General features: G+C 67.2%; 59 protein-coding genes (1 of these 59 running past the window's edge). 26 read left to right on the plus strand and 33 right to left on the minus strand.

Annotation, left to right across the window (positions count from 1 at the left end):
- Positions 1 to 370 precede the first annotated feature (370 nt).
- From KIP89_RS19285 to KIP89_RS19300, 4 genes are all read left to right on the plus strand, one after another.
- On the plus strand, positions 371 to 1,405 hold the full coding sequence (locus KIP89_RS19285; protein ID WP_213757308.1) for a c-type cytochrome: 1,035 nt from the start codon (positions 371 to 373) through the stop codon (positions 1,403 to 1,405).
- Positions 1,406 to 1,792: 387 nt separating this feature from the next.
- Complete coding sequence (locus KIP89_RS19290; protein ID WP_213757234.1) at positions 1,793 to 2,830, plus strand: aspartate-semialdehyde dehydrogenase; 1,038 nt, start codon at positions 1,793 to 1,795, stop codon at positions 2,828 to 2,830.
- A gap of 278 nt (positions 2,831 to 3,108) precedes the next feature.
- Positions 3,109 to 3,744, plus strand: a complete 636-nt coding sequence (locus tag KIP89_RS19295) for a DUF1007 family protein (protein WP_213757235.1) — start codon at positions 3,109 to 3,111, stop codon at positions 3,742 to 3,744.
- Positions 3,741 to 4,733 (plus strand): nickel/cobalt transporter, encoded by a 993-nt coding sequence (locus KIP89_RS19300; RefSeq protein WP_440131650.1) that lies wholly within the window; start codon positions 3,741 to 3,743, stop codon positions 4,731 to 4,733. Before KIP89_RS19295 ends, KIP89_RS19300 begins: the two co-directional genes overlap by 4 nt.
- A 17-nt stretch (positions 4,734 to 4,750) precedes the next feature.
- Here KIP89_RS19300 and KIP89_RS19305 read toward each other — a convergent pair whose 3' ends face one another.
- The 8 genes from KIP89_RS19305 to KIP89_RS19340 form a co-directional block, all read right to left on the minus strand.
- Positions 4,751 to 5,491: an acetoacetate decarboxylase gene (locus KIP89_RS19305; protein WP_213757236.1), complete on the minus strand. Its 741-nt coding sequence runs from the start codon at positions 5,489 to 5,491 to the stop codon at positions 4,751 to 4,753.
- Between the two features lie 163 nt (positions 5,492 to 5,654).
- On the minus strand, positions 5,655 to 8,732 hold the full coding sequence (locus KIP89_RS19310) for an autotransporter outer membrane beta-barrel domain-containing protein (RefSeq protein ID WP_213757237.1): 3,078 nt from the start codon (positions 8,730 to 8,732) through the stop codon (positions 5,655 to 5,657).
- 191 nt (positions 8,733 to 8,923) lie between these two features.
- Positions 8,924 to 9,919: a WD40 repeat domain-containing protein gene (locus KIP89_RS19315; RefSeq protein WP_213757238.1), complete on the minus strand. Its 996-nt coding sequence runs from the start codon at positions 9,917 to 9,919 to the stop codon at positions 8,924 to 8,926.
- Positions 9,920 to 10,039: 120 nt separating this feature from the next.
- Positions 10,040 to 11,014 carry a CobW family GTP-binding protein gene (locus tag KIP89_RS19320; RefSeq protein WP_213757239.1) on the minus strand — a complete coding sequence of 325 codons (975 nt, stop codon included), beginning with the start codon at positions 11,012 to 11,014 and terminating at the stop codon, positions 10,040 to 10,042.
- Positions 11,015 to 11,134: 120 nt separating this feature from the next.
- Positions 11,135 to 12,106 (minus strand): metal ABC transporter substrate-binding protein, encoded by a 972-nt coding sequence (locus KIP89_RS19325; RefSeq protein WP_213757240.1) that lies wholly within the window; start codon positions 12,104 to 12,106, stop codon positions 11,135 to 11,137.
- Between the two features lie 11 nt (positions 12,107 to 12,117).
- Positions 12,118 to 12,987 (minus strand): metal ABC transporter permease, encoded by an 870-nt coding sequence (locus KIP89_RS19330; protein ID WP_213757241.1) that lies wholly within the window; start codon positions 12,985 to 12,987, stop codon positions 12,118 to 12,120.
- A complete protein-coding gene (gene aztA / locus KIP89_RS19335; RefSeq protein ID WP_213757242.1) occupies positions 12,984 to 13,727 on the minus strand; it encodes a zinc ABC transporter ATP-binding protein AztA in 744 nt (247 codons plus the stop codon). Before aztA ends, KIP89_RS19330 begins: the two co-directional genes overlap by 4 nt.
- Complete coding sequence (locus KIP89_RS19340; RefSeq protein ID WP_250152675.1) at positions 13,727 to 13,909, minus strand: hypothetical protein; 183 nt, start codon at positions 13,907 to 13,909, stop codon at positions 13,727 to 13,729. The genes aztA and KIP89_RS19340 overlap by 1 nt, the downstream gene beginning before the upstream one ends.
- A gap of 354 nt (positions 13,910 to 14,263) precedes the next feature.
- Here KIP89_RS19340 and ppa point away from each other — a divergent pair, with 354 nt between their 5' ends.
- Complete coding sequence (ppa, locus tag KIP89_RS19345; protein WP_213757243.1) at positions 14,264 to 14,791, plus strand: inorganic diphosphatase; 528 nt, start codon at positions 14,264 to 14,266, stop codon at positions 14,789 to 14,791.
- A 128-nt stretch (positions 14,792 to 14,919) separates the two neighbouring features.
- The gene (locus tag KIP89_RS19350; RefSeq protein WP_213757244.1) at positions 14,920 to 15,639 is read left to right on the plus strand and encodes a phosphoribosyltransferase; all 720 of its coding nucleotides are present in this window, start codon (positions 14,920 to 14,922) and stop codon (positions 15,637 to 15,639) included.
- On the opposite strand, the gene KIP89_RS19355 is transcribed toward KIP89_RS19350, so the two are convergent.
- The 3 genes from KIP89_RS19355 to KIP89_RS19365 form a co-directional block, all read right to left on the minus strand.
- A complete protein-coding gene (locus KIP89_RS19355; RefSeq protein WP_213757245.1) occupies positions 15,636 to 16,685 on the minus strand; it encodes an Ldh family oxidoreductase in 1,050 nt (349 codons plus the stop codon). The two genes, KIP89_RS19350 and KIP89_RS19355, sit on opposite strands and share 4 nt — an antisense overlap.
- Positions 16,685 to 17,503 carry a creatininase family protein gene (locus KIP89_RS19360; RefSeq protein ID WP_213757311.1) on the minus strand — a complete coding sequence of 273 codons (819 nt, stop codon included), beginning with the start codon at positions 17,501 to 17,503 and terminating at the stop codon, positions 16,685 to 16,687. The genes KIP89_RS19355 and KIP89_RS19360 overlap by 1 nt, the downstream gene beginning before the upstream one ends.
- Positions 17,504 to 17,595: 92 nt before the next feature.
- A complete protein-coding gene (locus KIP89_RS19365; protein WP_213757246.1) occupies positions 17,596 to 17,985 on the minus strand; it encodes a RidA family protein in 390 nt (129 codons plus the stop codon).
- 149 nt (positions 17,986 to 18,134) lie between these two features.
- Between KIP89_RS19365 and KIP89_RS19370 the strand changes: the two genes are divergently transcribed.
- The 10 genes from KIP89_RS19370 (at position 18,135) to KIP89_RS19415 (ending at position 27,509) form a co-directional block, all read left to right on the plus strand.
- Positions 18,135 to 19,142, plus strand: coding sequence for an ABC transporter substrate-binding protein (locus tag KIP89_RS19370; protein ID WP_213757247.1), 1,008 nt, complete (start codon positions 18,135 to 18,137; stop codon positions 19,140 to 19,142).
- Positions 19,143 to 19,205: 63 nt separating this feature from the next.
- A complete protein-coding gene (locus tag KIP89_RS19375; protein WP_213757248.1) occupies positions 19,206 to 20,117 on the plus strand; it encodes an agmatinase in 912 nt (303 codons plus the stop codon).
- Positions 20,118 to 20,146: 29 nt separating this feature from the next.
- Positions 20,147 to 20,929, plus strand: coding sequence for an ABC transporter ATP-binding protein (locus KIP89_RS19380; protein ID WP_213757249.1), 783 nt, complete (start codon positions 20,147 to 20,149; stop codon positions 20,927 to 20,929).
- Between the two features lie 18 nt (positions 20,930 to 20,947).
- Positions 20,948 to 21,727 (plus strand): ABC transporter permease, encoded by a 780-nt coding sequence (locus KIP89_RS19385; RefSeq protein ID WP_213757250.1) that lies wholly within the window; start codon positions 20,948 to 20,950, stop codon positions 21,725 to 21,727.
- A gap of 1 nt (position 21,728) precedes the next feature.
- The gene (locus KIP89_RS19390; RefSeq protein ID WP_213757251.1) at positions 21,729 to 23,069 is read left to right on the plus strand and encodes a cytosine deaminase; all 1,341 of its coding nucleotides are present in this window, start codon (positions 21,729 to 21,731) and stop codon (positions 23,067 to 23,069) included.
- Positions 23,059 to 24,474: an FAD-binding oxidoreductase gene (locus KIP89_RS19395; RefSeq protein ID WP_213757252.1), complete on the plus strand. Its 1,416-nt coding sequence runs from the start codon at positions 23,059 to 23,061 to the stop codon at positions 24,472 to 24,474. The genes KIP89_RS19390 and KIP89_RS19395 overlap by 11 nt, the downstream gene beginning before the upstream one ends.
- Complete coding sequence (locus tag KIP89_RS19400) at positions 24,474 to 25,061, plus strand: NAD(P)H-dependent oxidoreductase (protein ID WP_213757253.1); 588 nt, start codon at positions 24,474 to 24,476, stop codon at positions 25,059 to 25,061. Before KIP89_RS19395 ends, KIP89_RS19400 begins: the two co-directional genes overlap by 1 nt.
- 120 nt (positions 25,062 to 25,181) lie before the next feature.
- Positions 25,182 to 25,679 carry a MarR family winged helix-turn-helix transcriptional regulator gene (locus KIP89_RS19405; protein ID WP_213757254.1) on the plus strand — a complete coding sequence of 166 codons (498 nt, stop codon included), beginning with the start codon at positions 25,182 to 25,184 and terminating at the stop codon, positions 25,677 to 25,679.
- 75 nt (positions 25,680 to 25,754) lie between these two features.
- The gene (locus KIP89_RS19410; protein WP_213757255.1) at positions 25,755 to 26,744 is read left to right on the plus strand and encodes a 2-hydroxyacid dehydrogenase; all 990 of its coding nucleotides are present in this window, start codon (positions 25,755 to 25,757) and stop codon (positions 26,742 to 26,744) included.
- A 6-nt stretch (positions 26,745 to 26,750) separates the two neighbouring features.
- The gene (locus tag KIP89_RS19415; RefSeq protein ID WP_213757256.1) at positions 26,751 to 27,509 is read left to right on the plus strand and encodes an AprI/Inh family metalloprotease inhibitor; all 759 of its coding nucleotides are present in this window, start codon (positions 26,751 to 26,753) and stop codon (positions 27,507 to 27,509) included.
- Between the two features lie 33 nt (positions 27,510 to 27,542).
- Here KIP89_RS19415 and KIP89_RS19420 read toward each other — a convergent pair whose 3' ends face one another.
- The 22 genes from KIP89_RS19420 to KIP89_RS19525 form a co-directional block, all read right to left on the minus strand.
- The gene (locus KIP89_RS19420; RefSeq protein WP_250152676.1) at positions 27,543 to 28,388 is read right to left on the minus strand and encodes a CheR family methyltransferase; all 846 of its coding nucleotides are present in this window, start codon (positions 28,386 to 28,388) and stop codon (positions 27,543 to 27,545) included.
- Positions 28,385 to 29,590, minus strand: coding sequence for a protein-glutamate methylesterase/protein-glutamine glutaminase (locus tag KIP89_RS19425; protein ID WP_213757257.1), 1,206 nt, complete (start codon positions 29,588 to 29,590; stop codon positions 28,385 to 28,387). Before KIP89_RS19425 ends, KIP89_RS19420 begins: the two co-directional genes overlap by 4 nt.
- Positions 29,587 to 29,967 (minus strand): response regulator, encoded by a 381-nt coding sequence (locus KIP89_RS19430; RefSeq protein ID WP_213757258.1) that lies wholly within the window; start codon positions 29,965 to 29,967, stop codon positions 29,587 to 29,589. The genes KIP89_RS19425 and KIP89_RS19430 overlap by 4 nt, the downstream gene beginning before the upstream one ends.
- A 23-nt stretch (positions 29,968 to 29,990) precedes the next feature.
- The gene (locus KIP89_RS19435) at positions 29,991 to 30,467 is read right to left on the minus strand and encodes a chemotaxis protein CheW (protein ID WP_213757259.1); all 477 of its coding nucleotides are present in this window, start codon (positions 30,465 to 30,467) and stop codon (positions 29,991 to 29,993) included.
- On the minus strand, positions 30,464 to 33,169 hold the full coding sequence (locus KIP89_RS19440; RefSeq protein WP_213757260.1) for a hybrid sensor histidine kinase/response regulator: 2,706 nt from the start codon (positions 33,167 to 33,169) through the stop codon (positions 30,464 to 30,466). Before KIP89_RS19440 ends, KIP89_RS19435 begins: the two co-directional genes overlap by 4 nt.
- A gap of 67 nt (positions 33,170 to 33,236) precedes the next feature.
- Positions 33,237 to 34,910: a methyl-accepting chemotaxis protein gene (locus KIP89_RS19445; protein ID WP_213757261.1), complete on the minus strand. Its 1,674-nt coding sequence runs from the start codon at positions 34,908 to 34,910 to the stop codon at positions 33,237 to 33,239.
- 22 nt (positions 34,911 to 34,932) lie between these two features.
- Positions 34,933 to 35,463: a hypothetical protein gene (locus KIP89_RS19450; RefSeq protein ID WP_213757262.1), complete on the minus strand. Its 531-nt coding sequence runs from the start codon at positions 35,461 to 35,463 to the stop codon at positions 34,933 to 34,935.
- A complete protein-coding gene (locus KIP89_RS19455) occupies positions 35,463 to 35,849 on the minus strand; it encodes a hypothetical protein (protein WP_250152677.1) in 387 nt (128 codons plus the stop codon). The genes KIP89_RS19450 and KIP89_RS19455 overlap by 1 nt, the downstream gene beginning before the upstream one ends.
- Positions 35,846 to 36,391, minus strand: coding sequence for a rod-binding protein (locus KIP89_RS19460; RefSeq protein ID WP_213757263.1), 546 nt, complete (start codon positions 36,389 to 36,391; stop codon positions 35,846 to 35,848). The genes KIP89_RS19455 and KIP89_RS19460 overlap by 4 nt, the downstream gene beginning before the upstream one ends.
- Positions 36,392 to 36,432: 41 nt before the next feature.
- On the minus strand, positions 36,433 to 36,834 hold the full coding sequence (locus tag KIP89_RS19465) for a hypothetical protein (protein WP_213757264.1): 402 nt from the start codon (positions 36,832 to 36,834) through the stop codon (positions 36,433 to 36,435).
- A gap of 10 nt (positions 36,835 to 36,844) precedes the next feature.
- Positions 36,845 to 37,597: a flagellar biosynthetic protein FliR gene (locus tag KIP89_RS19470; RefSeq protein WP_213757265.1), complete on the minus strand. Its 753-nt coding sequence runs from the start codon at positions 37,595 to 37,597 to the stop codon at positions 36,845 to 36,847.
- Complete coding sequence (flhA, locus tag KIP89_RS19475) at positions 37,594 to 39,681, minus strand: flagellar biosynthesis protein FlhA (protein ID WP_213757266.1); 2,088 nt, start codon at positions 39,679 to 39,681, stop codon at positions 37,594 to 37,596. The genes KIP89_RS19470 and flhA overlap by 4 nt, the downstream gene beginning before the upstream one ends.
- 6 nt (positions 39,682 to 39,687) lie before the next feature.
- Entirely contained in the window at positions 39,688 to 39,954 is a 267-nt protein-coding gene (gene fliQ, locus KIP89_RS19480; RefSeq protein WP_213757267.1) for a flagellar biosynthesis protein FliQ, read from the minus strand.
- Between the two features lie 3 nt (positions 39,955 to 39,957).
- Complete coding sequence (gene flgD, locus KIP89_RS19485; RefSeq protein ID WP_213757268.1) at positions 39,958 to 40,353, minus strand: flagellar hook assembly protein FlgD; 396 nt, start codon at positions 40,351 to 40,353, stop codon at positions 39,958 to 39,960.
- A gap of 10 nt (positions 40,354 to 40,363) precedes the next feature.
- Positions 40,364 to 40,762 carry a flagellar biosynthesis repressor FlbT gene (gene flbT / locus KIP89_RS19490; protein ID WP_213757269.1) on the minus strand — a complete coding sequence of 133 codons (399 nt, stop codon included), beginning with the start codon at positions 40,760 to 40,762 and terminating at the stop codon, positions 40,364 to 40,366.
- Positions 40,763 to 40,772: 10 nt separating this feature from the next.
- Positions 40,773 to 41,120: a flagellar biosynthesis regulator FlaF gene (gene flaF, locus KIP89_RS19495; RefSeq protein WP_213757270.1), complete on the minus strand. Its 348-nt coding sequence runs from the start codon at positions 41,118 to 41,120 to the stop codon at positions 40,773 to 40,775.
- A gap of 16 nt (positions 41,121 to 41,136) precedes the next feature.
- Entirely contained in the window at positions 41,137 to 42,174 is a 1,038-nt protein-coding gene (locus KIP89_RS19500) for a flagellar hook-associated family protein (protein WP_213757271.1), read from the minus strand.
- Between the two features lie 4 nt (positions 42,175 to 42,178).
- Positions 42,179 to 43,633, minus strand: coding sequence for a flagellar hook-associated protein FlgK (gene flgK, locus KIP89_RS19505; protein ID WP_213757272.1), 1,455 nt, complete (start codon positions 43,631 to 43,633; stop codon positions 42,179 to 42,181).
- A gap of 7 nt (positions 43,634 to 43,640) precedes the next feature.
- A complete protein-coding gene (locus KIP89_RS19510; protein WP_213757273.1) occupies positions 43,641 to 44,897 on the minus strand; it encodes a flagellar hook protein FlgE in 1,257 nt (418 codons plus the stop codon).
- A gap of 84 nt (positions 44,898 to 44,981) precedes the next feature.
- Positions 44,982 to 46,304 (minus strand): flagellar protein export ATPase FliI, encoded by a 1,323-nt coding sequence (fliI, locus tag KIP89_RS19515; protein ID WP_213757274.1) that lies wholly within the window; start codon positions 46,302 to 46,304, stop codon positions 44,982 to 44,984.
- A gap of 1 nt (position 46,305) precedes the next feature.
- Positions 46,306 to 47,025 carry a flagellar basal-body rod protein FlgF gene (gene flgF / locus KIP89_RS19520; protein ID WP_213757275.1) on the minus strand — a complete coding sequence of 240 codons (720 nt, stop codon included), beginning with the start codon at positions 47,023 to 47,025 and terminating at the stop codon, positions 46,306 to 46,308.
- 3 nt (positions 47,026 to 47,028) lie between these two features.
- Positions 47,029 to 47,805 (minus strand): DUF1217 domain-containing protein, encoded by a 777-nt coding sequence (locus KIP89_RS19525; protein ID WP_213757276.1) that lies wholly within the window; start codon positions 47,803 to 47,805, stop codon positions 47,029 to 47,031.
- 193 nt (positions 47,806 to 47,998) lie between these two features.
- On the opposite strand from KIP89_RS19525, the gene motA reads away from it, so the two are divergent.
- The 10 genes from motA to fliE all read left to right on the plus strand — a co-directional run.
- Complete coding sequence (gene motA / locus KIP89_RS19530; protein WP_213757277.1) at positions 47,999 to 48,883, plus strand: flagellar motor stator protein MotA; 885 nt, start codon at positions 47,999 to 48,001, stop codon at positions 48,881 to 48,883.
- 9 nt (positions 48,884 to 48,892) lie between these two features.
- Entirely contained in the window at positions 48,893 to 49,831 is a 939-nt protein-coding gene (locus tag KIP89_RS19535; RefSeq protein ID WP_369808529.1) for a flagellar motor switch protein FliM, read from the plus strand.
- Positions 49,812 to 50,150: a hypothetical protein gene (locus KIP89_RS19540; protein WP_213757279.1), complete on the plus strand. Its 339-nt coding sequence runs from the start codon at positions 49,812 to 49,814 to the stop codon at positions 50,148 to 50,150. The genes KIP89_RS19535 and KIP89_RS19540 overlap by 20 nt, the downstream gene beginning before the upstream one ends.
- Complete coding sequence (gene fliN / locus KIP89_RS19545) at positions 50,147 to 50,476, plus strand: flagellar motor switch protein FliN (protein ID WP_213757280.1); 330 nt, start codon at positions 50,147 to 50,149, stop codon at positions 50,474 to 50,476. Before KIP89_RS19540 ends, fliN begins: the two co-directional genes overlap by 4 nt.
- A gap of 13 nt (positions 50,477 to 50,489) precedes the next feature.
- The gene (locus KIP89_RS19550) at positions 50,490 to 51,521 is read left to right on the plus strand and encodes a flagellar motor switch protein FliG (protein ID WP_213757281.1); all 1,032 of its coding nucleotides are present in this window, start codon (positions 50,490 to 50,492) and stop codon (positions 51,519 to 51,521) included.
- Between the two features lie 23 nt (positions 51,522 to 51,544).
- On the plus strand, positions 51,545 to 52,621 hold the full coding sequence (locus KIP89_RS19555) for an EscU/YscU/HrcU family type III secretion system export apparatus switch protein (RefSeq protein ID WP_213757282.1): 1,077 nt from the start codon (positions 51,545 to 51,547) through the stop codon (positions 52,619 to 52,621).
- Positions 52,608 to 53,066 (plus strand): BspJ family T4SS effector nucleomodulin, encoded by a 459-nt coding sequence (locus KIP89_RS19560; protein ID WP_213757283.1) that lies wholly within the window; start codon positions 52,608 to 52,610, stop codon positions 53,064 to 53,066. Before KIP89_RS19555 ends, KIP89_RS19560 begins: the two co-directional genes overlap by 14 nt.
- Positions 53,067 to 53,216: 150 nt before the next feature.
- Positions 53,217 to 53,600, plus strand: coding sequence for a flagellar basal body rod protein FlgB (gene flgB, locus KIP89_RS19565; protein ID WP_213757284.1), 384 nt, complete (start codon positions 53,217 to 53,219; stop codon positions 53,598 to 53,600).
- On the plus strand, positions 53,600 to 54,022 hold the full coding sequence (flgC, locus tag KIP89_RS19570) for a flagellar basal body rod protein FlgC (RefSeq protein WP_213757285.1): 423 nt from the start codon (positions 53,600 to 53,602) through the stop codon (positions 54,020 to 54,022). Before flgB ends, flgC begins: the two co-directional genes overlap by 1 nt.
- Positions 54,022 to 54,104: the start of a flagellar hook-basal body complex protein FliE gene (fliE, locus tag KIP89_RS19575; RefSeq protein ID WP_213757314.1), read on the plus strand. The gene runs 241 nt beyond the window's last position; only the first 83 of its 324 coding nucleotides appear in the window; its start codon is at positions 54,022 to 54,024; the stop codon falls past the right edge of the window. Before flgC ends, fliE begins: the two co-directional genes overlap by 1 nt.

Raw genomic sequence — 54,104 nt, forward strand, 5'->3', positions numbered from 1 at the left:
CGCGTGCGGGGCGCCGGGGACGGCGTGTCGGTTGGCTGAGTGAAGGCTTGCACCACCTTTTAAAACAAAGGTGCAGGCGGCCGCCGGTGGCGTCCGCCCCGGTGCCCCGCGCGCCCTTCAAAGGGCTGTCGGCGCCTGACGCAGAACCCCGGCCGCGAGGCGGCGCGGGGCTTTTGGTGCGGGCCTTCGTTCCAACCGGCAAAGGCGAGGGTGTCGCCTGCGGGTGCCGATCGCGTCGATCGCCGCGCACCGTCCGTCGGGAGGGGCGAGCCCCCGGACAACCTCGCGACCTTTCATCGGCGCGAGAACCATCATTGCTTTAGGTATGGGGTTCTGGGACGATCATTGCGCAGCAAAGTTGATTGTGGACATGACACGTCACGTTTTTTACCGCCTCACCGTCATCGTCGGTCTTGCCGTTGCGCTGGCGTGTTCGACCCAGCGGGCCTTTGCTCAAACCGATGCCGCGCCCCCCTTGCCGAAGACGGATGTCGTGGTTTGGCACGTTCCGGCCTTCGATGCCCTGCCGGATGACGAGAATGGCCGGCTCGCCCGCTATGGCCGCTCCATCATCGAGGCGACTTATGCGCATATCGGCCCGGACGTCGCCAATCCGGCAGCCCGCTATGCCGGCAACAATCTGGCCTGCGCGAACTGCCATTTGCGCGCCGGCCTGAAGAAATTCGGCCTGCCGTTAATCGGCGCGTCCGCCGATTATCCCGCCTACAGCGCCCGCAGCGGCACGGTCAGCTCGCTGTTCGACCGGGTCAATCAATGCCTGAAACGCAGCATGAACGGGCAGCCGATGCGGGAGGAGGATCGCCCGATGCAGGCGATCCTCGCCTATCTCGACGTCCTCTCGACCAATATTCCGGCAGATGCGACGATCACCGGGGCCGGCGCGGGCGCGATGCCGGAGCTGGATCGGGCGGCGGACCCCTCACGCGGCGCGATCGTCTATGCCCGCAACTGCGCGGACTGCCATCGCCGCGATGGCCTCGGCGTCAGGCGCAACGCGGTCTTGCCAGAGATGGGCTATGCCGTCCCGCCGCTCTGGGGACCGGACAGCTTCAACGACGGAGCGGGCACGGCGCGGCTGATCACGCTCGCCAACTTCGTCCATGACAACATGCCGAACGGGACCTCCTGGATCGCCCCGACGCTGAACCCGGACGACGCCTGGGACGTGGCGGCCTTCGTGCTGTCGCAGCCCCGGCCGCAACTGGCGGGCATTGAGCGCGATTTCCCCGACCTGCTGCTGAAGCCGGTGGATGCCCCCTATCCGCCCTATGCCGACCGTTTCCCCGTGGAGCAGCATCGCTTCGGCCCCTTCGCCCCGATCCGGGCGGACATCGCCCGGCTGAAAGAAACACGTGGGGAAATCCCCAATCCGAATATCCGGTGACGGCGACGGCACGGACGGTTGGCGATGCAGGCGTGATGCCCCCGCCGCAACGCCATGTGACGCGCGACGGGTCCAAGTTCCAGTTCGGCACCAATGATCCCAGCCATTTCGCCCTCACGCGCATCTGCTGCCTCGGCTGAAACAGAGGCACCGTCCCCGCATCGTCACCGTGCCGGCGGAGCGGGACTCGGCTGAGACCTGCGGGGGCGGCCGCGCGAGGAAGGAAGGGGCATGGCGACCCCGGATGACCTTGCGGGAGCGCCGCGCCGGCCGGGCATTCCCGCAATGCCTTCCCGGCCCGGCCAAACCTTGCCCTTATCCGCCTTTCGGCGTAAAAGCCCGCCCTCGCCCGAGCCTGTGAATGGCAGGGCCGTCAGGAGAATGATCATGGGCTACAAGGTCGCCGTCGCCGGTGCCACGGGTAATGTGGGCCGCGAAATGCTCGACATCCTCGCCGAACGCGGGTTCCCCGCCGACGAGGTGGTCGCGCTTGCCTCCCGCCGTTCGGTCGGGACGGAGGTTTCTTTCGGCGACAAGACCCTCAAGGTCAAAGCCCTCGAACATTACGATTTCTCCGACACCGACATCTGCCTGATGTCGGCGGGCGGCGACGTGTCCAAGGAATGGTCGCCGAAGATCGGTGCCCAGGGCTGCGTGGTGATCGATAACTCCTCGGCCTGGCGCTATGATTCCGACGTGCCGCTGATCGTTCCCGAGGTGAATGCCGACGCCATTGTCGGCTTCACCAAGAAGAACATCATCGCCAACCCGAACTGCTCGACCGCCCAGCTGGTCGTCGCGCTGAAGCCGCTGCACGATCTGGCGACCATCACCCGCGTCGTCGTGGCGACCTACCAGTCGGTCTCCGGCGCCGGCAAGGACGGGATGGACGAGCTGTTCGCGCAGACCCGCGCCGTCTTCGTCTCCGACCCGATCGAAGCCAAGAAGTTCCCCAAGCGCATCGCCTTCAACGTCATTCCTCACATCGACGTCTTCATGGAAGACGGCTACACGAAGGAGGAATGGAAGGTGATGGTGGAGACCAAGAAGATTCTTGATCCCAAGATCAAGCTGACCTGCACCGCCGTTCGCGTTCCCGTCTTCATCTCGCATTCGGAAGCGGTGAACGTCGAGTTCGCCAAGCCGATCACCGTCGAAGAGGCCACCGAAGCCCTGCGTGCCGCGCCGGGCGTGCTGGTGGTCGATAAGCGCGAGCCGGGCGGCTACATCACGCCTTACGAGGCGGCCGGCGAGGACGCGACCTACATCTCCCGCATCCGCGAGGATGCCACGGTGGAGAACGGCCTCGCCTTCTGGTGCGTGTCGGACAATCTGCGCAAGGGCGCCGCGCTCAACGCGGTGCAGATCGCGGAAGTGCTGATCAACCGCAAGCTGATCAAGCCCAAGGCCGCCAAGGCGGCGTGAGGCTGGCGGCGTAAGTCTGGCCGCGCGGAACCGGACGCACGTAGATCGTCATGCCCGGGCTTGACCCGGGCATCCACGACGTCCCCTCGCCCCACGAAGACATAGATCCCCGGGCCACGCCCGGGGATGACGGCGAGACATCGGCGCACGAGACATCGGTGCCGTTGCGAGGCGAGGCTCTCGTCCACCCAACACGCCCCCCTCACCCGGAACCTGTCACCATTCCGCCGAACTCCACGGTCAAGATCACGGACGGTGCGGCAAGGACGGTGATGCGGATGTTCCGGCGATTTCTCGGCGTGATGATCGCCCTGTGCGGGCTTGCGGGTCCTGCCCTCGCCCACCCCCATGTCTGGGTGACGGTGAATTCCGAGCTGGACTATGCCCCGGATGGAAGGCTGGCCGGCGTGCGCCACGCCTGGACCTTCGACGAGAGCTTTTCCACCTATGCGCTGCAGGGGCTGGAGACCGGCCCGGACGGCAAGCCGAGCGAGAAGACGCTCAAGGAACTCGCCCAGGTAAACATCGATTCCCTCAAGGAATTCGACTATTTCACCTATGCCAAGCGCGGCAAGCAGGCGATCGCCTTTGAACCGCCCAAGGATTACTACCTCACCTTCGACGGCACCTCGCTGACGCTGCACTTTACCCTGCCGCTGGCGACGCCCGAGGCGAAGAAGGGCTCGACCACGGTCGATGTCTACGATCCCACCTATTTCGTCGCCTTCCAGCTCGCCGATAACGACCCGATCAAGCTGGCCGGCGAGGCGGCGGGCTGCTCGCTGGCGCTACACCGGCCGGACCCGGCGGCCACCGGCACGACCACCCTGTCCGAGGGCTTTTTCAACGCGCTGACCACGGCCAGCAATTTCGGCTCGCAATTCGCCAATCGCGTGACGGTGACCTGCTCGTGAACCGTCCGGCCTCGCGCGGCGCACGGGTGGTGACGGGCGCCCTCGCCGGGCTTGCCATCCTTCTGCTCGCCCATCCCGCGCTCGCCCAGTCGCCCTTCGGCGTCGGCGCGCCCACCCCGGCCGGAAACGTGCCCGGCGATATCGGCGGTGTCGCCGGCTTCATCCTTGCCAAGCAGGCGGAATTCTACCGGCTGCTCACCAGCGCCGTGCGGGCCTCCAAGCAGGATGGCCACGCCGTCTTCCTGCTCGGAGGCATCTCCTTCGCCTATGGCGTGTTCCACGCCGCCGGCCCCGGCCATGGCAAGGCGGTGATCTCCTCCTACCTGCTCGCCAATGAGGCGACGCTCAAGCGCGGCATCGGCCTCGCCTTCGCCAGCGCCCTCGCCCAGGCGCTGACCGCCATTCTGATCGCCGCGATCTTCGCGGTGCTGATCGGGGCGACAGCGGCGACGATGAGCCGGGCGGTCTACATCATCGAGCTCGCGGCCTATGGCCTTATCGTGCTGATCGGCCTGCGCCTCGCTTATGCCAAGGGGCGCGCGCTGATCGCCGCCTGGCGCGGGCAACCCGCCCATGTTCATGGCGATGATTGCGGCTGCGCGGACGGGCACGGCCACATGCCCGCTCCCGAAGAACTGCCCAAGGGCGGCGGCTGGCGCGAGTGGTGGGGAGCGGTGCTCTCGGTCGGCCTGCGGCCGTGCAGCGGGGCGATCCTGGTGCTGGTCTTCGCGCTGACGCAGGGCATCTTCTGGGTCGGCGCCGCCTCCACCCTGCTGATGGGCGTCGGCACGGCGATCACGGTGAGCGCCATTGCCGCGCTCGCGGTGTTCGCCAAACACGCCGCGGTGCGGCTCGCCGGCACAAGCCGGGGAGCGGGTGCGGTGGTGGTGCTGCGCGGCGTGGAATTCCTCGCCGCGCTGACGCTGATCGCCTTCGGCCTCGCGCTGATGTTCGGCTTCATGGCGACGGAGCGGCTGGGGCTCGGCTAAGCCCCCGCCAGCCCGCCTCAATCCTTCAGATAGTCGTGCACGACCTTGCCGAGGCCGAGCGTCAAATCGGCCTTGATGTGCACGGCGGAGAGCACTTCCAGCACCGGCAGCTTGGCGACGTCGCAGATGGCATGGGGGAACAGGCCGAGCGCGGCCGGCCCGGTCCACGCCTCCTGGATGGTGACCTCTTCGAGATAGTACTCGACCAGCTCCAGAATACGCGCCGTGCCATCCACATGCGGTATGATCTTCAGCAGCCAGCTCGGGGCGAGCATGGAGGCCATCACCGCGTCAGGATCGGCCTTCTTGTACTTGTAGCCCATGGTGCCGGAGGCGCAGAGCACGCTGCCATAATGCAGGTCCGCCACCAGCACGTCGCTTTCCACCTTGAAGCTCGGCTTGGCGAGCTTCTTGGGGAAGCCCCAGAGTTCGCGCCCGCCGGCGATCGGCGCCTCGTCGTCGAGATACATGGAGTGGACGAAGCCGCCCTTGCGGCCCTCGAACTCCACCGGGATCACCTGCCCGGTCTCGGTATAGTCCCCGAAGCCGGTGGAGTCCGGCATGCGGATGAACTCATATTTGACGATCGGGTCGGTCACCTTCAGCGGCTCGGGAACCACCTTCTCCAGCGCCGCCGGATCGGTGCGGTAGGTGATGATGAGATATTCGCGGTTGAAGAAGCGGTAGGGGCCGACGGGATAGGCCGGATTGGTCAGCGGCATGGAATAGGCGGTACGGCGGACGTCCTCGATCTTCATGGCGTGCGTGTCCTCACATGCGGAGATGGCAGCCTAGCCGATTTGCCGCAGTGCGATAAAGGGCACGCCGCGACCGGCAGGCGAAATGGAAAGCCGCGAAACGGAAAGCGGCGGACCGAAGCCCGCCGCTGTTGATTGACATCCATGCCGAGGCGGCCGGCGGTCAGAAGCGATAGACCAGACCGCCCCGCACCGCATTGGTCTCCACATCGCTAGCGAACTCGCCCTCATAGCCGATGTTGAGCGTCAGGCTGGCGCCGATCTTGAGGTCGATGCCGGCGCCGAGCACGAAGCTGTCCTGCGCGATCGGCGCGCCCTCGACCGCGAAGGCGGCGCCGGTTTCGGCGAAGGCCATGGCCGCTTCCGGCGTCACATCGCCGAAGGCGTGGCGCCAGCCGAGCGTGGCATGGGGGGTGACGAGGCTCTTGCCCATTTCGATGGCGGTGGCGAGCCGCAGGCCGAGCGTCGAATAGGGCACGTCGAAGGACAGGCCCTGCGAGCTCAGCGCCAGACTGCCGCCATTCTCGGTGAAGCTGTCGGTCTCGATCCAGCTCCAGGCCATCTGGGCGAAGGGCTCGAAGGCGATGGCGTTGATCTCCGCCGCATAGGCGGCTTCGACGAAGATGTTGGCCGTGCCGCCATCATAGGAGGCATCGAGCGACTGGGTGAGGCCCATGAAGCTCGCCGTGCGCTGCGTGTCGGTGTCGGTCCAGCCATAGGAGGCGCCGCCGCGCAGGCGGAAATTCTCGATGCTGGTGCCGGCATAGGCGGCGATCAGGAAGGTCGAGGTGTCGGCGCTGCTCAGCCGGGCATCGACATCGGTGTTGGCCGACACATAGCCGGCGGCAAAGCCGAAGGTGGTGCGGTCGAGCGTGACGTCGCCGCCGGCCAGGAAGCCGCCGAGCGAGCTGTCGATCTCCGCCGCATTGCCGGTGGCGTCCGCCGTGCTCCACTGGCCGAAGCCCTGCGCCCAGGCGGCATAGACCGGGCCGACCGGCAGCGCCGGCGGCGCCTTGGTGACGATCGGGCTCTTGGTCGCCGGGGCGGGTGCCGCATAGGCGAGCGCCGGGCCACCGGAGGAGAGCGCCGCCATGGCCGGGCTGGCGCTGCCGGCCGCGCTCTGGCGCAGGCGGGCGGCCAGCGTATCGCCGACCAGGGTCGACTGCGTGTAGAGCGTGTTGCCGACCGAGGCATGGACCTCACCGGACAGCAGGTCGAAGCCGGTCGCGAACTGCGTCGTGTCGGTGGCCGTGGTGGCGGCCGTGAGATAGGAGGCCGCCGTACCGCCCGCTTCCAGCGCATTGGCCACCGCCGCCTGATTGGCGGTCCGGGCGTAGCTCGCGAAGCTGGTACCGTTGCGGGTCAGCGTCAGGGTGACGGAGGCGCCGTCACGGCCGAGCGTCGGGTCGATGAACAGGTAGTCCGCGCTCACCAGCGTGTCGAACTGGGTGGAGGGCGTCGTCGTGCTGGTGGCGGAGATGATGGTGTAGACCGTGCCGGCCACCAGCGGGCCGCTGGAGGAGAGCTGGACCGTGCCGCCATTCAGCGCCAGCGTGCCGGCGATGATCTGGTCGGAGGAGGTCTGGTCGATCTCCACCATATAGACCGAACCGCTGTTGAAGGTGGCGGTGCCGGTCACGGTCACCGTGCCGATGGAATTGCCCGGCGAGACGGTGCCGCCACTCTCCACGGTGAGGCTCGCCACCGTCGAGTTGCCGGACAGCGTCGCGCCGTTCTCGAGGGTGAAGCCCGCGCCCGACAGCGAGCCGTTCAGCGTGAAGCTGCCGTCGATCTCCAGAGTACCGGTGAAGTCGCTCGTGCCGGTGGCGGTGATAACCGACCCTTCGCCGATCAGCAGCGTCTCGAAGCTCTGATACTGCGCCGTGTCGCCCAGCAGCGACAGGTCAAAGGTGCCCGTGCCGTCCAGCTCGAACGTATCGGTGCCGTCGCCGCCGGTGACAATGCCGACCACCGTGCTGCCGATATGGTAGATGAACAGGTCGTTGCCGCCGCCCATGTCGATGGCCGTGGCGTTGTCGCTCTGGATCAGGCTGTAATTCTCGATCGTGTCGTCATTGTCGCCCACCAGGGTGATGGCGACGCCATCCGAACGGATCGTGCCCTGATTGATGATGGTGGTGGCGAAAGGCGCCGCGCCGCCATTGCTGTCGTCGATCAGGATGGCCCGCCCGACATCGTCGGAACCGTCATTGGCATAGTTGTCATAGGCCTCGATCACGGCGCCGGCGTAATTGTAGATCGTGCCGCCGCCGGCCGCGATGCCGTCCGCCGTGTTGGGGATGCCGTCATTGGTGCCGGTCGCGCCGGTGCCCTGCACCGTGCCGTAATTGTAGAGCAGGATCTGGCCGTCGACATCGATGCCGTCGCCATCGCCGTCCGGCACGCCGTCGGCGGTGCCGTCATCGTCGAGCAGGCCGGTCACGGCGCCGGTGATGGTGCCGTAATTGGTGATGGTCACCAGTGTCGAGCCGGTGCTGTCGATATTGATGCCCGAACCGTTCTGGCCGGTGATGGTGGCGCCCGCCTCATTGGTGACGGTGGTCTCGCCGTCGCCGGTAATGCCGTGCTTGGCGCCGAGGATCACGCCGCCGGTCTTGTTGATGACCGTGCCGCCGGCCTCCTGGAAGTCCACGCCGTCGCCATCGCTGGTGAGGTCGGTGGACTGGATCAGGCCGTAATTGATCACCGTCCCGCCCGTGCCCGGGCGAATGGCGTCGGCGGTGCCCGACTGGATCGTGCCGTAATTGGTGATGGTCACCACGGCGGTGGCGGCGGTGACATTGGCGAGATCGAAGGCCTGGCCGGTGGCCGAGCTGATCGTGCCGTTATTCGTCACATTGAGCGTGCCGTTGGCGAAATCATCGTTGATGCGGAAGGCATCGTTGGACGAGGTGATCGTGCCGTTGTTGATCAGCGTGTAGATGCCGGTGATCGACCCGCCGCTGGTATCGAAGGCCCGCCCGCCGGTGCTGGTGACCGTGCCGTCATTGGTGATGCTGACGCCATCGCCGGTCGCGGCGCCGTTCCACTGCACCGCGACACCGGAGACGGTGATCGAGCCCGTGCTGGTGATGACGCCGACATTGGTGCCCGACACCTGCTGCTGCGTGGTCGTCGCGGTCGAGATGTCGAACGAGGCGGCCACCGCGAGCGGCGAGGTGGCAATCACACCTGCGGCGGCAAGCGCCCACACGCTCGTCGACGAGCAGAAACGGTTCATGGCAGATCCCCAGCGTCAAATTCCCCGGAGCCTGCGCTAACGGGGCTGGATGACGGTAAGGTGACACAATGACGACAGCCCGCAGCCTGTTGGCCTGCGCACGCAGCCGGCGGCCGGCTGTGACCGGGAGGCCACAGAACGGGTCACATAAAGCCTTAGGGAACCAAGGATTATTCAGCCGGAAGCTGCATTCACAGGATCAGCAACCCGCCGGCGCCGTCCTCCGTGCCCACCGCCAGCGCACCGCCGTCCCCGCGCCAGGCGAGCGCACTCACCGGGCTGGCGCCGGGGGCGCGGACGAGGATCTCGGCGCCGTCGGCCAGGCGGCTCATCAGCACGAGGCCATCCTCATAGCCGCAGGCGATCACGTCGTCCTTGGGGTGGGCGGCGACGCAGGAGACGCGGACATCGCGCGGCGCCAGCATCACCGGCTGCTTGCCCATCGGCCCCTCCTTGCTGCCGAACGGCCAGAGGATCACCTCCGCCGAGCCCGAAGTGGCGAGAAAGCGTCCGCCGGCGGTGAACTCCATGGAGCGCACCCGCGAGGGATAGCCGGACATGCGCATATTCGCCCCGTCCGGCAGCCGCCAGCCATGCAGGGTCGCCTCCTGCATGGTGGTGACGACGAAGCGCCCTTCCGGGTGCCAGGCCACGCCGCGATGCGAGCCCTTCCATTCGAGAACTTCCGGCTTGGCCTGAGCATTGGGGAACCAGAGCGTCACCCCGCCATAATGGGCGATGGCGAGCCGCGTGCCCTTCGGCGCGAAGGCAAGGCCGCCGACGGTGGAGGGAAGATCGAGCGATCTGGCCTCGCCCTTGACGGGACGGAAATGCGCGGTCTTGCCGGCCGAGAAGGCGAAGCCGCCGTCAGTGGCGCTGGCCACCTGGTCGATCCAGCGCCCCTTCTGCTCGGCCAGCGGCTCGGCCACGCCATCGCCGCGCGTCGCCACCACCCGGCCATCATCGCCGCCGGTGAGGATCCGCCGGGCATCCGAGGCAACCGACAGCACGGCACCGTGATGCGCCCGCAGGCGGGTCTCCTCGGCCTCGACCAGCACGATCTCGCCATTGCCGAGCACAAAGCCCGCCGCTGTACCGAGGAAGCGCAGCCCCACCACGCCCGCGCCGAGATCGAGCCGGCGCAGCCGGGACGTGAGGGAAGACGGGGTCGAGGAGAGAGCGGCCATGGCAGGATCGGCTTTCGTGAGGACGCTGTCGGGTTAGCCCAATTCGGCGCCCACGTCACGGGCCGCCCAGACGACAATGGCCGGGACATGCCCGGCCATTGCAGCGAGAGATGCGGGCCGTCACGCCACGCAGGAGAGGAAGCCCTTCTCCAGCGCCGCCCGGTCGAGCTTGCGGCCGATGAACACGATGCGGCTGAGCTTTGCCTCGTCGGCGCGCCACGGACGCTGGTGATCGCCGTCCAGAATCATGTGAACGCCCTGGAACACGAAACGCTCCGGGTCGTCCTTGAAGGCGAGGATGCCCTTGGAGCGCAGGATGTTCGGCCCCTCGCGCTGGGTCAGCTCCTGAATCCACGGGAAGAACTTGTCGGGATCCAGCGCCTTCTCGGTGGAGAAGGAGAAGGACTGCATGTCCTCGTCGTGGAAATGCTTGTGCCCGCCTTCGAGGAAATCCGGGTCGATCGCCTGAATGCGGTCGAGGTCGAACGCCCCCTGTCCGAGCACCTTGTCGATGGCGATCTCGGAACGCTGCGTGCGGTGGATGCGGGCGAAGGGGTTGATGGCGCGGATGCGCATCTCAACGTCCTTCAGCTCCGTTTCCGTCACCAGATCGGTCTTGTTGAGCAGGATCACGTCGGCGAAGGCGATCTGGTTCTTGGCCTCGGGCGCGTCCTTCAGCCGGTCCTTCAGCCATTTGGCATCGGCCACGGTGACGACCGCGTCGAGCGTGGTCTTGGCGCCGACGGTCTCGTCGACGAAGAAGGTCTGGGCGACCGGGGCCGGGTCGGCAAGGCCGGTGGTCTCGACGATGATGCCGTCGAAATCGCCCTTGCGGCGCAGCAGCCCGTCGATGATGCGGATCAGGTCGCCGCGCACCGTGCAGCAGATGCAGCCATTGTTCATCTCGAACACTTCTTCATCGGCCCCGACCACGAGGTCGTTGTCGATGCCGATCTCGCCGAACTCGTTCACCACGACGGCGTATTTCTTGCCGTGCGACTCGGACAGGATGCGGTTGAGCAGCGTCGTCTTGCCGGCCCCGAGATAGCCGGTCAGCACGGTGACGGGGATCTTGCCGGACTGCGTGTCAGACATGGACAACCTCGATCTTTGAAAACGTCATGCCCGGGCCAGGCCCGGGCATCCACGCCTTGCGGCGAATATCGTGGAGGCCGGGGCGCGCCCGGCCATGACGGGATGGTGGGGGTCCGGCATTCAGCTCGACAGGGCCGAGGAGAACGCCTGGACGTTGTTCGTGATCATGTCGATGTAGGTGCTGGCCGGGCCTTTGTCATCCGACAGCGCGTCGGAATAGACCTCGGCGCCGATCTTGGCGCCGGTCTCGTCGGCGATGCGCTTGACCAGACGCGGATCGGAGATGTTCTCCATGAACACCGCCGGGATTTTCTCCGCCTTGATCTGGCGGACGATCTTGGCGACATCCTTGGCCGAGGCCTCGGCCTCCGTGGAGACGCCCTGCGGCGCGATGAATTCCATGCCATAGGCGGCGCCGAAATAGCCGAAGGCATCGTGCGAGGTGATGATGCGGCGGCGCTCCGCCGGGATGGCGGCGATGGCGCTCTTCACCTGCGCGTCGAGCGCGTCGAGCTTGGCCAGATAGGCGGCCGCATTGGCCTCATAGGTCGCCTGACCGGCCGGATCGGCCGCGATCAGCCCGTCGCGGATATTGGCGACATAGATCTTGGCGTTAGTGACCGACTGCCAGGCATGGGGGTCGGTCTCCTCATGGTCATGACCATGCGCGGCCTTGCCATCGGCCGCCTTGGCATGCGCCTCCTTGCCATGATCATGGCCGTCCTCTTCCTCGGCCATCTCGCGCGGCTCGACACCGGTGGTGGCGACGACGATCTTGGCCTTGGTGCCGGACGCCTTCACGAGGCGGTTCATCCAGCCCTCGAAACCGAGGCCGTTGACGAACACCACCTTGGCGGCCGCGACCTTCTTGGCATCGGCCGGGGCGGGCTGGAACACATGGGCGTCGCCATTCGGGCCGACGAGGGTCGAGACGGCGATACGATCGCCGCCGACTTCCTTCACGAAGTCGCCGAGGATCGAGAAGGAGGCGACGACGGGCATTTTGGCGGCCGGGGCAGCGTCCTGCGCGACGGCGGGACCGGCGAGGCCGACGGCAAAGGCCGCGGCGATGAGATAACGGCGGGACAGCATGGGAATTCTCCTCAGGCTTCAAGATGGCGGCGCGGCGCGAGGCGCGGCAGCAGCCCCCCGACCGGCCCGAACAGAACGGACAGCGCGTAGCTCGCGCCGGCGACGAGAATGATGGAGGGCCCGGAGGGCACGCCCCAGTGATAGGAAATCAGCAGCCCCAGCACGCCCGAGAGCGCGCCCACCAGCACGGATAGCCCCACCATGGCGGTGAGTTCGCGGGTCCAGAAGCGGGCAGCGGCGGCGGGCAGCATCATCATGCCGACGGCCAGCAAGGTGCCGAGCGCATGGAAGCCGCCGACGAGGTTGAGCACGACGAGGGCGAGAAAGACCAGATGGGTCGGCGCGCCCGCCCGGCTCACCGAGCGCAGGAAGCCGGGATCGACGCTCTCCAGCACCAGCGGGCGCCAGAGCACGGCGAGGGCCAGCAGGGTGAAGCTGGAGATCGAGACGATCAGCAGCAGCGTCGCATCGTCCAGCGCCAGCACCGTGCCGAACAGCACATGCAGGAGGTCGACATTGGAGCCGCGCAGCGACACCAGCAGCACGCCGAGTGCCAGCGAGATGAGATAGAAGGCGGCCAGCGCCGCGTCCTCCTTCATCTGCGTCGCCCGCGCCACCGCGCCGGCGCCGAGCGCCACCGCGAAGCCGGCGACGAGACCGCCAATGGTCATGGCGAACAGGTTGAGCCCCGCGGCGAGGAAGCCGATGGCCGCGCCCGGCAGGATGGCGTGCGCCATGGCGTCCCCGGCAAGGCTCATGCGGCGCAGCATCATCAGCACGCCGATCGGCCCTGCCCCGACGGCGAGCGCGATGGAGCCGATCAGCGCGCGGCGCATGAAGTCGAATTCGGCGAAAGGGGCGATCAGGTAATCGTAGATCATGCCGCCTGCTCCGGTGCGCAGAACGGGGCGGTCTCGTCCCAGGCCTCGCACATGCGCCGCGCCGCCGACAGATTGGGCGTCGTCAGCACCTCGCGCGTCTCGCCCCAGGCGACCGGCTGGCGGGCGAGCAGCAGCGTCTGCGGAAAATGGCTGCGCACGAGTTCGAGGTCGTGCAGCACCGCAAGGACGGTGCGCCCCTCCCCGTTCCAGCGTTCGACCAGCGCCACGAGGTCGGCGACCGTGCCGGCATCGAGGGCGGTGAAGGGCTCGTCCAGCAGGATGAGACGCGCCTCCTGGAGCAGCAGGCGGGCGAACAGCGTGCGCTGCATCTGCCCGCCGGACAACGTACCGATCGGGCGGTTCTCGAAGCCTTCGAGGCCGACCGTGGCAATGGCCTGCTCGATACGCGCGCGATCCGCGCGGGCGATGCCGCCGAACAGGCCGGAGCGATGCCAGAGCCCCATGGAGACGAGGTCGTAGACGTCGATCGGGAAGGAGCGGTCGATTTCCGCGGCCTGCGGCAGATAGGCGATGTCGCGCGAGGCAATGGTGCAGTCGATCCGCCCCGCCAGCGGCGAGAGCACGCCGGCGATCCCCTTGAGCAGGGTCGACTTGCCGGCGCCGTTCGGCCCGCAGACCGCGAGCAGCGCCCCCTCGGTCACATCGCCGGCGAGATGATGCACGGCGGGATGGCGTTCATAGCCGAGCGTCAGGTCGCGAAAGCTTAGTACCGCGCCCATCACATGCCCCCCTGCGACATCACCAGCAGCGCGCCCGCCCACAGCAGGGCCGCGAGCGGCGCGGCGATGGCGAGCCGCTGCCAGACGGAGAGGCGCAGCAGGGAAAAGCCGGGCTCGGCCGCCGGATGGCGCTGGTGCGGCCCGTGAGAGTGGGCATGCGGATGGGCGTGAGCATGGGCCAAGCGCCCCGCCTCCTGCACCGCGACACCTGCTGCAACGACACCTGCCGTAGCGGCACCCGGTCCATGCGCGGGATCATGAGGGGGCGCATGATCGTGGGGCGTGGCGAGCTTGGGCAAAGCGGGCATCAACAGAACTCCGTAGGCCGGGTTGATACAACATATCATCCAGCCCGTCCAGAGGCGTCGATATACTGTATCATTTACCCGTCGAATGCCGCTCCGGCGCCGCGCGACACACACCGCGTCGGCCGAATTGATGGCGCGTGCCGTCTCGACTGTGTCGCCGCGCCGACTTAATAGAGGGCCGAGTTTGCCCGCCGGCATGGCCGGCCTGTTCGACCTGGGAGCCCGTTCATGGACATTTCACGCATCTCGATCGGCCCGAATCCGCCCGACGAGGTTCACGCCATCATCGAAATCCCGGCCGGCGGCGCGCCGGTGAAGTATGAGCTCGACAAGGAGTCGGGCGCTCTCTTCGTCGATCGCTTCCTGCACACGCCGATGTTCTATCCGGGCAATTACGGCTTCATCCCGAACACGCTCGGCGACGATGGCGACCCGCTCGACATCATCGTCATCTCGCCGTTCCCGCTGCTGGCCGGCTCGGTCATCGCTGCCCGCCCGGTGGGCGTACTGATGATGACCGACGAGAAGGGCGGCGACGAGAAGATCCTCGCGGTGCCCGCGGACTCGGTCTACCCCTACCACTCCAAGGTCAAGAGCTGCGAAGATCTGCCGCCGCTCGTGCTTGAGCAGGTGGCCCACTTCTTCACCCACTACAAGGATCTGGAGAAGGGCAAGAAGGTCAGCGTCGCCGATTGGGAAGGCGCCGATCGGGCCCGCGCGATCATTCTCCAGTCGATCGAAAACGCCAAGAAGTGAGGATTGGCCGGCGCGCCCGGCCTTTCCGCTTCACGGCGAGACGAAAGTAGCGAAGGCCGCCGGCCCGTTTCGGCGGCCTTTGGCATTCCGGTTGCTGGGATAGGCCCCACGCAGATGCCGGAGTGCCCATGCCCCTCAATTTCCCTGATCGCGGCAGCTACCGCGACCGTATCGTTCCCGCCGCCGATCTGGCGGAAATCGGCCCGCCGCCTTACCGCGATGTGTATCCCGTCAAGCTGCCGGACGGCGACTGGGCGGAATTGCCGTTTCTGGCCCTGCCGCCGGATTTCAATACGGCCATCGCCTATCTTTGCATCACGGAAAATTCCTTTGAGCTGGAAGACCGGCTGTCCTCGGCGATTGCCGAGCAGGTCCGCGACCTCGCGCCCGACGTGGTGGTCGGCATGCCGACGCTCGGCATGGTGCTCGCGGCCTCCGTGGCCAAGAAGCTCGGCCATGCCCATTACGTGCCGCTGAGCTATTCGCGGAAATTCTGGTTCGAGGACGACTTGTCGATCCCGGTGATCTCCATCACCAGCCCGCTCAAGCCCAAGACGGTGTTCATCGACCCGCGCCTGCTGGAACGGCTGGAGGACAAGCGGGTGCTGCTGGTCGAGGACGTCATCTCGACCGGCGGCACCGTGTCCGCCGAGCTGGAACTGATGAAGCGCATCGGCGCCAATGTCGTCGGCGTCGCCACCGCGATCAAGGAAACAAGGGTCTGGCAGACGACGCTGGGCGCCATCGACCCGGCATGGCCGGGCCTCGTGCGCGCCCCCCTCTCCTGCCCGCTATTCCGCAAGGGCGATGGCGGCTGGTACCCGGACTGGTCGACCCTGCCGGACTAGCCGGCTCGGTCGACAAAGCCCATCCCGGCCAAGGCCTTGCGCAACGGGGCTGAGACGATGACGCCGTCTTTTGCCGCCCGCGCGCGGTTGGTGAGGCGGCGCGTTCCCGGCAGGCGGGCGCCGGGCTCGCCCTCGATCGCGGCGGCGAGCCGTTCGAGATGGTCGAGATAGGCGTCGCCCGCCAGCCTGCCGGGGTCGATGGCGATGATGACCTGCCCGACCGCCGCCGGCGGGCCCTTGCCGTCGAAGAAGCTCGGCGTGTCGAAGGAGAAGGTCGAGGCGGTCAACGCCGCCGCCATCACCTCGATGATGAAGGCCAGCGCCGTGCCCTTGGCATCGCCCATCGGCACCATGGTTCCGGCCAGCGCCGCCTTGGCGTCAATGGTCGGGTTGCCCTGCGGATCGAAAGCCCAGCCCTCGGGAATGGTCTCATCGCCGCGCTGCACGGCGGCGAGGATATTGCCGCGCGCCACCTTGGCGACGGAGAGATCCACCACCGCCGGCGCGCGGTCCTTCAGCGGCGTGGCGAAGGCGATCGGGTTGGTGCCGAACACCGCCTTCTTGCCGCCCCAGGGGGCGATGGAGGCGGAGGCATTGGCGAAGGCGAGCCCCACGAGCCCGGCAGTGGCGAGCGCCTCGACCGGCTGGCCGGCGACGCCGAAATGGCTGGAGCGACGGATCGCCAGTAAGGCGATGCCGCTCTCGCGCGCCACCTCGGCAAGCACCGGCAGCCCCTGCTCGATGGCGGGATAGGCAAAGCCATTGCCGGCGTCGACCGCCACCAGCGACGCCCCGACACGGCGCGCGGTGGGCACGGCGTGGCCGTCGATCTTGCCGGCCGCCACCATGGCGGAATAGCTGGGCAGGCGGGCGAGGCCATGGGTGCCGAGCCCGTCCGCCTCCGCCGCGACCAGCGCCGCCGCGGTGATCCGGGCATTCTCGGGCGCGGTGTTGAAATGCTCCAGCACGCGGGCGGCATAGGCGCGCGCCTCATCAAGGCTCAGTTCCATGTCGAGCAGCGGCGAACCGGCGACCGGACCTTCCATCACAGTGCGCTCCCGCCAAGCGGACCGGCCGGAAGCCGCGCGAGGTCGAAACGCTGCACATCCGCCAGCAGTTCGACAAAGGCGCGGGCGCCGAAATGGGCGCAGGTCTCGCCCTTCTCCGGGCTCGCCTCGGTGGCGTTGCCCATGGCGCCGGAGGGCTGGATATCCTGCGCCATCCAGCCGAAGCCGGCCGGGCTGCCGGCGCGCAGGAAGGCGAATTCCTGCTCCATGCCGAGCGTTGCCGGCGGGAAGTCGGCGATTTCGCTTGTCCGCACCGTGTCGGGCCGAAAATTCATCATCAGCGAGGTCTCGACCCCGCCGGCATGGATGCCGTGCTGGCGCTCCTGCGCCGAGAACAGCCCTTCCGGGTAGCCGAAGCGGTGCCAGGAGACGTGCACCGCCAGCATGCCCAGCCGCGCCCGCAATTCGCGCGCCACGATGTCGATCACCGAGACATTGCCGCCATGCGAGTTGACGATGACCAGCTTGCGCACCCCCGCGCGATGCACGCTCTCGCCGATCTCGGTCCAGGCGCGGATCACCGTCTCGGAGGAAAGCGTCAGCGTGCCCGGATAGAAAATATGCTCGTTCGATTTGCCGATCGCCTGCATCGGCAGGAACACGGCGGGAATATCGTCCGGCAGCAGCCGCGCCACTTCCTTCAGATAGCCCTCGCCGATGAACGCATCGACGCCAACAGGCAGATGCGGCCCGTGCTGCTCCACCGCCGCCACCGGCAGCACCGCGATCCAGTTCGCGGGATCCCCGGCCTCGAAATCGGTCCAGGTGAGTTCGGTCCAGAAGCGTTTGGGCGGCATGGTCGGCATGTCCGGTTCGTTGAGGACGCGGTTCTAGAGCATTTTCCGCGAAAGTTGATCGACTTTCGCGACGAGAAAATACTCCAGATTTTTCAATCCGCCTTCGCCGCTAGCACCTCGACCTCGACCTTGAACTCCGGCCGGGTAAAGCCGGAGACGATCATCAGCGTCGAGGCCGGCGGCGGATCGGCGATGAAGCGGTCGCGCGCCGCCATATAGCCGGCCATATGGGCGCTGTCGGTGACATAGGCGTTGATGCGCACAATATCGCCCGGCCCCATCCCCGCCTCGGCCAGACACGCGGCGATCGTGCGAAAGCAGAGGTCGGCCTGCGCCTCCGCCCCCTCGGGAATCGCATCGTCCGGGGCTATGCCGAGCTGGCCGGAGGTGAGCAGCAGCCGGGCGCCCGCGCTCACCTCCACCGCATGGCTGTAGCGGGCGAAGGGAGGGCGGACAGTCGAGGGAAGCAGATGGCGGAGCATGACCGAAGGCTAGGCGCCGTGACGGGCTTGCGCAATCGCACATCGCCCACGTCCAAGGTCTATGTGCATCCGTATTAAGCTCGCCTATCATGGCGCCACGGCTTTGCCCTGAAGCTTCTCACCGCCCTTCGCACCGGATGGAGACATCGATGCGCCTGCGTTTTGTACGCCCGCGTTTTGTCGGGATTCTCGCGACCCTCGCCGCCCTCGTCTTCGCGGTTCCGGCGCTCGCCGCCGACAAGGTCACCTTCGGCACCAACTGGGTGGCGCAAGCCGAGCATGGCGGCTTCTACCAGGCGGTGGTCGACGGCACCTATGCGAAATACGACCTCAACGTCACCATCCTGCCCGGCGGGCCGCAGGCCAATAACCGGCTGCTGCTGCCGGTCGGCAAGATCGACTTCTACATGGGCGCCAACATGCTGCAGGCGTTCGATTCGGTGAAGGAAGGCATCCCCACCCTCATCGTCGCCGCGCTGTTCCAGAAGGACCCGCAGGTCATCATCGCCCACCCGGACGTGACCAAGTTCGAGGATCTGAAAACCCGAACCCTGTTCATCTCCAAGGAGGGGCTGGCGAGCTATTATCAGTGGCTGGTGAAGGATTTCGGCTTCTCCGAGGACCAGGTGAAGCCCTACACGTTCAACGTCGCGCCGTTCCTTGCCGACCCGAACAGCGCGATGCAGGGCTACATCACCTCCGAGCCCTATGCGGTGGAGAAGGAGGGCAAGTTCAAGCCCTCGCTGTTCCTGCTCGCCGATCAGGGCTTCGACACCTATTCGACGACGATCGAGACCCGCAGCGAACTGGTGAAGTCGAACCCGGATCTGGTGCAGCGTTTCGTCGATGCCTCGATCATCGGCTGGTACAATTATCTCTATGGCGACAACGCCAAGGCGAACGCGCTGATCAAAAAAGACAACCCGGAAATGACCGATGAGATGATCGCCTTCTCCATCGCGAAGATGAAGGAATACGGCATCGTCGATTCCGGCGACACCAAGAGCCTCGGCGTCGGCGCCATGACGGATGCCAAGATGCAGAGCTTCTTCGACAAGATGGTGCGCGCCGGCGTGGTCAGCGGCGACATCGACTACAAGAAGTCCTACACGCTGCAATTCGTGAACAAGGGCGTGGGCAAGGATCTGGCGAAATAGCCAGTCGCGCGCCGTCGGCGACGCCGGCCCGACACGCGCAAAATCAGGATCAAGACGTCAGCAATGACCGCTTCGCCTCCCTTTCTCGGCCTGCCCGAGCGCCTCCCGGACGGCCGCCCCCCGCGTGCGGTGATCTTCGGCGCCGGCCATGGCAGCAATTATCCCGGCCAGGACAGCAGCGGCTACGCACTGGCGGCTGACGCCATCCGCGCGGCGAGTCAGAGCGAGGCGCCCCTCATCGCGCACTGGGATTTCGATCTCGGCGGCCCGTTGTTCAATGGCGGCCCGGTCTGCTGCATCGATACCGGCAATGTCCCCACCACCATGCACGACAATGAGGGCAACCGGGCCCGGATCGAGGCGAGGACGCGCGAGGTGCTGGCCGTGCCGGCCGTGCCAATCCTGCTGGGCGGCGACGATTCCCTGCCCATTCCCTTCCTCAAGGGCTTTGCCGAGCACGGGCCGATCTGGATTCTCCAGATCGACGCCCATATCGACTGGCGCGACGAGCGTTTTGGGGAACGCTACGGCTATTCGAACCCGATGCGCCGAGCAAGCGAGATGGCCCATGTCGCCGGCATGGTACAGGTCGGCATACGCAGCGTCGGTAGCGCGCGCCTCGCCGAAGTGGAGGCGGCGCAGAGCTATGGCAGCCACCTCATCACCGCCCGGCAGGTGCACGCCCACGGCGTCGACGCCGCCCTCCGGCATATTCCACACGGCGCGCGGGTCGTTATCACCCTCGACTGCGACGGCCTCGATCCCGGCATCATGCCGGGGGTGGCGGCGCGCACGCCCGGCGGCCTCACCTACACGCAGGTGATCGACCTGATCGCGGGCGTCGGCGCGCGCGCCCGGATCGCCGGATTCGACCTTGTCGAGCTTTATCCTCCGGCCGACATTGACGGCCTGTCGGCCCAGACGGCCGCGCGCCTTATCGTCAATGCGATCGGCACCATCGTCCGGCAGGTGTGAGACGGGCCTACCCGAAACGACGAGAGAGAATGACCCTGTCCTTCACGGAACCCGCCCCCGCTCCTCTGCTCGCGCTTGAAGGCGTCGGCAAACGCTTTGCCAATACGGTCACCGCGCTGGACGGGCTCGACATGGTGGTACGGCAGGGCGAGTTTCTCTCGCTGCTCGGCCCCTCCGGCTGCGGCAAGTCGACCGCGCTGCGGCTGATCGCCGGCCTGGCCGACCCCACCGCCGGCCGCATCGCCTGGAACGCGGCGGAGGCGGACCGGCGCTCCATCGGTTTCGTCTTTCAGGAACCGACGCTGATGCCCTGGGCGAGCGTCTTCAGCAATGTCTTCCTGCCGCTGCGCCTTGCCGGCACCAGCCGCAAGGCGGCCACCCCGGCCATCGAGGAGGCGCTGGAGATGGTCGGCCTCACCGCCTTTCGCGACGCCTATCCGCGCGAACTGTCCGGCGGCATGAAGATGCGCGTCTCCATCGCCCGCGCCCTCGTCACCCGCCCGCGCCTGCTGCTGATGGACGAGCCCTTCGCCGCGCTCGACGAGATCACCCGCTTCAAGCTCAATAACGACCTGCTGGAGGTGTGGCGCCGGCTGGGCTGCACCATCGTCTTCGTCACCCATTCGGTGTTCGAATCGGTGTTCCTCTCCTCGCGCATATTGGTGTTCCGCGCCCGGCCGGGCCGGATCGCCGCCGAACTGGAGATCGACCCGAACCAGCCGCGCGACGAGGTGTTTCGCACCTCGCCGGAATATGTCGGGCTGTGCCGCGAGGCCTCGAAGGCGCTCGCCCACGCCATGGAAGCCGGCTAGGCGGCAGAGGGGCGGGCGATGGAACATTCCCCCTTCCGCTGGCTTCTGCCCCTCGCCGTGCTGGCGCTCGCGCTGCTCGGCTGGGACCTGATCGTGACCCTCAACAAGCTGCCGCCCTATATCCTGCCGAGCCCGGCTCTGGTGCTGGAGACGCTGGTCAAGGACCATGTGGTGCTGCTGAACTCCATGCTCGTGACGCTGCGCACCACGGGCATCGCCCTCCTCCTCGCCATGCTCGGCGGGGTGGCGCTGGCGCTGGTCTTCGCCACGTCGCGCATCATCGAATTCTCGCTGTTCCCGATCGCGGTGATCCTTCAGGTCACGCCGATCATCGCCATTGCCCCGCTGATGCTGATCTATCTCGACACAGACACGGCGGTGCTGTTCTGCGCCTGGATCGTCGCCTTCTTCCCGGTGCTCGCCAATACCGCGCTCGGGCTGAAATCGGTCGACCCGAATCTGCGCGACCTGTTCCGCCTGTCCGGCGCCTCGGCGTGGCAGACGCTGGTGCAGCTCAAACTGCCGACCGCCCTGCCCTATTTCCTTGGCGGCCTGCGCATTGCCGGGGGGCTGGCGCTGATCGGCGCGGTGGTCGGCGAGATGGCCGCCGGCTCGGCCGGACAGGGCTCGGGCCTCGCCTTCCGCATCGTCGAATCCGCCTATCGGCTCAACATTCCCCGCCTGTTCGCCGCGCTGCTGCTGATCTCGTTCTCCGGCATCGTCATCTATGCCGCGCTCAGCCTGCTCTCCTGGCTTGTGCTGCGGCGCTGGCACGAGAGCGAACTCGGCGGGAGCTGACATGCCGGATTCCATCCATCTGCCCTCCGCCCCTCTGCCACCTACCTATGTGCTCGGCGGCGCCCGCGTCCCCGCCAGCCTCGCGCATGGCATCGCCCCGGCCGACGCCGAAGGGCTGGCGCCGGTCGATATCCTTGTCAGCGAGGGCCGGATCGCCGCCATCGGCGCCGCACTTCCGGGGGAGGCGCTTCCGGCCGACGAGCTTCCCCGCCTCGCCTTGGGCGGCGGTCTCGTTCTGCCCGGCCTTGTGGATGTCCACACCCATCTCGACAAGGCGTTCATCTGGCAGCGGGCGCCCAATCCCGACGGCACATTTGCCGGCGCCCTCCAGGCGGCGGATGCGGACCGGCGCGCCCATTGGAGCGCGAGCGATCTGCGCCGGCGCATGGATTTCGCGCTGCGCTGCGCCTATGCGCATGGCACCGTCGCCATCCGCACCCATCTCGATTCGATCGGCCCGCAGACCGCCATCAGCTGGCCGGTATTCCGCGAGATGCGGGCCATCTGGCAGGGCCGCATCGCGCTTCAGGCGGTGGCGCTCACGCCGATCGATCTGGTGCTGGACGATTCCGAATTCCTGCCGCTGCTCGATGCGGTGCGCGGCCATGGCGGCGTGCTGGGCGCCGTCACCTATATGAGCCCCGCCTTGCCCGCCGGGCTCGACCGGCTGTTCACCGCGGCCGCGGAACACGGCCTCGATCTTGATTTCCATGTCGACGAGAGCGCCGACCCCGGCGCCCGCTCGCTCGCCCTCATCGCCGAGACCGCGCTGCGCCACGACTTCGGCGGGCGCATCCTCGCCGGCCATTGCTGCTCGCTGGCCCGGCAGGAGGCGGACGCGGTCGCCCGCACGCTCGACCTCGTCGCCCGCGCCGGGATCGCCATCGTGTCGCTTCCCCTGTGCAATCTCTATCTGCAGGACCGCCACCCCGGCCGCACCCCGCGCTGGCGCGGCATCACCCTGCTGCACGAGATGAAGGCGCGCGGCATTCCCGTGATGGTCGCCAGCGACAATGCGCGCGATCCGTTCTACGCCTATGGCGACCTCGACCTTCTGGAAGTCTACCGCGAGGCGACGCGCATCGCCCATCTCGACCACCCCTTCGCCGACTGGCCGTCCATCGTGGCGGCGACGCCGGCGGCGCAGATGGGGATCGAGGCCGGGCGTCTGGTGCCGGGAGCGCCCGCCGACCTCATCCTGTGCCGGGCCCGCAGCCTCAACGAACTGCTCGCCCGCCCGCAGGCCGACCGCCTCGTGCTGCGCGCCGGCCAGCGGATCGACGCCGCGCCGCCGGACTATGCCGAACTCGATGACCTCACGGGAATGTCGCATGGCCTATGACATCGCCGCCCTGAAAGCCCGCCTCGACGGCATAAGGCTGGAGGAGAACCCGGCGCTGGTGCGCCAGCGCAGCCGCGATTTCTACTGGTACTCGCCAACCCTGAAGCGGCAGCTCGACACGGTCACCGCCGACATCGTCGCCTTCGCGACCACGCAGGACGAGGTGCTGACGATTCTCGCCGCCTGCGCCGAGCTCGCCATTCCGGTCACGCCGCGCGGTGCCGGCACCGGCAATTACGGGCAGGCCATGCCGCTCGCCGGGGGCGTGGTGCTGGACCTGTCCGGCCTCACTCGCATCGTCGAGATCGCGCATGGCCGGGTGCGGGCGGAGGCCGGCGCGATCATCGCCGATATCGACGCCGCCTGCCGGCCCGGCGGCCAGGAACTGCGCCTTCACCCCTCCACCTACCGCACCGCCTCGATCGGCGGCTTCATTGCCGGCGGCTCGGGCGGGGTCGGCTCCATCACCTGGGGCGGCCTGCGCGACCTCGGCAACATCATCGGCCTCAAGGTCGCGACCATGGAACCGCAACCGCGCATTCTCGCCCTGTCCGGCGAGGAGGTGCAGAAGGTCGCCCATGCCTATGGCACCAACGGCATCATCCTCGAAGTCGAGATGCCGCTCGCCCCGGCCTTCGAGTGGATCGAGGCGATCATCGGCTTCGACGATTTCGCCCGCGCCGCCGCCTATGCCAATGCGCTGGGCGAACAGGACGCGATGCTGAAGAAGCTGCTCTCGGTCATCGCCGCACCGCTGCCGCAGACCTATTTCGCCCGTCATCGTCCCTATCTGCCGGCGGGCCAGCACATCGTTCTGGTCATGGTCGCGCCGATCGCCCGCGCCGCCTTTGACAGCTTCACCGCGCGCTGGGGCGGACGGCTGCTGTTCGATTCCGATGCGGTCGGCACCGAGGACGCCAAGGGCCTGCCCCCGCTCTATGAGCTTTCCTGGAACCACACCACGCTGCGCGCCCTGCGCCTCGACCCGGCCATCACCTATCTGCAGACGCTCTATCCCTTTCCCAACCAGCTCGATCTCGCCGCGCGCATCCATGCCGAGCTGGGCGACGAGGTGCCGGCCCATCTCGAATTCGTCCGCTTCGACGGCAAGGTGACCTGCTTCGGCCTGCCTCTGGTACGCTTTTCCACCGAGGAGCGGCTGGAGGCGATCATCGCCCGTCACGAGGCGATCGGGATTCCGGTGTTCAATCCGCACCGCTACACGCTGGAGGAAGGCGGCATGAAGCAGACCGATGCGGCGCAACTGGCCTTCAAGCGCGCGGCCGATCCCGCCGGCCTGCTCAATCCCGGCAAGATGATCGCCTGGGACCAGCCGGATTTCGATTTCGGCGCGGGGCGCACCTATCTGTTCGCCGGCCTCGCCGGCAAAGACGGAGCGCCGTGATGCGGGTACTCCTCGTCTATTGCCATCCGGTGGCCGAGAGCTTCAACGCCGCCGTACGCGATGCGGCCCTGCGCGGACTTCAGCGCGCCGGCCACGCGGTCGACCTGCTCGACCTTTATGCCGAAGGCTTCGACCCGGTGATGAGCCGCAAGGAGCGGCTCGGCTACCACACGCCCGGCCAGAACGCGCTGCCGGTCGCCGATGACCTCGCCCGGGTGAAGCGCGCCGAGGCGCTGGTCATCGTCGCGCCGACCTGGTGGTACGGCCCCCCCGCCATGCTCAAGGGCTGGCTCGACCGCGTGCTGGTGCCGCACGAGACTTTCGGCATGCCGCAGCCGCTGCGCCCGTTGGAACGCCGGCTTACCAATATCCGCCTGCTGGCCGCCGTCAGCACGCTCGGCTCCCCCTGGTACTGGTGGCTCTGGGTGGGCCAGCCGGGCCGCCGAATCATCATGGAAGGGGTCGGCGGCATCATCCATCCACGGGCCCAAAAGCTCTGGCTCGCCTTGCACAGCATGGATTCGGCGAGCGCCGCCAAGCGGGCCGCTTTCCTCGCCAAGGTGGAAGCGCGCTTCGCCGCCCTCTAGGCAGAGGCGATATTTTCCAGAAACTTTGACGGCGAAGCGGTTTACAGCCATGCTCCTGTCACGGCACAGCGTTTGATTGGTTCGTCGAACGAAGGCCGCGATCCTAAGGCGGGGGCGCCCATGAAGGATGGCTTCGAAAAGAGCATCAGCCACCGGCTCCACCATGCCGCGCGGTTGCAGCGGGCGCTTGCCGCCCGTCGCCTGCACGAGATCGGGCTGTTTCCGGGACAGGAGACGGCGCTCAAGCTGCTCGCCACCTCCGACGGACGCACCATGACCGAACTGGCGGCGGCGCTGCGTGTGCGGCCTCCGACCGCGTCGAAAACGGTCGGCCGCCTCTCGGCCCAGGGCCTGCTGGAGCGCCGCGCCTCGGAAGGCGACGCCCGCCTTGTGCGCGTCCATCTCACCGAGGAGGGCCGCGCGCGGGCCGGGGCGATCGACGGCATCTGGGAATCGCTCGAAAGCATCATGGTGGCGGGGCTCGACGGCAAGGACCGCAAGCGGCTGCGCAAGCTCCTGCGCAAGATCGAGAAGAACCTCTCGACCCAGCTCGGCGCCGCGCCGGACGCCATCGCCGACGCGGATGACGACGCCGAGATCGAAGACGAGACGGCCTGATCCTTCCATCGCCCACCCTTGAATCCGCCCGCACTTTGGTGACGAATACGGCTCCCTGACCCGAGGAGCCCGCGAATGGTCGATTCCTCCCGCCCCGAACTGCTCCAGACCGGCCCGATGATGGCCATGATCGAGGAGCAGCTCGGCGAGCATTTCATCGTTCACCGCCTCGACCGTGATGGGGCCGCCGAGATGCTGGCCGAGGCCGGCCCGCGCATCCGCGCCGTAGCCACCGGTGTCGGTTCCACCGCCGGCGGCGCCAACCGGGTGACCGAGGCGCTGCTGGCGCGGCTGCCCCAGGTCGAGATAGTCGCCAATTTCGGTGTCGGCTATGATGCGGTGGATGTTCAGGCAGCGGCGGCGCGCGGCATCGTCGTCACCAACACGCCCGGCGTGCTCGACGACGAGGTGGCTGACCTCTCCATTGGCCTGCTGCTGGCCACCGTCCGCCGCATCCCGCAGGCCGACCGTTTCCTGCGGGCCGGCCAGTGGCCGAAGGGGCCGTTCCCCTTCAGCCCCACGCTGCGCGACCGCACCATCGGCATCGTCGGCATGGGGCGCATCGGCCAGGCCATCGCCCGGCGCCTTGCCGGCTTTGGAAGGCCGGTCGCCTATCATAGCCGGCGTCCGGTCGAGGGGCTGCCCTACCCGCATTATCCTGCGCTGCTCGACCTCGCCGCCGCCGTAGACGTGCTGATCGTCATCGTGCCGGGCGGACCGGAAACCGACCGGATGATCAATGCGCCGGTGCTGGCCGCGCTCGGCCCGACCGGCATTCTGATCAATGTCGCCCGCGGCTCGGTGGTGGACGAGCCGTCGCTGATCGACGCCCTGCAGAGCGGCACCATCGCCGCCGCCGGGCTCGACGTGTTCGCCGACGAACCAAACGTGCCGGAAGCGCTGATCGCCATGGACAATGTCGTGCTGCTGCCGCACGTCGCCTCCGCCACCCATGTGACGCGCAACGCCATGGGCCAGCTCGTGGTGGACAATCTGCTCGCCTGGCGCGACGGGCGCGAACCGCTGACGCCGGTGCCGGAAACACCACCCTCCGTGCGGGGCTGAGCGGCCATGCGGGGTGGATGGCGCCTGTACGCGACGACAACCATCACCGGCCTCGCCCTGTGGGCGGGGGTGATCGCCGGCCCGGCGCGCGCGCAGCCGGCCGGCGAGGTCGCGACCGCCCCGGCCGAGCTGGTCGACGCCTATCACCTCACCAATGCCGATGGCGACCGGGTCTGTCCGATCCGCCTGCTGCCCGGCGCCGCCACGCTTGGTAAGGAAAAGGGGGCACCGGGGAACCCGCATTTCGCGGTCGAGCTGGACCGGGGCGCCTGCGCGGGCGCGATCCTGTTCGCCGCCGACATCGCCGCCTGGAGTCCGGGACCGGGCAACGCGATCCGGCTCTACAGCGCGGAGGGCCGGCTGGTGGCCGAATTCACCGAAGGCGCCGGCGCCACCTGGGAGGCGCTGCGCGAAGAGGACGGGGTTTATTTCCTGACCAACACCCGCTTGGCCGAACCGGCGCCATCCGCCGAGCCGGCGGATCTCATGGGGGAGTGGGACGTGTCCGACGCGGCGGGCCAGACCGTCTGCCGCCTGCGCCTCACCGACGCGGCTGTAGCCGGCGGCGCCTTCCGGCTGGTCCCGGAGGCGCGATGCGGCGCGATGCTGGGACGCCCCGCGCCCGACCGCTGGCGCCTTGAGGGCGGCGACCTGTTGCTGGAGGGGGCCGGCGGCATGCGCCTGCGCTTTGCCATTGGCGAGGACGCGGTCTGGAGCAAGGTACCCGTCGAGGCCCAGCCGCTCCATCTGATGCGCCTGCCCTGAGGCGCGGGCGCCCCAGGGCAGATGTCGTCGGGGCTATTTCGCCGCCAGCGCCATGGCGCTGGCCGCCGCCCGCGGCACATAGAAGCCGCGCCGGTTTCCCGCCACGAAGTCGGCGGTGAGGCCAAGCACCGTTTCCGCGCCGCCGAGCAGGAGATACCCGTCCTTGGCGGTGACACCGGCAATGCGCGCCAGAATGTCCGACTTGGTGGCCGAGTCGAAATAGATCAGCACGTTCCGGCAGAACACGATGTCGAACGTGCCGAGATGGCTGAAAGGCTGGAGCAGGTTGAGCCGGGAGAAGCGCACCATGGAGCGGATTTCCGGGGCGATGCGCCACTGGTCACCCACCTGCGTGAAGTAGCGCAGCAGGTAATGCACCGGCAGGCCGCGCTGCACCTCGAACTGGTTGTAGAGCCCCTCCTCGCAGCGGGCGAGCACATCCGACGACAGGTCGGTGCCGATGATCTCGACCCGGCGACCGCCCAGCAGCCTTTCGTTCTCCTTCAGCAGCATGGCGATGGAGTAGGGCTCCTGCCCGGTCGAGGCCGCGGCGCACCAGATGCGCAGCGTGTGCATCGGCGCGCGCTTCTGCAGCAGTTCCGGCAGAATATGCGTGGAGAGCAGATCGAACGGGTTCTTGTCGCGGAAGAACAGCGACTCGTTGGTCGTCATCGCCTCGACCACCGCATCGGCGAGGCCGGCCGGCGCGGGGCCGTCCCGCAGCAGCGCGACCAGCCGGGACATGTCCGGCACCTTCATCTTTTGCAGCACCGGTTCCAGGCGGCTCTCGAGCAGATACTGCTTCTCGTCGCCCAGGATCAGGCCCGACCGGGATTTCAGGAACCGGCGCAGGAAATCATATTCCGAGTGAGCAATCATTCCCGCCCCCCAACAATAAGCCGCGTGACCTTGCGACCGAGGTCGCCGATGGGGAGGATGCCGGCGCAGGCGCCGATGGCGGCGGTGGCTCCGGGCATGCCCCAGACCACGCTGCTCTCCTCGTCCTGCGCGATCACGCTGCCGCCCGCTTCCGCGATGCGCAGCGCGCCCTTGGCGCCATCCGAACCCATGCCGGTGAGAACCAGAGCCAGCGTCGCGGCTCCATAGACGGACGCGACCGCCTGGAACATCGGATCGACCGCCGGCTTGCAGAAATTCACCGCCGGGCCGTCGAACAGCCGGATCTTCGGTGTGCCACCCTCGCGCACCACATCCATGTGGATGCCGCCGGGGGCGACATAGATGCGACCGGCGACGATATCCTCGCCATCCTTGGCCTCGGCGCAGGGACGCCCCGACGCGCGGGCGACATGCTCCGCGAGGATCGCGGTGAAGGTCGGCGGCATGTGCTGGACGATCAGCACCGGCAAATGGCCGATCGACGGGCCGATATCGGTGAACACCTTGGTCAGCGCCTGCGGCCCGCCGGTCGAGCTACCGATGGCGAGCACGCCAACCGGCATCATCGAATAGCTGCGCAGCTTCTGCGGCAGCTTGCTGGCCGATGCGGACGGCGCGGCGGCAACGGCCGGCGCGCTGGGCGCGGAAGCCGGCGCGGAAACCGGGGCAGGAGCCGCCGGGGCCGAGGCCGGTGCCAGGCCCACCGGCGGACGCGGCAGGTGACGGCGGCGGCTGCGCTGGCCGAGGCCGCGCGCCTTCGCCATCAGTTCGGCGCGGAACTCTTCCGCCGCCGTCACGCCGCGGGTGGCGTCCGGCTTGGGAATGTAGTCGGCCGCACCGAGCGTGAGGGCGCGCAGGCTGACCTCGGCGCCACGCCGCGTCAGCGAGGACGCGACGAGCACGGCGGTGCCGGGCTTGCGCTCCAGCAGCAGCGGCAGGGCGGTGAGACCGTCCATGTCGGGCATTTCGAGATCGAGGATGATCACGTCGGGCTGAGCGCGTTGCACGTCATCGGCCGCGCGGCGGCCATTGGCATGGGACGCGACGACGTGGAATTCGCCGGTCTCGCCGAACCAGTTCGACAGCACGCCGCGCATGAACACGGAATCGTCGACGATCATCACCTTGATGGGAGGCGCCTGAGAAGAGGCGGCAGTGCTGGAGGCTGGCGTCATGGTCATGTCTCGCTCTTCTCCAGCAAGCCCACTTCTTCGAGCTTTTCGCGCAGGATGTCTTCGTCGAAGGGTTTCATGATGTATTCGTCCGCGCCGCTCGACAGAGCGCGGGCGATGTGGCCCATGTCGTTCATGCTGGTGCAGAACACCACCTTCGGAGCGGTGCCGTCGGTCTGCCCGCGCAGCTTCTCGAGAAATTCGAGACCGGTGACCTGCGGCATGTTCCAATCGAGCAGGATGCCGTCCGGCATGGAGCGGCTGCAGCGTTCAAGCGCCCGCTGCCCGTCCTCAGCCTCGTCGACATCGAAAGCCCAGCTCTCGAGCATCCGGCGGGCAATCTTCCGCACGAGGGCGGAATCGTCCACGACAAGAAAAGTCTTCATGGCGGCGTTCCCCGACGGCTCCATCACGCGGCCACGCGCGCGCTGCTGCCGACGGTGGCCAGCACCCGTTCGACATCGAGCAGGACCAGCAACTCGCCCTCCAGGCGATGCACGCCCTCGGAGAACTGGATCCAGTCCTCCTCGAGATTGGGCGGGTTGCTCTCATGCGTGCTGTCATCGAGCAGGAGCACGTCGCCGACGCCATCGATCAGCAGGGCGAAGGCCTCGCCGGTGCGTTCGATGCCGACGGCCATCCGCGCGACGCTGCTGTCGGACAGGCCGAGCAGGCGGCGCATGTCGATCATCGTGACGATGCGCCCGCGCAGGTTCAGCACCCCATCGATCTCGCGCGGGGCGAGCGGCACGGGTGTGATGCAGTCCGGCACGAAGACTTCGTTGACCGATGAGATCGGCACCCCGAAAAGCTGGCCGCCGATACGGATTGTGACAAACTGGCGGGCGTCGGTGAGCCCTTCCACGCTAGCGGTCGCGTTGCTCATGCCGCCTTCTCCTCATCTTCGTGAACCGCGAATTCGCGCAGCGCGGCGATCAGGCCCGTGCGATCGAACTTGGCGACGTAATCGGTGAACCCGGCGACACGGCCGCGTTCGATGGATTCCGGATTGCGCCCGGCCGCCATGGCGATGATCGGGAGGCTTTCCATGTGCAGTTCGCCGCGCACGCGCTCGGCGAAGCAGAAGCCGTCGACGCCGGGCATGTCGACCTCGCTGACCACCGCGTCGAAGCGGAGATCGCCCGACAGCTTCTCCAGCGCCTCATTGGCCGAGGCGCAGGCCGTCACCGAGTAACCATTGCCCTTGAGCACCGGCTCGAGCATCGCGCGGTGGAAGGCATTGCCATCCACCAGCAGAAGGCGCCCGGCCCGCTCATTGGCGGCGCGGGTGAGCGGAATGTCGAAGGACTCGCCAAAGGCCTCCTGCATGAAGTAGGCGACGTCGAGAACCTCGGTGGCGATGTCGTTGATGATCGCCCCGCCCATCACCTCAGGCGCCGCGGAGGACAGCTTGAGGTCGAACTCGGTCTCGACGATATCGACGATCTCGTCGACCACCAGGCCCATGGTCCGCTGGCCTTCCGAGAAGATGAGCAGCGGCTGCTTGCCGGTCGTCTTCCGCTCCACCTGGTCATTGGCATAGACGATCGGGATCAGCGTGCCGCGATACTGCGCCACGCTGCGGTCGGAGACGATCTCGACCTGCGAGGCTTCGAGTTCTTCAAGCCGCGTGACGAGAGCCAGCGGCACCGCCTTCATGCCCTGCGGGCCGGCGCGGCACAGCAGCAGCGAGGTCGCGTCGGAATCCGCCTCGGACGCCGCCTTCTGCTGGTCGGCCACCGCGTCCGCCGCCTTGTCGGCGCGGTTGGCGGCAAGATCGGCAAGACCGTTCGGATCGATGATCATGATCACGCGCCCGTCACCCAGAATGGTGCTGCCGGAGACTAGCGACACGCTGCGCAGAACCGTCGACAACGGCTTCACGACGATTTCCTCGGTGTGCAGCACGCTGTCCACGACCACGCCGAAGCGGTGGCTGCCGACCTGCATCACGACGATCAGCTCGCCTTCGGGCCGCTCGCCCCAGTGGCACGACAGGTTCATCACCGTGCCGAGATCGACGATCGGCAGCAGCCGGTCGCGCAGGCGCAGCACATGGGCGTGCTTGATGAAGCTGAGCGAATGCTCGCTGTCGGCGCGCACCCGCACCAGCTCGACCACGGAGGTCTGCGGCAGGGCGAAGCGTTCGCCGGTGCTTTCCACGATCAGCGCCGGCACGATGGCCAGGGTGAGCGGGATCTTGATGATGAAGGTGGTGCCCTCGCCGCGCTTGGAGCGCACGTCGATGGTGCCACCGATGGATTCGATGTTGCAGCGCACGACATCCATGCCGACGCCACGGCCGGACACGCTGGTCACCGCCGCCGCCGTCGAGAAGCCGGCGTGGAAGATGTAGCGGAAGGCCTGCGCATCGGTCATGCGGGCCGCATCGGCCTCCGAGCACAGGCCGTTTTCCACGGCCTTCACCTTGATCCGCTCGACATCGAGGCCACGGCCGTCATCGGAGATTTCAAGGATGACGTGGCCACCCTCGTGATAGGCGGAGAGGCGGATCGTGCCCTTGTCCGGCTTGCCGGCAGCGCGGCGCGCGGCAGGCATTTCCAGACCATGATCGGCCGAGTTGCGGACCATGTGGGTGAGCGGATCCTTGATCTGGTCAAGCACCTGCCGGTCGAGGTCGGTCTCGGCACCGTGCTGTTCCAGCTCGATCTGCTTGCCCAGATCCTGGGCCAGATCGCGCACGATGCGCGGCAGCTTTTGCCAGGCATTGCCGATCGGCTGCATGCGGGTGCGCATCACCGCTTCCTGCAATTCGCCGGTCACGGTTGAGAGGCGCTGCAGCGGGCTCTTGTACTCGCTGTCCTCATTGCGCCGGCTGATTTCCATCAGCTGGTTGCGGGTGAGGACCAGCTCGGACACCATGGTCATCAGGTGTTCGAGCACGGAGACGTTGACGCGGATCGTCTGGTTCGCGACCGACGTGCTGTCGTTGCCGGTCGAGGCCGGCGGCGCGTCGGCCGTCGCCTTGGCGGCAGGCGCGGCGGCGGGGGCGGCCACGGCAGCCGCCACCGGCGCAGCGACGGGAGCGGCGGCCGGCTTCGCGGCCGGAGCTTTGACCTCGACCGCCGTCTCACGGAACATGCGCTCAAGCTCGTCGAGCGGAACCTCGCCCGGCAGCGTCTCGCGCTCCTGCACGATCAGCGGCTTGTCGGCCACGGGCGGCGGCGGCGGGGCGTCCGCCACCACGTCGGTGCGGGCCACCTCGGCCTCGAGTTCGGAAATCAGGTCCTCATCCGAGCCGGCCGGCTCGATGCCGTCCGCGTGCTCGATCTCGGTCAGGATCGCCTTGATGCGGTCGACCGTGCGCAGGATCAGCCCAACGGCGCCGGTCGTGACCGGCCGGCCATTGCGGAACTCGTCCATCAGCGTTTCCGCCGCATGAGCGAGGCCGGCAAGGCGCACCAGGCCGATGAAGCCGCAGGTTCCCTTGATGGTGTGAACCAGACGGAAGATGTTGTTGAGGATATCCCGGTTGTTGGGATCGGTCTCGAACTTCACAAGCTCGACGTCGGCGACGTCAAGGCTTTCGGAAGTTTCCGTCAGGAATTCGCGGAGAAGATCGTCCATGGCTCAAACTCGAATGTGGCAATGGGGCGGCGGGGACCGCCGGCGAAGAGACGCCGGCGGCGATTGATCAGGCCGCGCGGACACGCTGGATGAAGGTGTCGACCTGGGTACGCAGGCGGCCAGCCTGCGCGGACAGATCCGCCGCGGAACGGACGATCTCGTTGGAGACACGGCCGGTATCGGCAGCAGCAGAACTCACCGTGGTGATGCTGGAAGAGACTTCCTGAGTCCCCTGCGCCGCTTGGTGCACGTTCTGGGCGATCTCGCCTGTCGCGGCACCCTGCTCGTCGATGGACGTGGCGATGGCGCCGGAGATCTCGTCGATGCGCCGGATCGTGCCGGAGATACCCTCGATCGCCTTGACGACGTCGTTGGTCGCGCCCTGCACGGCGGCGATCTGCGAGGAGATTTCGTCGGTGGCCTTAGAGGTCTGCTCGGCGAGCGTCTTCACTTCCATGGCGACCACCGCGAAGCCGCGGCCCGCCTCGCCCGCCCGCGCCGCCTCGATGGTGGCGTTGAGGGCGAGAAGGTTGGTCTGCGAGGCGATGTCGGTGATGAGGTTGACCACCTGGCCGATGCGCTGGGCGCTGGCGGCGAGGCCGCGCACCACTTCGGCGGTACCGGTCGCCTGGTCGGTCGCCTCGCCGGCGATCTTGGCGGCGGTAGAGACCTGATGGCCGATCTCACGGACCGACGCGGCCAGTTCCTCGGCCGCCGAGGCGGCGATCTGCACATTGCTGGTGGCCTGTTCGGCCGCCGCGGCAACGACGGTGGACTGGCGGCTGGTCTCGTCCGCCGAAGTGCTCATGCTCGCCGCCGACTGCTCAAGCTGGCTGACGGCCGCGGCCACCGAGCGCACGACGCCCGAAACCTCGCTGTCGAACTGCTCGGCGAGCTCGCGCATCGCGGCGCGCTTCTCGACCTCGGCCCGCTCCGCCGAGGCGGCCTGTTCCGAGCGCAGGGCCTCGGCTTCGCGGATGGTGCCGAGAAGATCGGCGGTGGAGCGCCACAGGTCGCCGATCTCGTCGGTGCCGGGATTGGCTTCCACATCGACATCGAGCTTGCCGCCCGCAACCGACTTCAGCGTCTCGCTGACGCGGCGCACTGGGCGGCTGAGGGTGAACACGCCGATGAACAGCGCCGCGCCGATGCCGATCACGAGGCCGAGGGCGGTCGTCACGATGATCATCTGGGCCGCCCAGACGCCCATGTCGGCCGCTTCCTGGCGGAGCGGTTCGAGATGCGAACGGACCTGTTCCACATGGGTGTTGAGCGAGGCCTGCAGCGCCTTGCGGTTGGCGCGGTTCGCCTCGTTGTTGCCCTGCTCGTTGGCGGCCTTCGGCCCGTCCTCGACGGCGAGGCGGGCGGTTTCCTTGCGGAAGGCGAAGAACTTGTCGAGATCGGCGGCAACCTCGGTGAGGCCGAGATCGTCCGCGTCGGAGGTGACGGCCTTGGCCTGCTTCACGGTCGCGCCGAGCTGGTCCAGCGTCTTCATCATGCCAGCCGCGAAGGGCTTGGCCTTCTCCACGCTGTCCGCCATGTAGGTGCCGCGCGCGTCCATGACCACGGCGCTGATGAGGCCGTTCATGCGCTCGGCCAGAAAGGCCCGCTGGGAGTAGCGGTCCAGCTCGTTGGCGAGCCTGTCCTCGGCGTTCAGGGCGTAGAGAGCGAGCCCACCGACGGCGAGCGTCGACAAGCCAAGCACCGCGACGATCGCGTATATTTTGCCGGTGATCTTCATCTGGCGGATTCCACTATTATCATTAGTGAGTTGCGGGTTCGGCTTTGCCGTTGGACGTCGTTTTCGGGCCGGCTTTCGGTTTGGAACCGGAGCGATCGACCAGTGCTCTGATTTCGCTCTTGTCGATATAGTTCACAGAGTCGACGAGAACTTCCTGAACAACATCGCCATTGAGTTTTTCATTGGCGCGTTTCTTGATGCTCGCCAGCATATCGGCAAGGTTGTATTTGGACAGCTTGCCGAATTCGACGCGGCCGTTCATGTAGATCTCGTCGAAGGCCGCATTGATGACAAAGACCTGCGGATCCACCGTGATCTGACGCAGCGTGCCGGCGTCGGCGGTGTAGACGAGCTTGAGCACGACATAGCCGCGCACGCCGCCGTCCAGGATCATCGGCACGTTGATCGCGTCGAGCCGGCGATATTCGAGCCCGGCGAGGTAAGGCTCGTCCTCTTGCTTGGCCGCCGTTCCCGCGACCCAATAGGCGCCGCCATAGCTCGAGAGCAGCGTCACGACGCAGACCCACAGGCCGATCAGCAGCACCTTGACCATCACGCGCCGTACCGTGTCGCAAGGGAGATCGAGTAGGTGCCGTCCGACTCCGCATCGCGCAGCGCGGTGCCGAGGATGGAGGCGACCTCCTGCGCGGCCGACAGATGCAGGCCGAGAAGTTCCTGGTTGCGCAGCAGCTTGCCGCGAAGCTGGGCGAGCCGCTCCAGCGTCGTGCCGTCAAGCGCCGCCGGCAGCGCCCGCGCGGCCCGGCTGAGTTCCAGCAGGCTGCGGCTCTTGCGCCGGGTAATCTCTTCCAGATCGATCGGCAGGCGCAGATGCAGCGCCTCGTTCTCCTGCTCGACGGCGTCCTCCAGCCGGTCAAGCAGACCGCCGAGAAGAAGCGCCGCGGCGCAGATCTGGGGTTCGTGGAAGGTCATCGCGCTCATGTGCGCACCCCGCCATTGAGGCCGGAAAGCCCGGCGGCATTGGCGGCCGCGTGAGCGGCGCCGGTGGAGGCGCTGCCGGCGATGCGCTCGGCAAGGCCGACGCCGCCGGATTTGGCGACCTCGTTGGCGATGCGCTCGGCCAGCATGGAGCGCCAGACCTGGCCGGCCGTGCCGGCGCCGAACAGCGCCGCATTGGCTTCGGGCAGGATCGAGTCGACAAAGCCCGAGAGCACCATCGCCTCGAAGCGGCGATAAGCTTCCGGGGTGGCGCCCGACGACTTCTCGGAAAGAGCGGTCGCGTTGCGCAGGGCGAGCGAGGAGGAGGCGGCGAGCGGGCTGCGGCCCTCCATCGGGATGGCGGCCGGCGCGATGGCCGGCGCGGTCTCCGAAAGAGCGTCGTCAAAGCTCAGCGCCGTGGTGGACGCGGTGGTCGGCGCCGCCGCGGAAGCCTGCCGCAGCCGGGTGGCCATGGCCTGCGACTTCTGCGGATCGGCCGCCTTGACGACGTCGAGAATTAGGTCCGAGGGAAGTTGAATGCTCATGTGCCGCACCGTCTGGAATTCGACGTTTGCAGGCTCGCAAATCAGGCTGGTGGGAAGCTTGCTTCACGCCGCAGCAGGGCACTCTCAAGCGCCTCGTCGAGCGCCTTGCGGTCGTCTTCCGCCCGGCAGGCCTCACGCGCCGAGCCGGTCGAACGCTCGGCCCGCTTCAGCCGCATCGCCTCGCGCAGGGCAATGGCCTGCTGCGCCGCGATGGCGGCCGTGAGCTGCCCGATCTCCGAATCGATCGCCTTGAGCCGACGCGAGACGAAGCCGACGACGACCGGCGCCAGGCACTCGTCATTCAGCACCTGCATCACGTCACGGCGATTGGCTTGCGCATCGGCGAGGCTGCGCTGCAGGCGGATGAGTTCGTGATCCGCGCGCTGGTTCAGGCGGCTCTGCAGCGCCTCGATCCGCTTCAGCTTGGCAAGACGTTCCTTCATCTCCACCATCTCAGCCGCCCCTCAGCCAGACGCCGAAGGCGGCGATGAACATGGCGAGCATGTCGTCGGCGATCGCATAGAGCAGCAGCAGCCCGCCCAGCGTCACAAAGGGCATGGCGATGAAGTAGACGGGGATCTGCGGCGTCAGCTTGTTGGTGAGGCCGACGGCGAAATTGACCACGACCGAATAGATCATGAACGGGCTGGCCAGCCGCAGCGCCAGCAGGAAGGTCGCGGAGAGCTGGTCCACCGCCTGGGTCAGCACGCCGCCCGCATTCATCGCCTGCGCCGGCGGGATGCGCGAATAGGAATCGACCAGCGCCTTGATGATCTCCCAGTGCTGGCCGGTGACGAAGATCAGCACCGTCGCGCTGAGGCTGAACAGCACGGTGATCTCGGGCATCTGCTCGTCTTCCACCATGATGCCGGCCGGCATGGCGAGGCCGATCGACTGGGCGGCGGCGGTCGCCATCGCCTGCAAGGCGAGCACGAAGATGCGGGCGAGCAGGCCGATGATGCCGCCGGTCGCCAGTTCGCCGGCGATGGCCAGCAGGAAGTCCGGCAGCCCGGCCCCGGCGAGCGAGCGCACGACCGCCCCCTCCAGCAGCGGCAGCAGCGCCAGCGAGACGCCCAGCGCGAGGAACAGCCGGATCTTCATCGGCAGGCGCGCGCTGGCGAAGCCCGGCATCAGCATGAAGCAGGCGCCGATGCGGCAGAAGACGAGGAAGCCGGGGACGACCAGCGCGTCCGCCTGCGACATCATGCAATGGCTCCCAGCGAGCGTATGTCCGTGCCGCGGGCGATCTCGACATGGGAGAGCACGGGGAGCGCCGGGAACATGCGCTCGATGATCATGCGCACATAGGGCCGGGCGTCGGGCGCGGTGACGAGGGCGAAGCTGCCCGCTGACTTCATCCGGTCGCGAATGGCCACCGAGGCTTCGGCGCCGAACTGCTCGACGAGGCGGGGGTCGATATCGAACTCCGCCACTTCGCCCTTGGCGTCGCGCTTCAAGCTCTCATGGAAGGTGAGATCCCACTTGCCGCCAAGGCGCAGCACGTTGAGCCGGCCGCCATCGGAAAGATCGCCGCAGATCTGCTGGGCCATGCGCATGCGCACATGCTCCACCACCTGCTCGGAGCGCCGCGCATGCGGCACGATCTCGGCGATGGCTTCGAGGATCAGATGCAGGTTGCGGATCGAGACGCGCTCGGCCAGCAGCAGCTTCAGCACCGCCTGGAGACCGGAATAGGAGATCTGCGACGGGCAGATATCCTCGATCAGCCGCTTGTACTCGGGATCGAGCCGGTCCAGCAGCGAGCGCATGTCCTTGTAGGAGAGCAGCTGCGCCAGATTGTTCGAGACCACTTCGCTGGCATGGGTCAGCATCACCGATAGCGCGTCGATGGCGGTGAAGCCCTCGCGCTTCACCTCGGCCGCATAGGCTTCGGAAATCCAAACGGCCTTCATGCCGAAAGCGGGCTCGCGCACCTCGTCGCCGGGCACATCCGGGCGCGGGCCCTCGCCCACCACCACCATGATCTCGCCGATGCGCATGTCGAAGGTGGCGACCACGGTACCGTGCATGCGGATCTGATAGGCCTTGCCGGGCACGGAAAGGGCTTCGCTGATCTTGATGTCGGGGACCACGAAACCGTAACGCTCGGCGAATTTGCGCCGCATCTTGCCGATGCGATGGGCCATCTCGCCGGGATTGCGCAGCACCACGGTCGCCAGTTGCTTGCCGACGGCGATCTCGATTTCCGCCGTCCGCAGCGTCTCCCTCACCGAATCCTTGGCGGCGGCATCGACCAGCTGCTTCTGTTCCGCCTCGACCTCTCTCTGCGCCTCCTGCTGCCGGGCGAGCAGGACAGGCACCCGGTAGCCGATGAAGGCCATGACCGCGCCGAGCCCGGCAAAGGGGAGGAAAGGCAGGCCGGGCACCAGAGCGAGGCAGAACAGCAGGCTGGCGGCGACATAGAGCGCGCGCGGATAGGCGCCGAGCTGCCCCAGCACCGCCTTGTCGGTGGAACCGCGCGTGCCGCCCTTGGAAACCAGCAGGCCGGCCGCCAGCGAGATGATCAGCGCGGGAATCTGCGAGACCAGGCCGTCGCCGACCGACAGCCGGGTGAAGATGTCCGCCGCCTCGCCGAGCGGCAGGCCGTGCCGGGTGACGCCGATGATGATGCCGCCGAAAATATTGACGGCGATGATGATGAGGCCGGCCACGGCCTCGCCGCGCACGAATTTCGAGGCGCCGTCCATCGAGCCGAAGAAGGAGCTTTCCTCCTCCAGTTCCGAGCGCCGGAGCTGGGCCTGCTTGTCGTCGATAAGGCCGGCATTGAGATCGGCGTCGATCGCCATCTGCTTGCCGGGGATGGCGTCGAGGGTGAAGCGCGCGCCGACCTCGGCGATGCGGGTGGCGCCCTTGGTGATGACGAGGAAGTTGACCGTGATCAGGATCACGAACACCACGATGCCGATGACGAAATCGCCGCCCATCACCAGTTGCGAGAAGCCGGAGATGATGTGGCCGGCCGAATGAACGCCATCCGCGCCATGGGCCAGGATGAGGCGCGTCGTGGCGATGCCGAGCGCGAGGCGCAGGAGCGTCGCGATCAGCAGCACGGTCGGGAAGGCGGAGAATTCAAGCGGCTTCTGAATCCACAGCGAGACCATCAGGATCAGCACCGACACCGCGATCGACAGCGCGAGGCCGAAATCGATCAGGAAGGGCGGGATCGGCAGAAACAGGATCGCGAGGATCGCGACGACGCCGAGCGCGAAGCCGATATCGCGGCGGGACTGGCGCTGAGGCGCGGCGGGAACGAGGCTGAGATCGGTCATGACGCATCAGAATCCGGTGCCGATGCGGCCATAGACCTCCTCGGTGAAGGCGAGGATCTGCTGGCCGACGAAAGTGGCGGTCAGCGCGGAGACGACGAGCACCGCGATGATCTTCGGGATGAAGGTGAGCGTGACTTCCTGGATCTGCGTCAGCGCCTGGAACAGGGCGATGGCGATGCCCACCGCCATGGCGGCGACCACGGCCGGCCCCGAAGCGATGATGATGGTCCAGATCGCCGATTGAACGACATCGAGCGCGTCGACCTCGTTCATCGCTCAGGACATCCGCACGCCCGAGGAGAGCGCAAGCTCGCGCCCGTCGGCCAGCGTGGCAATCGGCGCGTCGGCGGCGATGCGCACCGATGTCACCGTGCCGGAGACGAGGCCGTCGGCGCTGGTGACGGTGCGCCCGATGGCGGCATCGGCGATCTGCAGCGAGGAGGAGGTCAGCAGGGAATCCAGCTTGGCGTTCGCCGCCATGCTCTGCTCCACCTGCGAGAAAGAGGCGAGCTGGCCCATATACTGCGCCGAATCCATCGGCTCGGTCGGGTCCTGGTTCTTCATCTGGGCGATGAGGAGTTGCAGGAAGGCACTGTAATCGAGCGTCTGCGGCTTGGCCGCAGCCGAGGTCGTGGCGGTGCTGGCGGAGCTGAGCGGGTTAACCTGGGTCATCGCCCTCTCCTCACGCGGCTTTCGGCGCGTCGGCGCCGAGAATGCCCGCTTCGATCATGAACAGGCGGCGGATCGCCCGCAGCGCCTCGAACAGGCGGCCGGCCTGCACGAACTCGCCGACCTGGGCGAGCGCGGCAACCAGCGCATCATTGGTGAAGCTCGTCATCAGCCCGGCGAGCTGCCCGTTGAACACGGCCTGCGCCGCCGCGCCCTTGCGGGGCTCGATCAGCATCGTCTGCACCGCGAAATAAAGCTGGCGCATCGGCGTGGTGGTGTCCTCGACCTGCAGGACATGGCTTTCCAGCAGGAAGGCGACGTCGTTGAGCAGTTCGATGGTCACCTTGCGGTCGACGCGGATCACCGCGCCGTTGAGGAAGATACGTTCACCGGGTTTCAGCGAAATCAGCATGTCACATGCCTCACATCAGGCCGTCGCGAATGGAGCGGTTGACCTCGATGAGGCCGGAGAAATTGGTGGAACGCTCCTGGATGATCTGGTCGGCTTCCCTGATGACCCACAGCCCGATCGAGATCAGGTTGCCGCGCAGCGTTTCCGCCAGCTCGTTATGCGGGTCGGTCAGGTCGCGGATGAGGAAGCCCCAGAGCTTCTGCAGATAGAGCACCGCCTGCGCGGCCTCGGGAGAGGAAGGGCCGTTTTCCTGGGCCTTGATCAGCAGGGTGAGCGCGTGGTCGAGCGCGAGGCGTTCTTCCTCGCGTCCTTCGACACCCGAGTCGCCCAGTATTTCTGCATAGGTGAAGCGATACATGTGACGACCCTTCCGATCAAACGTAGTTCATGATGGACATCTTCAGTATTCGGGCAGTCAGCGAGTAGCTCATCTCGATCTGCGTCGAGACCATGTCGAGCCTCGTCTTGGCTTCCGCCGGATCCACCGATTCAAGCTTGTCGATGCGCCGGCTCACGGCGTCGAGACCGCGCTCCATCAGCGAATTGGCGGCCTCGATGCGGTTCTGCGAGGTGCCGAGCCGCGTGCTGATCGAGATCAGCTCGCTCGTCCCCGTGCCGGTCAGCGAGCGCGCCGTTTCCATCACCATCTGCAGCGCCGAGCCCTTGAGGTGCTCGGTCCCCAGCGCCGATACCATCGTGTATGCCATCGCAAGCTTGCGCATGGCTGGTTCATTGGCGTTGGCCGACGTCTCGATGCGCTCCAGCGCCGAGATCCCGCTGTTCAGATTGGTGCTGGAGGCGTCCGACCAGGTGGCGCTCCAGCCCGGCTCCTCGAAGAAGGCGGCGAATTCGTTGTCGATGAAGTCCTTCAGGTCGGCCGCCGGGATGGAGCCGGTCGCCGGGTCGGACGGATCGAAGCCGAAGCGGGTGTTGAACGCCACCGCGATCGCCGCGCCCGGCCCCTCGTCGAAGGCCGCGACCGGCTTCTGGCCGCTGTTCATGCCGCCGAACAGAAAGCGCCGTCCGTCGGTGAGATTGAGCGTCGAGGTCAGCGCGTCGCGAAAGCCCGCCGCCTGCTGCTGGAGAACCGAGGAGGCGCCGTCGGCCTCGGAGATGCCGGAGAGCATCTGCTGGAACTTGTCGGCCTGCACGCGCATGTCGTCGAGCGTCGCCTGGGTGCGTTCGAGCTGGGCCGACATGGCGGAGTTGCCGTCGACATAACGCTGGATCGACGCCACCTCGGCGCGCAGCCGCACGCTTTCCGCCGTACCGACGCCGAGCGAGAGGCCGAGATCGGCGCGCCGGCCGGTCGTCAGTTCCTTGCTCGCGGTGGCCAGCTCGCCCTGAAGGCGAGGCAGGGCGTTGCGCGGCGAATTCATCAGGGTCTGGGTGGAGATGAAGCTTGTGCGCATGATGTCAGTCCGCCGCCCGCAGCAGGGTGTCGAAGAGGTCGTTGATGATGGCAATCAGCTTGGACGAGGCCTGATAGCTGCGCTCCAGCTCAAGCTGGCGGGCATATTCGTCGTCCATGTTGATGCCGGTCGCGTTGGACAGCGCGTCCGAGGCGTGGGCGAGCAAGGCCGTCTCGCTCTCCGCCGTGGCCGCAACGGTCTTGCGCTCGCCCTCCAGCCAGCCGACCGAGGCGGTGCTGAAATCGGCCATGGTCGCCGAACTGCCGATCTCCGAACCGGGATCGAAGGCGCGCACCGCGGAAACGCTCGCCTGAAGCCGGCGGATTTCGTCCGCGAAGCTCGCCGCGCCGGTCGTGTTGGCGCTGTAGGCCGCGCCGTTGATGCCGCCGTCGCGCAGCAGGTTGAGCGTGCCGCCCTGCGCCGGATCGACCGCCGCATTGACCAGAATGCGGCTCGCCGCCCCGGTCGCGGTGCCCGGCAGGGCGCCGGAACCGTCGGTGAACAGGCCGGGCATGTCGGGGGCCCCGCCGCCGGTGTGATCGACCTCGGCAAAGGCGCTCATCAGCCCCTGCGCGATCTGGTCGAGCTGGGATTCGAACACCACGGCGGTGCGGTCGCGCAGCTCGGCAAGCCCGACCAGCCGGCCCGAGCGCAGCGCCATGGTGGCGCCGTCGCCGGTGACGCTGACGCCGTCGACCATCACCGACTGGCCGGCCATGCCGGCGGCGAAGACCGGGGTGGTCTCGAAGCTCACCGTGCGCGGGCGCGTCTCGAACAGGGTGGTGCCGCCATCGGTGTAGATCACCATGTCGTTGTTGCCGCGACTGATCGTCGTGACGCCCATCTCCTCGGCGATCGAGGCGAGCAGGGTGTCGCGCCGGTCCATCGCGTCAGTCACGTCGGCACCCTGGGCGGTGCCGCGCACCACCGTGGTGTTCTCGATCTCGAACTGGCCGAGCAGGTCGTTGACCCGCGCGACCGAGCGCGCCATCGACGTATCGGTGTCGGAGCGCACGGTATGGACGGCGTCGGCGGCGGTGTTGAGCGCGGTCGCCAGATACTGCGCCTTCACCACCACCTCGCTGGCGATGGCCGGCTCGTCCGGTGCGTTGGCATATTGCGCCAGCGTATCGGTGAGCGCGCCGAGCCGGGCCGCCGGCGAGGCATCCGCTTCCGGGTCGCCGACCGTGGTCTGGAGGCGCTGCAACCCGTCCAGCACCGCCTGTCGGTCGGCGGTGCGCGAGGTGGCGCTGAGCATGCGCATGTAAAGAGCGTTGTCGCTCGCCCGCGAGACGCTGACCACGGTCGCGCCGCCCTCCGCCACGGTCGTGGTGACGGCGATCTTGCGGGACGTGCCGGCCTGGCCGGCGCCCGAAATGTTGCGCGCGGTGGTCTCGATCTGCGACGCCGTGCTGAACAGCGACGATCGGGCACTGTTGAAGGCGAGCGAAAGGCTCATGACGACGTCACCGCTTCAGGTTCATGAGGACGTCGAGCAGTTCCGAACCGGTCTGGAACACCTTCGAATTGGCGGTGTAGTCGCGCTGGGCGGCGATCATCTCGGTAAGTTCGGACGCCATGTCGACCGTGGAACGTTCGGTGGCGCCGGAGATCATCGTGCCGAGCCCGCCCGCATTGGCGAAGCCGACCTGGATGGCACCGGATTCATTGGTGGTCTCGAAGACGTTGCCGGCCTTCGGGTTCAGATTGTCCGGGCTGGTCACGAAGGCCAGCGGGATCTTGTAGAGCGGGGACTTGCGCCCGTTCAGGTCGAGCGCCGAGACCACGCCGTCGGCATTGATTTCCACGCCGGAGACCGAGGACGGCGCATTGCCGTCGACCGTGGCCGAGAGCGGGGTGTAGCCGTCGGCGAGCTGGGTCATGCCGGTGAGATCAAGCGTCAGCGCCTGGCCGTTCGGCACGTTGAGCGCGAACGTCGGCGCCGAGGTCAGGTTGCCGAGATTGTCGAAGGCCAGCGTCTGCGTGGCGAGCGGGGCGGCGCCATAGGGGAAATCGCCCGTGATCGGCGCATCGGCGCGGTTGAACACCGTCATCTCCCATTCGATGGGAGCGCCGGAGGCCTTGGTCAGGAAGATGTCGAGCGTGACCTCGTTGCCGAGATTGTCGAAGGTCACGAGCGAGGACTTCTGCGAATAGGTCGAGGTCGCCGCATTGTCGGCGGGCGTATCGCCGGCCACCACCGCGTCGGACGACGGCAGGTTGGCGGCGAAAGTGCCGGTGCGGGTGGGATTGGCGGCAAGGCGCACATCCGCCACCTTCACGGCCTGCAGGCCGCCCGCGCCGTTGAGCACGACATTGGGGTCGCCCGCGGTGATGTCGTAGCCCATCAGCGTGAAGCCGCCGGCATTGACCAGATTGCCGGTCGCCGCGTCCACCGTGAAGGAACCGGCGCGGCTGAGATAGGGCGTGCCGTTCGGGTCGGAGACGAGGAAGAAGCCGTTGCCCTGAATGGCCAGATCGGTCGCCGAGGTCGTGTAGTTGAGCGCGCCCTGCTGGCTGACGACGTGGCGGATATTGGTGTTCACCGCGCCGGAATTATACTCGCCGGTGCCGCTCTGAAGCAGCAGGGTCGAGAACTCGGCGGTGGCCCGCTTGTAGCCGGCGGTGCCCGAATTGGCGATGTTGTCGGCGATGGTGCCGAGCTTGTTCGACTGCGCGGACATACCGGAAACGCCCGTGCGCATCATGCCGTAAAGGCTCATCTCATCACTCCTGACTGTACGTGCGGCATTTGAACCGCTCTGGCTTGCGCGAAACTGGCGCCTCGCGATGCGGCTGGACCGGGCCTAGCCGCGAATGGCTTGTGCGAGTTCGGCGAAAGGGTCGCCGCCGGGCGGGGCGTCGGCATATTGGCGCAGCGCGTCATAGATGCGCGGCACCAGCAGCACCGCCTGATCCAGCTCGGCATCGGTGCCGGGCGTGTAGCCGCCCATGAGGCGCAGATCCTTGGTGTCCTCGAAGCGCGCGATGAGGCCGCGCAGGCGGCGGACCAGATCGCGCTGTTCCGAGGTCCAGACCAGGTCGGCGAGGCGCGAGACCGAGCGCAGCACGTTCACCGCCGGGAAGCGGCCCTGATCGGCAATGGCGCGGTCGAGCACGATATGCCCGTCCAGCGTGCCGCGTATGGCGTCGGCGACGGGGTCATTATGGTCGTCGCCATCGACCAGCACGGAGAACACCGCCGAGATCGAGCCGGTGCCCTCGCGCCCCGGTCCCGCCCGCTCCAGCAGGCGCGGCAGGGTGCTGAACACGCTCGGCGCATAGCCGCGCGCCACCGCCGGTTCCCCGGCGGCCAGCGCCACGTCGCGCGCGGCATGGGCGTAGCGCGTCACGCTGTCGACGATCAGCAGCACGCTGTCGCCACGGTCGCGGAAATATTCGGCCACCGCGAAGCCGGCGCGCGGGGCCAGGCGGCGCATCATCGGGCTTTCGTCGCTGGTGGCGACCACCACGACCGCGCGGTGGCGATTGGGCGCGAGCGGGCCTTCGAGGAATTCGCGCACCTCGCGTCCGCGCTCGCCGACCAGCGCGACAACGACGGTGTCGAAGCCCTCGCAGCGCGCCAGCATCGACAGCAGCGTCGACTTGCCGACGCCCGAGCCGGCGAAGATGCCGATGCGCTGGCCTTCGCAGAGCGGGGTGAACAGGTCGATCACCCGCACGCCGGTGCGCAGCGGCTTGTCGATGCGCGAGCGGTTCATCGCCTCCGGCGGGTCGGCGTCGAGCGGCATGGCGAGATCGCCGAGGATGAGCGGACCGGCCCCGTCCAGCGGCTGGCCGAGCGCGTTGATGACCCGCCCCTTCCAGCTCGGATCGGGGCGGAAGGCCAGCGCCCCGCTCTTATAGGCGGTCGCGCCCATGCCGAGCGCGACGCGTTCGTCGAACGGTTTCACCGTGGCGCCGTCCGCGTCGAGCCGCACCACCTCGCCGATCACCCGCTTGCCATCCGCCTCGACGGCCACGCATTCGCCGAGCCGCAGATGGGCGGAGAGGCCGGTCACGCGGAAATGGGTCGGTGCGACCTCGCGCACGCAGCCGCTGGCACGCACCAGCGGCACTTCGGCGAGGCCCGACATCACGGCCGCTTCCAGGCGTCGCAGCGCGTTCACGTCAGGACGGTCCCAGCGCGCGGATGGCCTCGGTGGTCGTGTCCTCGCCCTGCTGCACCGCCTGCGCCGCCATCTCGAAGCTGCGCTGCACGTTGATGAGCCGCGTCATTTCGAGGATCGGATCGACATTCGAGCCTTCGACATAGCCCTGACGGATGCCGAGGCTGGTGAAATCCTGCACCACCGTCGCCGGCCGGTCGGGCACCACGGCGGAGCTGCCCTGCCGGGTCAGTTCGGCGCCGGCCGGCAGCGTGAACAGGCCGACCGTGCCGATGCGGTTGCCGGCCTGCGTCATGGCGCCGTCCGAGCCGACCGCCACCGGGCCGGCGGCGGGATCGAGGGTGATCTGCGTGCCGCCGGCATCCAGCACCGGCAGGTCATCGACCGTGCGCAGACCGCCATTGGGGCCGATATGGAAACGTCCGTCGCGGGTGTACATGGTGCCCTGCGGGCCGGCCACGGCGAACCAGGCATCGCCCTGCGGGGCGAGGTCGAGCGGGTTGCCGGTATAGACGGCATTGCCGGCTTTCAGCGAGGTATAGCTGCCGCCTTCCGAGATGAAGGCGACATCGCCCGCCCCGGCCTGCGACAGCACGGTCTCGAACTTGACCTCTTCGGCGCGGTAGCCGGGCGTGTTCATGTTGGCGATGTTGCTGGCGATGGTCGCCATGCGGCGCTCGGCCGCCATCTGCACGGAAAGCGCGACGTAAAGGCCTGACACGCCTTAGCCTCCATATCTCAGGGTAAGCAGCGACATGGCGACGCCGGAACCGACCGTGCCGTAGCCGCCGCTGTTGAACAGAGTGAGCACCGTCGAATCCGACGCCACCTGGTCGACATCCCACCGCGCGGTGAAACGCTGGATCAGGCGGTCGAGCTTGGCCGGCTCCTTGAGCGAGGCGATGTCGAGCCGCTTCTTGACCGCCGCGGCCTGCCGGTCGATGTCGGCATTGCCCATCTCGGCGGGGAAGCCATAGACGGTCTTCACCACCTTCCAGAGCGCCGGGTCCGCCATCAGCCCGAAGGCCGAGGTTATTTTCGGTGCCTCGCGCTTGAAGTAGAGGGCGAGACGCACGCCCTCATTCTCCGTGCCGGCATCCACTTCCAGCGACTGGCGCACATATTTGTCGACCACGTCCTGCCGCGCGGCGGCACGGGAGGTGGTCAGCGCGCCATAGGAATCGAAGTCGAACGCCTTGGCGAAGGCGGTGAAGCGTTCGTCGTTCAGCCGATTGGCGAAGGATTTCTCGTCGACGATGCCCTCGGTCAGCACCTTGCGCATATACGCCTTGGCGTGGCTCATCTCCTCAAGCCCGAACGCCTTCATCGCGTAGTTGAACACGCGCGTGTTCTTGATGAAGTCGTCGATCGACTTGATTTTCGGGATCGTCTCCTGAAAATACTTCGTCTCCAGCGCCACAATCGGCTCGGTCGCCTTCAGCTTCAGCGTCCGGTCGAGATTGCGGGTGAGCAGGCGATAGGAATCATAGGTCGTTGCCATGGCGCACCGTGCGTGTGTCCGGCCTACACCCTCGCCCACCAACCTTGCGCCGGGCTGGAATCGGCCGCCGGACCCCGCGCCATGACCCGACGCAGCGGGCAAAACCAGGACTTACCCTTGCGGCCGCCGCGCCTGCCAGCCTCACGCAACCTTGCCCGCCTAGACCCGGTCTCCACAACGGAGGGGTATCGCTTTGGGCATCTTGATTGGCATCATCCTGGGGTTCGCCTCGATCGCCGGCGGCTTCGTGGCCATGGGCGGACACCTTGAGGTGATCTGGCAACCCTTTGAATATGTGATCATTTTCGGCATCGCCTTTGCCACCTTCATCATCGCCAACCCGATGTCGACGATCAAGGACACCGGCAAGGCGATGGTCCAGTCCTTCTCAGGCAAGGGCCCCAAGCGCCAGGACTTCCTGCACCTGCTCGGCCTGCTCTATGCGCTGATGCGCGAGCTGCGCACCAAGCCGCGCAACGAGGTCGAGGGTCACATCGACGACCCCACCAATTCGCCGCTGTTCCAGCACTTCCCGGACATTCTGAAGGACAAGGAACTGACCGGGTTCATCTGCGACTATGCGCGCCTGATCGTCATCGGCAATGCCCGCTCGCACGAGATCGAGGGGCTGATGGAACAGGAAATCTCGACCATCAAGAAATACAAGACCAAGCCGGCCAGTGCGCTCAGCACGGTGGCCGAGGGCATGCCGGCGATCGGCATCTGCGCGGCGGTGCTCGGCATCGTCAAGGCGATGGGCGCCATCGACCAGTCGCCGGAAATCCTCGGCCACTACATCGCCTCGGCGCTGGTTGGCACGCTGATCGGCATCTACGCCTCCTACGCGATCCTCGGGCCGATGGCGCACAGCATCAAGATCATGCGCGAGAAGCAGTGCCAGCCCTACATCATCGTGAAGCAGTCGCTGATCGCCTACATGAACGGGGCGCTGCCGCAGATCGCGCTGGAGCACGGGCGCAAGACGATTTCCTCGGGCGAGCGGCCGACCATCGACGAGGTCGAGGCCGAAGCGATCACCAACGTCCCGAACCTCTCGGCCATGGCACAGGCGGCCTGAGCGATGAACATGCAGTCCGGCTCCCCCAACGGCTCCCCGACCGACATCCGCAACCTGCTGCTCGACGCGGCCGGGCTGTCGCTCGACAAGCTGCCGATGCTCAACGTCATCTTCGACCGCATGGCGACGCAATGCGCGGAAAGCCTGCGCCAGCTCGTCGCCTCGCAGGCCTATTACTCGCTCAGCGATGTCGAGAGCGGGCGCATCGGCGACGTCCTCGACAGCTATGAAGGCATGGCCGTGGTGGGCGTGTTCCACTCACCCGAATGGGACAGCCACGCCATCGTCGGCTTCGATCGCGACTTCATCTTCACCATGGTGGAAGTGCTGTTCGGGGCGGATGGCTCCGAGCCGCCGGTCGATGACGAGCGGTCCTTCTCCAATATCGAGATGCGCATCGCCCAGGCGCTGTTCGAGCAGATGGCCAAGGCCCTGCAAAGTGCCTTCTCGCTGGTCAGCAAGGCGACCTTCAAGTTCCAGCGGCACGAGACGCGCATGGATTTTGCCGTCATCGGGCGGCGCAACAATCTGGCCATCTGCGCCAAGTTCCTGCTTCAGGCGATCAATCGCGGCGGCGAGATGTTCGTGCTGATCCCGCAAGGCGCCCTCACCCCCCTGCGCCAGCAGCTCGCCAGCACCACGGCGGGCGAATCGGCGCCGAGCGATCCGGTGTGGAGCAAGCACATTCGCGGCGAGGTGCAGCGCACCGAGGTGCGGCTGCGCGCGGTGCTGGAGCAGCGCGAGATCACGCTCGGCGAGGCCGCCGCGCTGGAAGTCGGGCAGATCCTGACCCTGCAGGCGACGCCGCGCAGCCGGGTGAAGCTGGAGAGCACCGAGGAAGGCCTGTTCTGGTGCAGCCTCGGGCAAGCCGAGGGTGCGTATGTGTTGCGCATCGAAGATGCCGTCGATCAGGCCCAGGAGTTCCTCGATGATATTCTCCCCCGGTGAGGCCGTGCTGTTCGTCGCCCTCGTGGTGACCAGCGTCTGCGTGGTGCTGATGTATCGCAAGCTGGGCGCCCTCTCCGCCTATCAGCGCGATTACCGCGTGGCGCTCGACGACAGCGCCAACGCCCTGCACCACGCGCGCAACGCGATGGCGCTCTTGAACGATGACAGCCGCGAGCTGCTCATGCTGCTCTCCCACAAGATCCAGGATGCCGAAACGCTGCTCTGGCGCCTCGAACATGCGCAGAACGCGGCCCGCAACGGCAAGCCCGGCGCCGGCCCGGCCGGCAGTCCCCCTCCCGCTCCCAAGGTGAAGCCATGACCGAAACCTTCGCGCCCGAACCCATCACCGGCGGCGGCTCTGTCGAGGAGACCTTCGCCGGCCGCGGCCTCGATTCCCTGCTGCGCGTTTCCGTGACGATGCAGGTCGTGCTCGGCTCGGCCAATCTCCCGGTCGCCCAGCTCATGAAGCTCGGCCGCGGCGCCATCGTGCCGCTCGACCGCCGCGTCGGCGAGCCGGTGGATGTGGTGGTGAACGGCCGCATCCTGGCCCGCGGCGAAGTCGTCGTGGTCGATGAGGACAATTCGCGCTTCGGCGTTTCCCTGACCGAGATCGTCGGGGCCGCGGGCAACGACTCGAACCGCTGATCGGGAGCCGTAAATGGCCGTAGCTCCCACGGTGCGGGGCGTCAGCAACCGCCCCCTGCACGGCGTCGATCGTGTGGCCGCCCTGCTCATGACCATGGGCAAGCCGGCCGCGGCGCGCCTCATGAAACATTTCGAGCCGGACGAGATCCGGCTCATCACCCGCACCATCGCCGAGATGCGCCCCGTGACCACCCATCAGGTGGAAATGGCCATCGAGGAATTCGCCGCCCAGTTCGTCGCCGGCGCCAATATCGGCGGTTCGGCGAGCGATGTGGAGCGTCTGCTCGCCGGCGTGCTGCCGCCCGATCAGATCAGCGAGATCATGAACGATGTGCTGGGCGCGGCCAACCACTCGATCTGGGATCGCATCTCCGGCGTCACGGAAGGCACCATCGCGACCTATGTGATGAAGGAACATCCGCAGATCGCGGCGCTGATCCTGTCCAAGGTGAAGCCCAACTGCGCCGCCAAGGTGCTCGGCCATCTGCCGGAGGAGATGCGCAACGGCGTGATGCGCCGCATGCTCGCCTTCAAGCCGATCGTCGACGAGACCATGCGCATCATCGAGAGCACGATCCATGAGGACTTCATGGTCAATCTCGCGCGCAATGCCGGCTCCGACACCCATGCCCGCATCGCCGACATCATCAACAAGATGGAGCGCAACGACATGGAGAACGTGCTCACCAGCCTGTCCTCCACGCGCCCCAAATCGGCGGAAATCCTCAAGGGTCTGCTGTTCACCTTCGACGACATCATCAACCTGCCGCCGCGCGCGCGGACCTCGCTGTTCGACCAGGTGCCGAACGACAAGACCGTGCTGGCGCTGAAGGGAACGGACCCGGAATTCCGCGAGACCATCCTGCAATCGCTCGGCTCGCGCGTGCGCCGCATGGTCGAGCAGGAGCTGTCGACCAGCGAGCCGGCGGCCGCGCGCGACGTCGCCGAGGCGCGGCGCGTCATCACCGACCTCGCGCTGGAAATGGCGGGTCGCGGCGAAATCGAGCTGAACTCCGGCGGTGAGGAAGACGCCTATGTGCGCTAGTACTCGCCAGGTCCGAGGATGCTATGTCCGAGGATAACGACAAGGAAAGTAAAACCGAGGAAGCCAGCGAAAAGAAGATCTCCGACGCAGTGGAAAAGGGAAACATCCCCTTTTCCAAGGAAGCCACGCTGTTTGCGTCCCTCATGGGCATTCTCGTCTCGCTCAGCTTCTTCGCCGGGCCGCAGAGCGCCGCGCTGACGCAGGGACTGGCGCGCTTCATCGACAATCCCGGCGGCTTTCGCCTGACCACCAGCGAGGACGCGACGAATATCCTCTGGATGGCCTTCGACGTCGGCGCGCGCTTCCTGCTGCCCATCGTCATCGTCCTCTCGGTCGCCGGCGTGGTCGCTGCGCTGGCGCAGAACACCCCGCGCATGGTCGGCGAGCGGATCCGCCCGCAATGGTCGCGCGTCTCCCCGATGGGCGGCTGGAAGCGCCTGTTCGGGCGGCAGGGGCAGATGGAATTCCTGAAATCGCTGTTCAAGTTCGGCGCGATTTCGCTGGTCTGCGGCCTGCTGCTGTTCTCCGGCCAGGACAGCATCACCGCGGCCCTGTCGAGCGATCCGGTGCTGGTGCCCTCGATGCTGCTCGGTCTCGCCGTGCGGCTGATCTCCGCCGTGTGCGTGGCCACCATCGCGCTGGTCGGTGTCGATCTGGTCTGGTCGCGCCTGCACTGGAAGGCCGAGCTGCGCATGACCAAGCAGGAGGTGAAGGACGAGTTCAAGCAGGCCGAGGGCGACCCCATGGTCAAGGCGCGCATCCGCTCGATCGCCCAGGAGCGCGCCCGCCACCGCATGATGAACGCGGTGCCGCGCGCCTCCATCGTGCTCGCCAACCCCACCCATTACGCCATCGCGCTCTATTACGACCGGCAGAAGGGCGGCGCGCCGCTGGTGCTCGCCAAGGGCACCGACCTGATCGCGCTGAAAATCCGCTCCGTCGCCGAGAGCCACGGCATTCCCGTCGTCGAGGACCGCGCCTTGGTGCGCGCCATGTACGACGCCATCGAGGTCGACCAGTGGATTCCGGCGGAATTCTACCGGCCGATCGCCAAGATCCTCTATTTCATCTACGCACGAGGCAAGAATGCCAAAAGCTGATGGCGCTTTCCGCCTCGACAAGCAGGCCCTGCCCCCGCTCGCCCTGCTGCCCTATGAGAAACTGCTCGGCGACACGCTGCGCGGCTTTCTCAGCGAGCTGTTCTTCACCAGCGCCGGCGTGGTCATGGCCTATATCAGCCGCCGCCAGGACGAGAACATCCAGGATCTCATCGCCTCCTCGGCCGAGCTGTTTCTCAAGCCCGGCCTGCTGCATTACGGCCGCCACGCCGCCATCGAGAGCGACTGGGGCACCCCGCCCAATGTCAGCATCAGCATGGTGCTGCGCCAGGCGACGCTCACCGCCGCCTTCCGCGTGGTGTTCGACGACAGCGCCATCGGCGTGCATATCGACCGCATCGACTTCACCGGCGGCCCCGCCTCGGCCGATGACAATCTCCAGCGTTTCGCCACCGCCCTTGCCGCCGCCCGGCTCGCCGGGAACTAGGCGGGGACCGAGCGGGAGCCAGCGGCGGCCGGCCTGATAATCCTTTCCCTTTAAAGGATTATCTCAAAACTCCCCCCGCCCCGGCGGCCTGCGCCAGCCTCGTGCAAGGTTCTGTCCCTAGGGTGCTCCCATCGCAATGCGGAGCGTCTCTTGGACAAGGTCTATCTCTTCGATCTCGCCTCCCGCCATGCCGCCTGGGCCTCGGTGCGGCAGGCGACCATCGCCTCGAACATCGCCAACGCCAATACGCCCGGCTACCGGGCGGCGGAGGTCGAGCCGTTCGCGTCGGTGCTGGATCGCACCCATCTGGCGGAAGCCCGCACCAACCCCGGCCATCTCTCCCTGTCGGCGCCCGGCGCCGCCACGGTGGCGATGGACGACGCGGACAGCTGGAGCGTGTCGGAAAGCGGCAACACGGTGAGCATCGACCAGCAGATGGTCAAGGCCTCCGAGGTCAGCGGCGCCTTCAGCCTGAACACCAGTATCGTCCGCTCCTTCCACAAGATGGTGCTGGCCAGCGTGAGGAATTCCTGATGATCGATCCTCTGAAGTCGATCTCCGCGATCGCCAGCTCGGGCATGGAAGCCCAGTCGCTGCGCATGCGGGTGGCGTCCGAGAACATCGCCAATGCCCGCGCCACGGCGACGGCGCCGGGCGAGACGCCCTATGTGCGCAAGACCATTCATTTCTCCGCCCAGCCCATGCGCGAACTCGGCGTCTCCCGCGTCGCCGTGAGCCAGCTCGGCGTCGACCAGACCACGCCCTTCACCGTCGAGCACGACCCCGGCAACCCGGCCGCCGACGCGAATGGCAATGTGAAAATGCCCAACGTCAACCCGCTCGTCGAAATGGCGGATCTGCGTGAAGCCGGCCGTTCCTATTCGGCCAATCTTCAGATGATGAAGCAGGCCCGTTCCATGATTTCGATGACCATAGACCTGCTGAGGGCTGGATGATGCTCGACCCGATTGCTTCCTTCGCGCCGATCCGCACCACCGGCACCGCGGCGGCCTCCGCCGCCGGCCCGGCCTCGGCAGC

It is taken from the genome of Ancylobacter radicis (assembly GCF_018449475.1).
Classification (GTDB): Bacteria; Pseudomonadota; Alphaproteobacteria; order Rhizobiales; family Xanthobacteraceae; genus Ancylobacter; species Ancylobacter radicis.

What these genes read in the sequence shown, in the direction of transcription:
- KIP89_RS19365 (WP_213757246.1), bottom strand. Translation starts at nt 17,985, where the DNA reads ATGCTCCGCCATCTGCTTCCCTCGACTGTCCGCCCTCCCTTCGCCCGC.
- KIP89_RS19360 (WP_213757311.1), bottom strand. Translation starts at nt 17,503, where the DNA reads ATGCCGCCCAAACGCTTCTGGACCGAACTCACCTGGACCGATTTCGAG.
- KIP89_RS19310 (WP_213757237.1), bottom strand. Translation starts at nt 8,732, where the DNA reads ATGAACCGTTTCTGCTCGTCGACGAGCGTGTGGGCGCTTGCCGCCGCA.
- KIP89_RS19450 (WP_213757262.1), bottom strand. Translation starts at nt 35,463, where the DNA reads ATGGTCAAGGTGCTGCTGATCGGCCTGTGGGTCTGCGTCGTGACGCTG.
- KIP89_RS19440 (WP_213757260.1), bottom strand. Translation starts at nt 33,169, where the DNA reads ATGGACGATCTTCTCCGCGAATTCCTGACGGAAACTTCCGAAAGCCTT.
- KIP89_RS19430 (WP_213757258.1), bottom strand. Translation starts at nt 29,967, where the DNA reads ATGAAGACTTTTCTTGTCGTGGACGATTCCGCCCTCGTGCGGAAGATT.
- KIP89_RS19385 (WP_213757250.1), top strand. Translation starts at nt 20,948, where the DNA reads ATGGAACATTCCCCCTTCCGCTGGCTTCTGCCCCTCGCCGTGCTGGCG.
- flhA (WP_213757266.1), bottom strand. Translation starts at nt 39,681, where the DNA reads ATGACCGATCTCAGCCTCGTTCCCGCCGCGCCTCAGCGCCAGTCCCGC.
- KIP89_RS19375 (WP_213757248.1), top strand. Translation starts at nt 19,206, where the DNA reads ATGACCGCTTCGCCTCCCTTTCTCGGCCTGCCCGAGCGCCTCCCGGAC.
- KIP89_RS19395 (WP_213757252.1), top strand. Translation starts at nt 23,059, where the DNA reads ATGGCCTATGACATCGCCGCCCTGAAAGCCCGCCTCGACGGCATAAGG.
- KIP89_RS19400 (WP_213757253.1), top strand. Translation starts at nt 24,474, where the DNA reads ATGCGGGTACTCCTCGTCTATTGCCATCCGGTGGCCGAGAGCTTCAAC.
- KIP89_RS19315 (WP_213757238.1), bottom strand. Translation starts at nt 9,919, where the DNA reads ATGGCCGCTCTCTCCTCGACCCCGTCTTCCCTCACGTCCCGGCTGCGC.
- KIP89_RS19455 (WP_250152677.1), bottom strand. Translation starts at nt 35,849, where the DNA reads ATGAGCGCGATGACCTTCCACGAACCCCAGATCTGCGCCGCGGCGCTT.
- KIP89_RS19325 (WP_213757240.1), bottom strand. Translation starts at nt 12,106, where the DNA reads ATGCTGTCCCGCCGTTATCTCATCGCCGCGGCCTTTGCCGTCGGCCTC.
- KIP89_RS19405 (WP_213757254.1), top strand. Translation starts at nt 25,182, where the DNA reads ATGAAGGATGGCTTCGAAAAGAGCATCAGCCACCGGCTCCACCATGCC.
- KIP89_RS19470 (WP_213757265.1), bottom strand. Translation starts at nt 37,597, where the DNA reads ATGATGTCGCAGGCGGACGCGCTGGTCGTCCCCGGCTTCCTCGTCTTC.
- aztA (WP_213757242.1), bottom strand. Translation starts at nt 13,727, where the DNA reads ATGGGCGCGGTACTAAGCTTTCGCGACCTGACGCTCGGCTATGAACGC.
- KIP89_RS19560 (WP_213757283.1), top strand. Translation starts at nt 52,608, where the DNA reads ATGCCAAAAGCTGATGGCGCTTTCCGCCTCGACAAGCAGGCCCTGCCC.
- ppa (WP_213757243.1), top strand. Translation starts at nt 14,264, where the DNA reads ATGGACATTTCACGCATCTCGATCGGCCCGAATCCGCCCGACGAGGTT.
- KIP89_RS19330 (WP_213757241.1), bottom strand. Translation starts at nt 12,987, where the DNA reads ATGATCTACGATTACCTGATCGCCCCTTTCGCCGAATTCGACTTCATG.
- KIP89_RS19510 (WP_213757273.1), bottom strand. Translation starts at nt 44,897, where the DNA reads ATGAGCCTTTACGGCATGATGCGCACGGGCGTTTCCGGTATGTCCGCG.
- KIP89_RS19415 (WP_213757256.1), top strand. Translation starts at nt 26,751, where the DNA reads ATGCGGGGTGGATGGCGCCTGTACGCGACGACAACCATCACCGGCCTC.
- KIP89_RS19435 (WP_213757259.1), bottom strand. Translation starts at nt 30,467, where the DNA reads ATGAGCAACGCGACCGCTAGCGTGGAAGGGCTCACCGACGCCCGCCAG.
- KIP89_RS19555 (WP_213757282.1), top strand. Translation starts at nt 51,545, where the DNA reads ATGTCCGAGGATAACGACAAGGAAAGTAAAACCGAGGAAGCCAGCGAA.
- KIP89_RS19420 (WP_250152676.1), bottom strand. Translation starts at nt 28,388, where the DNA reads ATGATTGCTCACTCGGAATATGATTTCCTGCGCCGGTTCCTGAAATCC.
- KIP89_RS19390 (WP_213757251.1), top strand. Translation starts at nt 21,729, where the DNA reads ATGCCGGATTCCATCCATCTGCCCTCCGCCCCTCTGCCACCTACCTAT.
- flbT (WP_213757269.1), bottom strand. Translation starts at nt 40,762, where the DNA reads ATGCTGATTTCGCTGAAACCCGGTGAACGTATCTTCCTCAACGGCGCG.
- KIP89_RS19290 (WP_213757234.1), top strand. Translation starts at nt 1,793, where the DNA reads ATGGGCTACAAGGTCGCCGTCGCCGGTGCCACGGGTAATGTGGGCCGC.
- KIP89_RS19550 (WP_213757281.1), top strand. Translation starts at nt 50,490, where the DNA reads ATGGCCGTAGCTCCCACGGTGCGGGGCGTCAGCAACCGCCCCCTGCAC.
- KIP89_RS19295 (WP_213757235.1), top strand. Translation starts at nt 3,109, where the DNA reads ATGTTCCGGCGATTTCTCGGCGTGATGATCGCCCTGTGCGGGCTTGCG.
- KIP89_RS19410 (WP_213757255.1), top strand. Translation starts at nt 25,755, where the DNA reads ATGGTCGATTCCTCCCGCCCCGAACTGCTCCAGACCGGCCCGATGATG.
- flgD (WP_213757268.1), bottom strand. Translation starts at nt 40,353, where the DNA reads ATGACCCAGGTTAACCCGCTCAGCTCCGCCAGCACCGCCACGACCTCG.
- KIP89_RS19320 (WP_213757239.1), bottom strand. Translation starts at nt 11,014, where the DNA reads ATGTCTGACACGCAGTCCGGCAAGATCCCCGTCACCGTGCTGACCGGC.
- KIP89_RS19500 (WP_213757271.1), bottom strand. Translation starts at nt 42,174, where the DNA reads ATGCGCACAAGCTTCATCTCCACCCAGACCCTGATGAATTCGCCGCGC.
- fliQ (WP_213757267.1), bottom strand. Translation starts at nt 39,954, where the DNA reads ATGAACGAGGTCGACGCGCTCGATGTCGTTCAATCGGCGATCTGGACC.
- KIP89_RS19535 (WP_369808529.1), top strand. Translation starts at nt 48,893, where the DNA reads ATGCAGTCCGGCTCCCCCAACGGCTCCCCGACCGACATCCGCAACCTG.
- KIP89_RS19460 (WP_213757263.1), bottom strand. Translation starts at nt 36,391, where the DNA reads ATGAGCATTCAACTTCCCTCGGACCTAATTCTCGACGTCGTCAAGGCG.
- KIP89_RS19425 (WP_213757257.1), bottom strand. Translation starts at nt 29,590, where the DNA reads ATGACCATGACGCCAGCCTCCAGCACTGCCGCCTCTTCTCAGGCGCCT.
- flgC (WP_213757285.1), top strand. Translation starts at nt 53,600, where the DNA reads ATGATCGATCCTCTGAAGTCGATCTCCGCGATCGCCAGCTCGGGCATG.
- flaF (WP_213757270.1), bottom strand. Translation starts at nt 41,120, where the DNA reads ATGTATCGCTTCACCTATGCAGAAATACTGGGCGACTCGGGTGTCGAA.
- KIP89_RS19525 (WP_213757276.1), bottom strand. Translation starts at nt 47,805, where the DNA reads ATGGCAACGACCTATGATTCCTATCGCCTGCTCACCCGCAATCTCGAC.
- KIP89_RS19445 (WP_213757261.1), bottom strand. Translation starts at nt 34,910, where the DNA reads ATGAAGATCACCGGCAAAATATACGCGATCGTCGCGGTGCTTGGCTTG.
- flgK (WP_213757272.1), bottom strand. Translation starts at nt 43,633, where the DNA reads ATGAGCCTTTCGCTCGCCTTCAACAGTGCCCGATCGTCGCTGTTCAGC.
- KIP89_RS19355 (WP_213757245.1), bottom strand. Translation starts at nt 16,685, where the DNA reads ATGGAAGGTCCGGTCGCCGGTTCGCCGCTGCTCGACATGGAACTGAGC.
- KIP89_RS19370 (WP_213757247.1), top strand. Translation starts at nt 18,135, where the DNA reads ATGCGCCTGCGTTTTGTACGCCCGCGTTTTGTCGGGATTCTCGCGACC.
- KIP89_RS19285 (WP_213757308.1), top strand. Translation starts at nt 371, where the DNA reads ATGACACGTCACGTTTTTTACCGCCTCACCGTCATCGTCGGTCTTGCC.
- KIP89_RS19350 (WP_213757244.1), top strand. Translation starts at nt 14,920, where the DNA reads ATGCCCCTCAATTTCCCTGATCGCGGCAGCTACCGCGACCGTATCGTT.
- fliN (WP_213757280.1), top strand. Translation starts at nt 50,147, where the DNA reads ATGACCGAAACCTTCGCGCCCGAACCCATCACCGGCGGCGGCTCTGTC.
- KIP89_RS19465 (WP_213757264.1), bottom strand. Translation starts at nt 36,834, where the DNA reads ATGAAGGAACGTCTTGCCAAGCTGAAGCGGATCGAGGCGCTGCAGAGC.
- KIP89_RS19380 (WP_213757249.1), top strand. Translation starts at nt 20,147, where the DNA reads ATGACCCTGTCCTTCACGGAACCCGCCCCCGCTCCTCTGCTCGCGCTT.
- KIP89_RS19305 (WP_213757236.1), bottom strand. Translation starts at nt 5,491, where the DNA reads ATGAAGATCGAGGACGTCCGCCGTACCGCCTATTCCATGCCGCTGACC.
- KIP89_RS19540 (WP_213757279.1), top strand. Translation starts at nt 49,812, where the DNA reads ATGATATTCTCCCCCGGTGAGGCCGTGCTGTTCGTCGCCCTCGTGGTG.